Source organism: Amycolatopsis sp. CB00013 (assembly GCF_001905755.1).
Lineage (GTDB): Bacteria > Actinomycetota > Actinomycetes > Mycobacteriales > Pseudonocardiaceae > Amycolatopsis > Amycolatopsis japonica.
Genome location: NZ_LIWC01000007.1, coordinates 336,914 through 394,584 on the forward strand (window position 1 = coordinate 336,914; position 57,671 = coordinate 394,584).

At 70.9% G+C, this 57,671-nt stretch carries 24 protein-coding genes (2 of these 24 running past the window's edge); 15 read left to right on the plus strand and 9 right to left on the minus strand.

Features of this window, described 5'->3' with window-relative positions; genetic code table 11:
• The 5 genes from AMK34_RS38450 to AMK34_RS38470 all read right to left on the minus strand — a co-directional run.
• Positions 1 to 7,143: the 5' portion of a non-ribosomal peptide synthetase gene (locus AMK34_RS38450; RefSeq protein WP_073848677.1), read on the minus strand. Its footprint begins 798 nt before the window's first position; 7,143 of the gene's 7,941 nt are visible here — the first part of the coding sequence; it begins with the start codon at positions 7,141 to 7,143; its stop codon lies off the left edge, out of view.
• Between the two features lie 115 nt (positions 7,144 to 7,258).
• The gene (locus tag AMK34_RS38455; RefSeq protein WP_073848678.1) at positions 7,259 to 9,706 is read right to left on the minus strand and encodes an ATP-binding protein; all 2,448 of its coding nucleotides are present in this window, start codon (positions 9,704 to 9,706) and stop codon (positions 7,259 to 7,261) included.
• Positions 9,707 to 9,790: 84 nt separating this feature from the next.
• Positions 9,791 to 10,114 (minus strand): helix-turn-helix domain-containing protein, encoded by a 324-nt coding sequence (locus tag AMK34_RS38460; protein ID WP_083650115.1) that lies wholly within the window; start codon positions 10,112 to 10,114, stop codon positions 9,791 to 9,793.
• Between the two features lie 193 nt (positions 10,115 to 10,307).
• Entirely contained in the window at positions 10,308 to 11,138 is an 831-nt protein-coding gene (locus tag AMK34_RS38465; protein WP_241832956.1) for a peptidase inhibitor family I36 protein, read from the minus strand.
• Positions 11,139 to 11,651: 513 nt separating this feature from the next.
• Positions 11,652 to 12,122, minus strand: a complete 471-nt coding sequence (locus AMK34_RS38470) for a hypothetical protein (RefSeq protein WP_073848681.1) — start codon at positions 12,120 to 12,122, stop codon at positions 11,652 to 11,654.
• A gap of 741 nt (positions 12,123 to 12,863) precedes the next feature.
• Between AMK34_RS38470 and AMK34_RS43665 the strand changes: the two genes are divergently transcribed.
• The 4 genes from AMK34_RS43665 (at position 12,864) to AMK34_RS38490 (ending at position 17,971) form a co-directional block, all read left to right on the plus strand.
• Positions 12,864 to 13,205 (plus strand): hypothetical protein, encoded by a 342-nt coding sequence (locus tag AMK34_RS43665; protein ID WP_241832957.1) that lies wholly within the window; start codon positions 12,864 to 12,866, stop codon positions 13,203 to 13,205.
• Entirely contained in the window at positions 13,202 to 14,311 is a 1,110-nt protein-coding gene (locus AMK34_RS38480) for an MAB_1171c family putative transporter (RefSeq protein WP_073848683.1), read from the plus strand. The genes AMK34_RS43665 and AMK34_RS38480 overlap by 4 nt, the downstream gene beginning before the upstream one ends.
• Positions 14,312 to 14,476: 165 nt before the next feature.
• Positions 14,477 to 14,938 (plus strand): helix-turn-helix domain-containing protein, encoded by a 462-nt coding sequence (locus tag AMK34_RS38485; RefSeq protein ID WP_037345104.1) that lies wholly within the window; start codon positions 14,477 to 14,479, stop codon positions 14,936 to 14,938.
• Between the two features lie 237 nt (positions 14,939 to 15,175).
• A complete protein-coding gene (locus tag AMK34_RS38490) occupies positions 15,176 to 17,971 on the plus strand; it encodes a helix-turn-helix transcriptional regulator (RefSeq protein ID WP_158073320.1) in 2,796 nt (931 codons plus the stop codon).
• Positions 17,972 to 18,028: 57 nt separating this feature from the next.
• Here the strand turns inward: AMK34_RS38490 and AMK34_RS38495 are convergent, their stop codons facing one another.
• Positions 18,029 to 18,844, minus strand: coding sequence for a methyltransferase (locus AMK34_RS38495; protein ID WP_073848686.1), 816 nt, complete (start codon positions 18,842 to 18,844; stop codon positions 18,029 to 18,031).
• A gap of 182 nt (positions 18,845 to 19,026) precedes the next feature.
• On the opposite strand from AMK34_RS38495, the gene AMK34_RS38500 reads away from it, so the two are divergent.
• Positions 19,027 to 19,716 (plus strand): VC0807 family protein, encoded by a 690-nt coding sequence (locus tag AMK34_RS38500; protein ID WP_073848687.1) that lies wholly within the window; start codon positions 19,027 to 19,029, stop codon positions 19,714 to 19,716.
• Between the two features lie 108 nt (positions 19,717 to 19,824).
• Positions 19,825 to 21,486 (plus strand): flavin monoamine oxidase family protein, encoded by a 1,662-nt coding sequence (locus AMK34_RS38505; RefSeq protein ID WP_073848689.1) that lies wholly within the window; start codon positions 19,825 to 19,827, stop codon positions 21,484 to 21,486.
• 63 nt (positions 21,487 to 21,549) lie between these two features.
• On the opposite strand, the gene AMK34_RS38510 is transcribed toward AMK34_RS38505, so the two are convergent.
• Positions 21,550 to 22,089 carry a DUF1453 family protein gene (locus AMK34_RS38510; protein ID WP_038510786.1) on the minus strand — a complete coding sequence of 180 codons (540 nt, stop codon included), beginning with the start codon at positions 22,087 to 22,089 and terminating at the stop codon, positions 21,550 to 21,552.
• 177 nt (positions 22,090 to 22,266) lie between these two features.
• On the opposite strand from AMK34_RS38510, the gene AMK34_RS38515 reads away from it, so the two are divergent.
• Positions 22,267 to 22,935, plus strand: a complete 669-nt coding sequence (locus tag AMK34_RS38515) for a response regulator transcription factor (RefSeq protein ID WP_038510788.1) — start codon at positions 22,267 to 22,269, stop codon at positions 22,933 to 22,935.
• Here AMK34_RS38515 and AMK34_RS38520 read toward each other — a convergent pair.
• Entirely contained in the window at positions 22,932 to 24,071 is a 1,140-nt protein-coding gene (locus AMK34_RS38520) for a sensor histidine kinase (RefSeq protein ID WP_083650116.1), read from the minus strand. The two genes, AMK34_RS38515 and AMK34_RS38520, sit on opposite strands and share 4 nt — an antisense overlap.
• Positions 24,072 to 24,271: 200 nt before the next feature.
• Between AMK34_RS38520 and AMK34_RS38525 the strand changes: the two genes are divergently transcribed.
• A complete protein-coding gene (locus tag AMK34_RS38525) occupies positions 24,272 to 25,027 on the plus strand; it encodes a thioesterase II family protein (protein WP_073848691.1) in 756 nt (251 codons plus the stop codon).
• Between the two features lie 90 nt (positions 25,028 to 25,117).
• Here the strand turns inward: AMK34_RS38525 and AMK34_RS38530 are convergent, their stop codons facing one another.
• On the minus strand, positions 25,118 to 25,606 hold the full coding sequence (locus AMK34_RS38530) for a DUF1453 family protein (protein WP_037345115.1): 489 nt from the start codon (positions 25,604 to 25,606) through the stop codon (positions 25,118 to 25,120).
• Positions 25,607 to 25,910: 304 nt separating this feature from the next.
• Between AMK34_RS38530 and AMK34_RS38535 the strand changes: the two genes are divergently transcribed.
• From AMK34_RS38535 to AMK34_RS38565, 7 genes are all read left to right on the plus strand, one after another.
• Positions 25,911 to 27,251: a UDP-glucose dehydrogenase family protein gene (locus tag AMK34_RS38535; protein WP_073848693.1), complete on the plus strand. Its 1,341-nt coding sequence runs from the start codon at positions 25,911 to 25,913 to the stop codon at positions 27,249 to 27,251.
• 35 nt (positions 27,252 to 27,286) lie between these two features.
• Positions 27,287 to 28,510 carry a glycosyltransferase gene (locus tag AMK34_RS38540; RefSeq protein ID WP_073848695.1) on the plus strand — a complete coding sequence of 408 codons (1,224 nt, stop codon included), beginning with the start codon at positions 27,287 to 27,289 and terminating at the stop codon, positions 28,508 to 28,510.
• A gap of 4 nt (positions 28,511 to 28,514) precedes the next feature.
• On the plus strand, positions 28,515 to 30,080 hold the full coding sequence (locus AMK34_RS38545) for an AMP-binding protein (RefSeq protein WP_073848696.1): 1,566 nt from the start codon (positions 28,515 to 28,517) through the stop codon (positions 30,078 to 30,080).
• Positions 30,077 to 31,285: a 5-aminolevulinate synthase gene (hemA, locus tag AMK34_RS38550; protein WP_038510795.1), complete on the plus strand. Its 1,209-nt coding sequence runs from the start codon at positions 30,077 to 30,079 to the stop codon at positions 31,283 to 31,285. Before AMK34_RS38545 ends, hemA begins: the two co-directional genes overlap by 4 nt.
• A gap of 12 nt (positions 31,286 to 31,297) precedes the next feature.
• Complete coding sequence (locus AMK34_RS38555) at positions 31,298 to 32,833, plus strand: long-chain-fatty-acid--CoA ligase (RefSeq protein WP_073848697.1); 1,536 nt, start codon at positions 31,298 to 31,300, stop codon at positions 32,831 to 32,833.
• 286 nt (positions 32,834 to 33,119) lie between these two features.
• Positions 33,120 to 44,645, plus strand: coding sequence for a type I polyketide synthase (locus AMK34_RS38560; RefSeq protein WP_073848699.1), 11,526 nt, complete (start codon positions 33,120 to 33,122; stop codon positions 44,643 to 44,645).
• A gap of 22 nt (positions 44,646 to 44,667) precedes the next feature.
• Positions 44,668 to 57,671 carry the 5' portion of a type I polyketide synthase gene (locus tag AMK34_RS38565; protein ID WP_073848701.1) on the plus strand. 4,153 nt of this gene lie beyond the right edge of the window, so the window shows 13,004 of its 17,157 coding nt (coding positions 1-13,004); it begins with the start codon at positions 44,668 to 44,670; the stop codon falls past the right edge of the window.

A 57,671-nucleotide genomic window follows, 5' to 3' on the forward strand; every position in this document is an offset into this window, starting at 1 on the left:
GACCACCGTGAGCAGGGTGCCGTCGAGGGGGCCGCCGATCGGTATCGGCCGGTCGGCCGCCAGGTCGGCGGTGGTCACCAGGTGCGTGGTCGCGGTGATGGTGGTCTCCGTGGGGCCGTAACAGTTGCGCAGGCTCGCGACCCGGGCGGTGACCTGCCGCGCCAGCGCGACGTCGAGGGCCTCGCCGCCGGAGAACACGTGCAGTCCCGGCAGCTCGGGAAGTCCGGCGGCGACGAGCATCCGCAAGGTGGTCGGTGTCGGGTTGAAGCGGGTCGCGCCGGTCGAGACGAGCCGCCGGACCAGCGCGTGCCCGTCGACGGCACAGTCCCGGTCGGCGATCGCGCAGTGCGCGCCCGCGGTCAAGGTCGTCCAGATCTCGCCGGTGGCGGTGTCGAACACGAGCGGCGCGACCGCGAGCCAGGTGTCGGACGGCCGGACGCCGGTGACTTCGCGGAAGGCGTGGACCAGCGCGGCGAGATTCCGATGCGTGACCGCGACGCCCTTCGGCCTGCCCGTCGAACCGGAGGTGTAGAGGACGTAGGCGAGGTCGTCCAGGCCCGGTTCCCGCAGCGCGTGGTCCTCCGTGACGGGGGCGTCGAGGTCCACGACCGTCAGGTGCGGCAGGGCGGCGCGGGCCACGTCCAGCGCGGGACCGCGGGCGGCGACGACCCGGATCCCGGCGTCGGCGGCGAGTGCCGCGATCCGGTCCGCGGGATGGCCGGGGTCCAGCGGAAGGTACGCGCCACCGGCCCGCCATACCGCGAGCAGCCCGGCGGGCAGGTATTCGTCGCGGGGCAGGCATACGCCGACCACGTCGCCGGTGGCGACACCCGCGGCGAGCAGACCGCGGGCGCCCCGTGCCGACCACGTGGCCAGGTCCGCATAGGACAGCCGGCCGGTAGGCGATGAGGTCGCCACCGCGCCGGACTGTCGCGCGAGCACGTCGGCGACCACGGTCCGGGTGGCGGGCAACGGTTTCCCGGTTCCCCAGGAGAACAACGCGGCACGTTCCGCGGCGTTCAGGATGTCCAGTGTGGACAGTTGGGCGTCCGGGTCGTCGGTGAGGAGGTCGAGAAGGGTGCCGTACCAGCGGGCCCAGCGTTCGATCGTGTCCCGGTCGAACAGGTCGGTACGGAACACGAGCCTGCCCGTGTAGCCGTCGCCGGTTTCGGCGAGGTCGAGGTTCAGGTCGTACAGCGCGGTGGCGACCGGTTGCGGCAGCACCGTCACCGCCAGGTCGCCGAGCGTCGCGGCCGCCTGGTCGTCGAGGACGTTCATCATCACCTGGCACACCGGGGTGCTCGCCGGATCCCGCTCCGGCGCGAGCCGCCGCACGACCTCGTCGAACGGCACGTCGGCGTGTGCGAACGCGTCGAGCACCGCGTCGCGTGTCCTGGCCACGAGGTCGCGGCCCGACACGTCGGTCCCCAGATCGGCACGGACGGCCACGGTGTCGACGAAGAAGCCGACCATTCCGGCCAGTTCGGCGGTGCGGCGGCCGCTGTGCGGCACGGCGACGGCGAGGTCCCGTACCCCGGCCAGCCGGGCGAGCAGCAGTTGCCAGGCCGCGAGCAGGACCGTGAACGGGGTGGTCCCGGTCGCGCTCGCCAGTGCCCGGACCCGCTCCGTGACGTCCGCGGGCAGCCGGACCGGGACCTCGCCGGCCGTCCAGTCCGCGATGGCGGGGCGGGGCCGGTCGGCGGGCACTCGCAACGCGGGCAGATCAGCGAGCCGCCGCTCCCACCAGTCGAGCCCCGCCGCCCGGTCCTGCTCGCGTTCCCGTACGGCGTGGTCGGCGTACTGGACCGAGAGTGGCGGATCGTCGGGTTCCGTGCGGTACCACGCGTCCATTTCGGACAGCAGGAGCCGTTGGGACGTCGCGTCGGTGGCGATGTGGTGGCAGGTGAGGGCGAGCACGTGATGGTCCGGGCTGAGTCGGAACAGGACCACGCGCAGTGGCGGAGCGGCGTCCAGGGCGAACGGCCGCCGGATCTCCGCTCTCACCGCCGCGGCCAGATCCGGTTCATGGACGTCCACAGTGGACATCGGGACGGCGTCGGCCGGTCCGAGGAGCGCGACCGGATCCCCGTCGATCTCGGTGAACCGGCTGCGCAGCACGTGATGGCGCGTCGTGACCGCGCGGACCGCGCGGTACAGCCGGCGCTCGTCGAGTGCGCCCAGGATCCGTAACACGGTGGGGGAGTTGTACGCGGCGCTGTCCGGGTCGAGCTTCGCCGCGAACCACAGCATGCGCTGCGCCGGTGACAGCGGCGCGGGGGCGTACGGGTCCACGCGGGCGACGAGCGGTCGGTCGGCGTCGGCGGTTTCCCCGTCGATCCGCGCGGTGAAGTCGGCGAGCACGGGGTGGTCGAACAACGTGCGGACGGTGATCCGGCGTCTCAGCCGGGTGTGCAGGAGGCCGACCACCCGGGTCGCCGCCAGCGAGCGGCCGCCGAGGGCGAAGAAGTCGCTGTCCGGGCCGATCTCCACGTCGAGTTCGAGGCATTCCCGCCACACCTGCGCGACCACCGCCTCGGCTTCCGACAGCGGTGCGACCGCGGCAGGGCGGGCGACGGGCGTCGGCGGAAGCGCGCGTCGGTCGAGCTTTCCATTGGGCAGCAAGGGGAGCGCGTCCAAGGCGCACCACGAACTCGGCACCATGTAGGCGGGCAGTAACCGTCGTAGCCGTCGCTCGACAGCCGCCGTGTCGACGGTAGCGGGAGTGAGGTAGCCGATCACGTGCGCGTCCACGCCGTCCTCAGCGACCGCCACCGCCGCGTCATCCACATCGGACAGTCCACGCAGGACGGATTCGATCTCGCCCGGCTCGAACCGGTTGCCGCGCACCTTCACCTGGTCGTCGGCGCGGCCGAGGAATTCCAGTGTCGCCTCGGGGCGCCACCGGACCAGATCACCGGTGCGGTAGCAGCGTTCGCCCGGCCGCACCGGGTCGGCGACGAACGCGGACCCGGTCAGCTCGGGCCGCCCCCGGTAGCCGGTCGCCACACCGGTGCCGCCGATCCACAGCTCGCCGATCGCGCCGGGCGGCGCGAGCCTGCCCGCCTCGTCCACCACGTACAGCCGCGCGCCTGGCGTCGGCGAACCGATCGGGACCCGGTCCCGGTCGTGCCCGGTGACCCGGTGCGCGGTCGCCGCGACCGTGGTCTCCGTCGGGCCGTAGCCGTTCCACAGCTCGCCGACCAGCGGCCGGACCCGCGCGGCGAGGTCGGGGTCGAGCACCTCGCCGCCGAGCAGGAGCCGCAGCGTGGGGTCACCCGCCCAGCCCGCGGCGAGCAGCATCCGCAGGCTCGTGGGGGTCAGGTCGACGACGGTGACCCCGCTCTCGGCGATCCGCCGCGCGAGCTCGTGGCCGTCGACAGCGGTGTCGCGGTCGGCGACGACGCAGCGCGCGCCGGTGGCGAGCGGCCACCACAGTTCCTCGGCCGACACGTCGAAGGCGAGCGGCGCGACCCCGAGCATCGCGTCGTCCCGCGTCATACCGGGGCAGAGCCCGCGGGAACGGACGAACGCGTACAGGTTCGCGTGGCTGATCTCGACCCCCTTGGGCCGCCCGGTCGACCCGGAGGTGTACAGCACGTAGGCGAGGGAGTCGCCATCCGGCAGCACCGGCTCGAAGGGCACCCCGTCGGTCCGGTCGGCATCGACCACGCGCAAGCCCGGCGCGGCGTCGGCGACCTCCGCCGCCACCGGCTGGGCGTCGCCGCGCGTGAGCACGACGCTCAGGTCGGCCTCGACCGCGAGCTGGGCCAGCCTGGCGACGGGTTGTCCGGTGTCGAGCGGCAGATATCCCGCACCCGCCCGCCACACGGCGAGCAGCGCGGCGGGAAGGAACTCGTCGCGCGGCAGGCACACCCCGACCGTGTCCCCGGCCGTCACCCCGGACGCGGCGAGCACGCGCGCGATCCGGTCGGCGTGGCCCACCAGTTCCGCGTACGTCAGCTGCCCGCCCTCAGCGGACACCGCGACCGCGTCGGGTGTCCGCGACGCGGTGCGCCACACCGCCTCCGGCACGCCGGCCGCGTCGTCGTCGGGCAGCGCGGGGCCGGTGCCCCAGCTCGTCAGCACGGCGAGTTCCCCGTCGGCCGCCAGTTCCAGTGTGGACAGCGCGGTGTCCGGTGTGGACACAGCGGTGTGCAGTAGGTGCAGCAGGGAACGGGAGAACCAGCGGGCGCGGTCGGGGGCGAGCCACGACGGGTCGTGCTCGACGATCAGCTCGGTGCCGCCGACGTGGGTGTTCACGAACACCGTCAGCGGGTTGTGGCTGCCGCCGGTCGGCAGCTCGCCGAGCAGATCCAGCCGCGTGTCCGGCCCGTACGCCGACAGCGGCAGACCGTCGGGCTGCACCGCGATCGACACGGGGGTGAGCGGTACCCCGGCCGGCCGGTCGCCGCCCCACAGCCCGGTGAGTTCACCGCTGGGCAGGCCCCGATGGTCGATGGCGCGCGCCGCCGTGGTCATGGCCGCGCGCAGCAGGTCGCGGAACGACGTGTCCGCGTCGAGCCGCAACCGCACCGGCAGGACGTCGACGAGCGGCCCGACGGTGTGCTCGAGCTCGGGCCGGTCCCGGTGCGCGGCCGCCATCCCCAGCAGCACGTCCTGGCCCCGCACCAGTTCGCCGACCAGCAGTCCCAGCGCCGACAGGTACACCGCGAACGGCGTCACCCCGTTCGATTCGGCCAGTGCCCGCACCGCCGACCCCAGCGATTCCGGTAGCGGAGTGCTGATCCGTTCCCCTCCGAAGCGCTGCCGGCCGTGCGCGGCGCGGTCGAACAGGGCGTCCGGCGGGGTCGCGCCCGCCAGCTCTTCCGACCAGTACGCCGTCAGCCGGCCTCGCTCTTCGGGTATCGCCGCGAGCGCGCGTTCCCGCGACGCCACCGCGCCCACCTGCGCGAAGGAAGCCGCGGGTGCGCCGGTCAGCTCGGCCATGAGCACGCCGATGGACGCGCCGTCGGTGGCGATGTGGTCGGACACGACGATCAGGTCGGCCACGTCGTCGGCGAGGCGGAGCAGCGTGATCCGCAGGAGCGGCGTGTCACTGGAGAGGTCGAACGCGTGCCGGGCGGCGGAGGCGGCCAGCTCCCCGGCCCGCCGGTCCGCGCCGGGCAGCCCGCGCAGGTCGTGTACGTCCACCGGAACCCGCACCGGCGGGCCCACCACCATGACCGGTTCGCCTTCGTGGTCGCCGATCGTGCCGCGCAGCACCTCGTGCCGGGCCACGACCTGGTCCGCGGCGGCCCGCAGCGCGGGCACCGACACCCGGCCGCGCAGCCGCAGCCGCCAAGCGACGGTAGTCGCGGTGCCGGTCGAACCGAGCTGGGCGAGCGTCCACAGATCCCGTTGCGTGCCGGTCAAAGGAAAGGTCCCCGGGTTTTCCTCCAGTGCCAAGGAAGGCGCGGCGGCCGGAGCGTCCGCGAGCCGTCGCGCGACCGCGGCCACCGTGCCGTCGGAGAGGAACTCCGTCAGCGTCACCACCCGGCCGGTGCTCTCCCGCAGTCGCGCGACCGCGCGCGCCGCGGCCAGGGAATGCCCGCCCGACTCGGAGAACCGGTCGTGCACACCGATCCCCGGCAGCCCGAACGCGGCAGCGACCTCCTCGGCGACCAGCCGCTCCGCCTCGGTGCCCGGGGCGGTGTACTCGGTGTCCTCGCGGTCGAAGACCCACGCCGCCAGCGCGGTCCGGTCCGCCTTCCCGGTCGTGCCGAGCGGGATCGCGTCGAGTACGGCGATCCGTGACGGCACCAGATGCGCGGGCAGCCGCGAGCGCAGCCACCGCAACAGTTCCTGCTCGGTCACCGCGGCCCCGGCCGGTTCGGCGAAACCTACGAGCCGACGTTCCCCGTGCTCGTCGGCGGGCGCGAGCACCACCGCGTTGCCGACGGCGGGGTGGGTGAGGAGCGCGGCCTGGACCTGTCCCGGTTCGATCCGGAAGCCCCGCACCTTCACCTGGTCGTCGGCGCGGCCGACGAAGTGGTGCACGCCGTCGCGGCATCGGACCAGGTCGCCGGTGCGGTAGTGCCGGACGCCGCGGGAGTCGACCACGAACTTCTCGGCGGTCAGCTCCGGCTGCCCCAGGTACCCGCGGGTGACGAGTGTCCCGCTGACCCACAGCTCGCCGACCTCGTCGTCACCGAGCGCGCGACCGTCGGCGTCCCGCACCGAGAACGCGGCGCCGGGAAGCGGGGTCCCGATCGGCGGGTCGGCCGATTCGTCCCGGCCGACTTCGTGGCACGAACAGTTCACCGTCGCCTCGGTCGGGCCGTAACAGTTCACGATCCGCCGCACGCCCTCGTTGGCGTAGAGGCGGTCGACGAGCGACCGGTGCAGGGCCTCGCCCGCGATCGCGACGGTCCGCACCGAACGCGGGAGCGGGGTCCGCGCCAGCACCGCCAGGACGGACGGCACGCCTTGCACGAACGTCACCTCGTCCCGCGCGGCCAGCCCGGGCAGCGCGAGCAGGTTCTCGGCGAGCACCAGGCTCCCGCCGGTCACCAGGGGCGGGAAGACTTCGGCGACGGACGCGTCGAAGCAGACCGACGCGGCGCCGAGCACGCCTCGCAGCTCGTCGTCGCCGTAGGTCGCGGCCGCCCACGCCAGCAACGCGAGCACGTTGCGGTGCTCGACCTGGACACCTTTCGGCCTGCCGGTGGAGCCGGACGTGTAGATCACGTACGCGAGGTCCGTGCCGGAACCCGGGACACCGGGGGCGGCCGTGGGCGCGGGGGCGACGTCCCCGACGGCCAGCACCGGCACGTCGGCGTCCGCGAGCGCGGCCGGATCCGGTTCGTCCGCCACCACCAGCGACAGCCCGGAGTCCGCGACGACCGACGCGCCGTGCGCAGGAGGAGCGGCCGGGTCCAGCGGGACATAGGCGCATCCCGCCTTCAGCACCCCCAGCAGGGTGGGGACCAGCCACCGGCCGCGGCGCAGGCAGACGCCGACGAGGTCACCGCGGGCCACCCCGCGACGGAGCAGCGCGTGCGCGACCGTGTTCGCGGCCTCGTCCAGCCGCGCGTAGCTCAGCCGCTCGTCGCCCGCGACGAGCGCGCAGCGGTGGGGTGTCCTTTTCGACTGCGCCTCGAACGCCTCGTGTACCCGCTCGAATCCGCCCAGATCTGCCCGCAACCGCTGAATCCCCTCGTGACCCGGCCGGAGTTCGCCGACCTCGGCAGATTGAACTTCCGGGACGCCGCCCGGACCAGGAAACCCGACCGGAAACTGTGCGGACGGCAACTTCCGGTCAGGACGGCACCATCGCGATACCCATCGCGTCGTACAGCGACTGCGCGCGTTCGCGATACGGCTTGGCCTTGTCCGGCGCGCCGACGCCGTCGTGGGTCGCGGCGATACCGGTCAGCGCGCGGGCCTCCTCATGCGGTTCGCGGGTCAGCCGGGCGAGTTCGGCGGCCCGCGTGTAGTGCGCGAGCGCGGCGGGCCGGTCACCGCGGGCCAGCGCGCTGTCCGCGAGCCCGTTGTGCACGAGGGTCTCCAGCGGCCGGATGCCCGTCGCCACCGCGATGTCGAGCGCGGCCTCCTGGTGCACGCGGGCCGCCGCCGCGTCGCCCTGCCGGAGATGCACCAGCCCGAGGTAGGCCAGTGCGTATCCTTCGGCCTCCCGGTGGCCCTCGGCCCTGCTGACCGTCAGCGATCGGCCGAGGTGGTCGTGGGCCTCCGTCCACCGGCCCAGCGCGCGGTACACGTCTCCGAGGTTGTGCAGCGCGATCGCTTCGCTCAGCCGGTCGCCGATGCGTTGGGCGTTGGTCAGGCATTGCCGATAGCAGTCGAGAGCGGCGTCCAGCTCGCCCCGGCGTTCGTGGACGAAGCCGAGGTTGGACAGCGCACGCCCCTCGTTGAGGCGGTCGCCGTTGTCCCGGGAAACCGTGACCGCCCTGCTCAAGTGGTCCGCCGCGTCGGCGTAGCGGCCCAGTTGCCCGTACACGGTGCCGAGGATGTTCAGGGCGCGGCCGGTGACGACCGGGCTCGCGTCGACGTCGAGGCAGCGGGTCAGATGTGTCACCGCCTCGTCGAAATGGCCGAGCCTGGCGCAGATCGCGGCCAGGTCGACGAGCGCCTGCTGGATGCCGATGGCGTCGCCCGCCCGCTGTGCCTCGCCGAGCGCGAGACGGTGCAGTGTGCGCAGCGCGCCGTAGTGACCGTGGACCCGCAACACCTGCCACAGCACGGTCGAGAGGTCGCGGGCGTAGGTGTCGCCGGTGGCCGACGACTGTTCCGCGATGGCGATCAAGGTGGGCATCTCCGCCGCCAGCCAGGTCGCCGCGTCTTCGGCGCCGGTGAACCTGACGTTCTCGGCGATCGGGGTGAGCAGCGGTCTTCGGTTGGGGTCGCCCGCCCCCATCGACCCGGCCGCGTCGGCCGCCCCGGCCACACAATGCTCGGCGAGCCGGCGCAGGGCCGCCGATCGCCGCCGCGCCGGTTCCTCGTCGGCACGGCCGCGCGCGTAGTCGCGGACCAGATCGTGGAATTCGAACCGGCCGTCCGCGCAGTGCGCGAGCAGCAGGTGACTGTCGACGAGCGCGTCGAGGAGCCGGCGGGTCTCCGGCGGATCGGTGCCCAGCAGAGCCGCCGCGGCGGCGGTGTCCCAGTGCGGGCCGGGGTGGAGTCCGAGCAGACGCAGGCCCGACGCGACGTCGCCGGGCAGCGCGTCGTAGGACCAGGACAGCACGGAGGGCAGGGAGGTGGTCTTCTCTTCGGTGGTCAGTGCGGCGAGCCGGCCGCCGGCCGAACGCATCGAGGACGCCACGTTCGCCAGGTTCCGGTGGTGCGCGAGCCGTTCACCGACGATGCGCAGGGCGAGTGGCAGGCCGCCGCACCCCGACACCATGTCGGCGAGCGCGGTGCGGTCGGTGAGTCTTCGTCCGTCGCCCGCCAACCGGTCGAGCAAGGAGAACGACTCCCGTTCGGTCAGCAGGGGCACCGGCACCCGGTGCGCGTCTGCGCTGATCGTCAGCCCGTGCAGGGCCGCGCGGCTCGTCACCACCACCGCGCAGCCCGCGTGTCCGGGCAGGAGCGGCCGGACCTGGTCCGCCGAGCGGGCGTTGTCCAGCACGATGAGCACCGAACGGCCGGCCAGCACACTGCGCAGCGACGCTGCCCGGTCGTCGAGGTCGGCGGGCACATCCGCCACGGGCACGCCGAGCGCCCGCAGGAACGACCGCAGCACCTCGGCCGGATCGGCGGGCGCCCCCGGCCCGTACCCACGCAGGTTCGCGAACAACTGCCCGTCGGGGAAGTCCTGCTTGACGCGGTGCGCCCATTGCACGGCCAACGACGTCTTGCCGACCCCGGCCATGCCCTCCAGCACCGCAACGACGACACCTGCCCCGGCCTTCTCGCCATGGAGGGCGTCGAGCGCGTCGATCTCCCGCCGCCGCCCGATGAACGACGTGATCCCCGAAGGCAGCTGCGCGGGCACCGCAACGACCGGCGTTCTCGCAGGTGAAACCGCGTCCGGGCAGTAGTGCCGCACGAACCGGCTCGCCTGCTCGCCCTGGAGACCCAGCCCCAGCGCCAGCGCCTCCACCGAATGGCGCCGTGGCCGGGCGACCCGGCCGCGTTCGATGTTGCTGATGCTCCGCACCGTCAACCCGGTGCGTTCCGCCAGCTCCTCTTGCGTCAGCCCGGCATCCCGCCGTGCCTCACCCAGCAGCGAACTCGGCCCACGGTCCATTTCGCGGATGTTAGAGCGGGTGCGACACCGAAAAACGGTGGTTCGGGGAAGATTTTGATCGAAATTGGTCGAAAACGCCGGAGCTCAGGGGGTGAAGAGACGGTGTGTCCCCGGCGCTGACGTGCCGGCGGCCCTGGCGGATCGCTCCGCCGCTCGTTCGAAGTCGGCGCGAGCCTGGCCGGACAGGCCGAGCCCGGCCGCGATGAGCCGGACGGTGTCGCGGCGGGGCCGGTCGACGCGGCCGTGCTCGAGATCCCTGATCGCCCGGACGCTGACCGTCGAGCGGGCGGCGAGAAGCCGCTGGGTCGCGCCGAGGCTGGTCCGGTGGCTGCGCAGCAACCTGCCGAAACGGGCCGGACCCTCGTCCGCCGGGTTCGTCGTGTCCGGCGCGGGGGCGGCGCTGGTCACTTGTCCGAGGTATCGGGGCAGGGGCGGTCCCGTGTGCACGACTTGAGTCACTGGCGTCCTCCGCTTCGCTCAGCGATGCCGCATCATGGTCGGCAGGCGGCAGGCGGAGGGACAACCGGAAACTTCACCGAAGAAGTGCCGGTCCACCGGGGAAGCCCGTTCGGCTCGGGTGAGCCGAACGGGCCCGGCGGGGTTATCCGCAGCAGATGTTGTAGCCGTGGTTTCGCCAGAACAACGAGGGACTCGGATTGTCGAGAACCGGATCGCCGGTGCTGTCCGACGCGCTCTCGTGCCTGCCCGGCCGGTACTCGACATGCGTGTGCGCGGAGCTCGCGCCGCGATACTCCTCGGTGCCGATCTGCCGGCCGCGGCTGACGAATTCACCGACCGCGAGCCCGTTCGACGGATTGAGATGCAGGTAGATGATGGTGAAATCCTGATCCCGGTTGTAGATCGCCAACGTGGACAGGCCGCCGCTGCCGTTGCTGCCTTCGGTCTTCCTGATGACCTGGCCCTGGGTCATCGAATACACGGAAACGCCGAAGCCCCGGGCGAAGTCGATGCCCTCGTGCCTTCCCGACGTGCTCACGTAGCCGTCGAAATAGGAGCTGATACGGCCGGAGTCGCTGTGGTAAAGCCCGGTCTCCAGCCATTCGTTTTCCGGCAGGCCGAGCAGATGACCGACGTTTTCGTTGTACGTCGAGGTCAGGTTTCCTTTGGCGCCGTGCGGAAACGAGTCGATCGGGCCCGTCCAGCCGTTCTTGAAGAAAACGGTGACCACCGCGTCCCGCCGGTTCCACACCGAGGCCGCGTTGTTCCTCACGCACAGGCCCTTTCCCGCCCCCGCGCCGAGGAAGTGATAACAGTCGGCGCCCGTGCCGTAGTTGCCGACCGACGCGTCGAAATCGCTGACCGATCCCTGTTGATTGCTGTTGTAGTACAAACAGAATTCGCCGTCTTCGCAGACGCCGTTCCGTGCCGTCGCGGCTTGCGCCGCCGGGGTGATCAGGAGGGTGCCACTCAACGCCAATACCATGCCGAACAGTGCGACCATCACTCTTCTCAACGACGTTCCCTTTCCCTTTGTACGCGGCGGATCAGCCAGTGCGCGACGGTACGTACGGAATGGGCGCCGGGGAAGGCGTGATGGGAAAACTGCCGCTCATTCGGCGGTCATGGGTCGATGACGCGGTGAAGGCTCCCTTCACCGCGTCTACTGCGGTGAAGGGAGCCTTCGCCCCGGTCACTCACCCGCCCCGGCCGCTTCGCCGCCGGCGCCTGCGTCGCGAAAGCCACTTTCGCGACGTCAGATGTCTCGAACGTGGCTTTCGCGACACGTTCGACAGGCGGAAAGCTCGCGAAGACCCTTCCCTACCTCACGGGCACCACGTTTGACCTTCCCCGCAATAGGACGACCCAAATCACTCACGACCCCTGCTTGAAATCGGGCAAAATACCCAAATCGGGCGCCGCAATCGGGAAATACGTCCTTTATGGACAGAGTGGACGCACCAGGCTCCGTGGCGAGCCCGGTGTCTCACGGCGGAGGCTGCCGGTACTTCCGCGTGAACCGGACACCGTTGAAGGTGTGGGTGCAGCAAGGGCAGGTCGGCTCCAGATCGTCGACACCCAGTTCGGGGTCGACGACCTGCAACCGGTTGTCGTCGTCCACGTAGAGGCCGCTGTAGTAACTGGCCTCGCCGATCCGCACGCGATCGCGTCGTTCGTGCGGCTGCCGGGCGACCAGCCAGTGGATCGGGTCGGGGGTGTCGAGCCGGGCGGCGGCCTCGTTGTACACCTCGTCCCAGTCCGCGCCGACCTTGCCGAGCAGGAACCGGAACAGTGGCGTGTAGTCCAGGCCCCGGCGCGCCCGCGGCCCCATGGACCCGCGTGTCCGATCGGAGGCGAGTTCCCGTTTCGTGTTGCGCTGGTGCCGGTGATCTCCGCCGTGATGATGGTCGACGTGTCTGGCGCGGGTGTTCACACGACGGTACAGCGGTTCCTTCATCGCACCTGCTTTCTTTTGTCTCGGCCAGAGTTACCCGGTGCCTTCGAGACTATCGTCAAGAAAGGGCCTCCCGGCGAATTTACGATTGTCGAGGCCGGCGCGAAGAATTGACATGTCCAAGCGGTCGAGTGAAGCCGTGGTGTGATTGGCCCTTGTGTTCGACTGGTGGGGTCTCGACGTCAAAGGGTGGATCTGACGCTTCGCAATCGATCGATTACCTAGTGCCAATAGGGACAATGGTGTCCGGACAACGGACGCCGAGTAAGGGGTGGCGGCCCTGTTCCCGCTTTGGAGACGGAGGCTCTTCCTCCTGTTAGCCGGGCGTTCGGCGGCGAATATTTTCCGGAGTTGATCCGTTCAGGTGATGCGCTGACGCGAACTGATCACTCGTGTTAGCCTGCCGCTGGTTGCTCGCGAGGGTCTGGCGTTTCGGATGTGAAGTCCGCGTCATCTGGGGATGCGAAACAACTGTGGTGCAGCATTTCCTACTTCGCCACGGGTCTGTTCGGACCCGTGGGTTCGAGTGGTCCTGGGGGTCGGGTGAAAGCGATTCATGGTTTCGTCGAGACCATTGCCGCTGAGCGGAAACTTCGTCGTGGCCTGCGTAAAGAATTTGTCAAGTTCGGGATCGACGGGCCGGTCGAAATGTCCGAACTCTGCCGCCGCATCGGGGAAAGCCGAGGCCGGCCGATCAAACTCATCGCGTTCCCGATGGAGGTCCCCGGCCCGTGTGGAGCGTGGTTGAGCGCGTCTTCGAGCGACTACATCGTCTTCCAGTCGGAGACCACCCGAATTCACCAAGAGCACATCATCGCGCATGAGCTGGGTCATATCCTGGCCGGTCACCAGGCCGAACCGGATGAAGAGGAAATCTGGTCCCGGTTCATGCCCGACCTCGACCCGGGGGTAATTCGCAGGCTGTTGAAAAGAACGCAGTACGACTCGGCCAGGGAGCGGGAGGCCGAGACGATCGCCACCCTCCTGCTCGAGCGGTCCGTGGTCGTCCGGCAGCTCGCCGGGCCGGGTTCGTCGCGGACCAGGCGGATGCGGCACGCCCTCGACGAGGCGCGGGGCTGGCTGTGAGCCTGGCCAAGGAGTTCGTGATCGCGGCGCTGGCGTGGTTCTCCTTCCGGCTGGCGCGATCGCCGCGCGACCCGGCGATCTGGGCGCTGGTCGGCTGCCTGGTGCTGCGGTTGCTGACCGCGCCGTCGAGCATGGTGGCGCTGCACGAGTTCACCGGCGGGGCGCTCGACGTCGCCACCTTCCGCCTGGTCCAGACCGTCGCGCTCGACGCCAGCCTGTTCTGCCTGCTGGTCTTCTTCCTGCTCTCCGCCGGCGGCTCACGGCGGCGGGTGACCCTCGATGCCGGGCTGCTGATGCTGGTCTGCGCGGCCCTTGTGGTGGCGATGTTCGTGGTCCCGGCCGCGTCGCGCGAGCAGGCCTTCGGCGTCGGCGCGGCGTTGCCGTCGGTGGTGGCGGAACCGGGGGTGGCGTTCTTCTACCTGGTCGACGCGGCTTACGGCACCTACACGACGGTGCAGGCGGCGAGCTGGGCCCTGCGTGACGCCGCCGAGACCCCGCTCCGTGTCCGCTGGGGACTGCGGATCGCCGCCTGCGGCCTGATCGTGCTCGCGCTGACCTCGGTCGCGCGGTTCGGCACGATTCTCGTGCGCTGGGCCGGCGGCGACGTGCCGTCGGCCGTCCCGGACGTGACGGCAGTGCTGGTCCACTTGGGAATCATCCTGTTCATGGCCGGGATCACCCTGGTCGGGCTGCTCGCCGTGCTCGCCGCGGTCCGGCTGTGGCTGCGGCACCGGCGGCGGTACGAGGACCTGCGTCCACTGTGGGGGCAGCTCCACGACGTCTTCCCTGGCGACGCGCTGTACGCCGGACAGCGGCACGGGTGGCTGGAGGAGCTCGCCTTCTGGCGATTGCATCGCAGGTATTGGCGAAGAGTCGTCGAGATCCGCGACGGGCTGGTCCGGCTGAGCCCGTACCTGGCCGACAGTGGTTTCGTCGAAGGCCGGGAACGGGTGTCGCCCGAGGTCTTCCGCGAGGCGCTGGCCCGGTTGCGTGCGGGGGAGCGGCCGACCTCGCGCACCGCGGTGGCGGTGGCGCGTCCGGAAGGGCCGGACATCGAGGCCGACGTCGGGGCGCTCGTCACGCTGTCGAAGACCTTGCGCGCCTGATCGTCCGTTTTTTCCTCAGTTGTACGGAACCGGGAGTGATTCATTCACGTCAGTTGATGAAAGGGAGGTGGCCGCCTATACTCCGGTACTCGGGGGGACCTGCACCGCCATACGGCAGCGCGGCACGGGTTCGTGAGGAACTCGGCGGTGTTCTTGGGAGGTAGCATGTCCCGGCAGGACGAACCAGGCCGGAGCCTGGCCGAAAAACTCGACCATCTGTTCGCGCACGTCACCCGGCGCAACGGCAGCGAATTCACCTACGAAGAGGTCGCGTCCGCGATCACCGCCGAGGGTGTGACGATCTCCCAGAGCTACGTTTGGCAGCTGCGCAAGGGAAAGAAGGACAACCCGACGCTCAAGCACCTGCAAGGGCTGGCGGATTTCTTCGGCGTCCCGGTCACGTACTTCTTCAACGAGGGCGTGAGCGATCGGGTGGATCGGCAGCTGGAATACCTGCGTGCGGAGCAGGCGCGGTTGCGTGAACTGGCCGACACCGACGAGGTGCGGCTGATGGCCATGCGCGCGGGCGAGCTCACGACCGACCGCCGCGAACTGGTGAAGAACCTGCTGGACGTCGTCTGGCGGGATCAGCAGGCCATGCGAGAACGTGGATCCAAACAGGACTGACGCGTCCGGCGTCGCCGGTTGTGCTTGTCGTGTCTGGGTTTTCCGCTTAGTCCACAGTGGCCGTCCACTGAGAAAAACGGACGAACCTCTCATTTGTTCTCTTGGGTCGACACGATAGGGTGACGTCCTCTAGGCTCCTCGGCAAGAGTTCCTGTGTGGAACGGACGATGTCGGTTCGCCACCGGACTCCACATTGCGGGTTTGCCATGGGGGCGACGAAGAATGCACGTGAAATCAGTGAGCAGAGCGGACGGCGACGTCCGTGCGGGGGCGTACCCCCGCGCGGAGTTGCTGGTCCTGCGAGACTTCTTGAAGGAAACCGAACAGGGAAACGCCGTCGCGGCGGTGGTCACCGGCACCGCCGCGAGCGGGAAAAGTGAACTCCTGCACGCATTCGGGCAACAATGCGCTGAAGCGGAAGCAACGGTACTGAGCGCGCTTTGCGTGGAAGCGGAGAAGGATCTTCCGTTCACCGCGCTGTTCCAGCTTTTCCGCGGCCCGGCACTGTCCGAAGACCTGCGCGTGAAGGCCGCGGACCTGCTCACCCGGGCGGAGGAGACCGGGCTGACCGGGCGGCCCAGCACGCACCTGATGCTCGACCTGCTGGAGCTCGTACGCGAGCTCGCCGCGCGCCGCCCGGTCGTGGTGCTCGTCGACGACTTCCACCATGTGGACACCCCGTCGTTGCACTGGCTGATGTTCCTCATGCGCCGCATGCGCACGATGAACGTGCTCATAGTGCTGACGGAGTCGTTGTCCGCCAAGCAGACATTGCCCTTGCTGGGCGCCGAGTACCTCCGGCTCCCGCACTGCCGCCGGATCCGGCTGAAGCCGCTGGGCCGCGACGAGGTGGCCCGGTTCGTCCCACCCGGACAGGACGACACCCTGGTACAGGGCCTGCACGAGCTCAGCGGCGGGAATCCGTTGCTGGCACAGGCACTCCTCGAAGATCTCCGTGCCTCGGGCGTACCCCTCGCGCCCGAGACCCGGCCGATCCCCGGGGATCACTACTGCCAGGCGGTGGCGGCGTGTCTCCAGCGCGGCGACCAGGACACCCGCACCCTCGCCGGGGTCCTCGCGGTGCTGGGCAAGGGAGAAACCGTCTGCCTCGCCGTCCGGGTGGCCGGGATGGACCAGCGCACCGCCGGCCGCGCGATCACCCTCCTGCACCAGGTCGGCCTGCTCGACGCCGGCCGGTTCCGGCATCCGATGACGGTGACCGCGGTACTGGCCGACGTCCCGGTCCCGGAACGCGCACGGCTGCACGAACGTGCCGCCGTGCTCCTGCACCACGACGGCGCCAGCGCGCTCGAGGTCGCCCGCCACCTCGTCGCGGCCGACCGGGCCGAGCGGCCGTGGGCGGTGCCAGTGCTGCGCACCGCGGCCGAACTGGCCAAAGTGGACAACCAGACCTCGTTCGCCGTCCAATGCCTGAAACTGGCCTGCCGGTCGTGCGGAGACGAAGCGCTCGAGGTCGAGATGGTGACCCAGCTCGCCGGTCTGGAATGGCGGAACAACCCGGCCATCGGCGCCGTGCACACCGACCACCTCTACGAGATCTTCCTCGCCGGGAACCTCCCGGTGCGGGCCGCCGCCATCCTGGTGCGGTTCCTGCTGTGGCACGGCCGCACCGGGGAAGCGGGCGAGGTGCTCGACAGGCTCGCCACCATGGAGCCCTCGGCCGACGATCGCACCGAAGCGGAACTGCGCATCACCCGCCTGTTCATTCTCTGTTCGTATCCCGTTCTGCGCGACAAGCTGCCCGCCCCGGCCGCGAAGGACCGCGTTCCCGCGCAATCCTTCGACCCCAACGTCCAGGCCGCGATGGCGTTGAGCCGGATCGTCACCAACGGCCCGGACGACGACGCCATCGCGTCGGCCGAGAACGTGCTGAAGAGCATCCAGCTCGGCGACACGATGGTCGAATCCGTGCGCAGCGCGCTGTTCGCGCTCATCTACGCCGACCGGCTCGACAAGGCGGTGCCGTGGTGCGAGCTGCTGCAGCAGGAGGCCGCCGACTGCGACGCGCCCAGCTGGCAGGCCGTGTTCGCGGCCGCGAGGGCGGAAATGGCGCTGCGCCAGGGAGATCTGGTGACGGCGGAGAAGCAGGCCAAGGCGGCCTTGACGTTCATCACACCGCAGAGCTGGGGCGTGGCCGTCGGAGTCCCACTGGCGACGCTGTGCCTGGCCGCCGTCGGAATGGGCAAATTCGAGGAGGCGGCCGCGCATATCAACCAGCCGGTGCCCGCCTCGATGCTGCAGACCCGGTTCGGCCTGCACTACCTGCGCGCCCGCGGCAGGCTCTACCTGGAGACCGACCGGGTGCACGCGGCGCTCGGCGACTTCGTCCTCTGCGGGGAACTCAGCAAGAGCTGGGATTTCGACCTGCCGGTGCTGGTGCCCTGGCGCGGCGACACGGCCGAGGCATACCTCCGGCTCGGCATGCCGGAGAAGGCCAAGTCCCTTTTGGACGAACAACTCGCGAAGCTCGCCGGGTCGACGTCGCATGTGCGGGGAATCTCGTTGCGGCTCAAGGCCAAGATCGCCGAACCGCAGAAGCGGCCCGAACTGCTGCGTGAAGCGGTGAAGATCTTCCAGGCGGGCGGTATCCGCCTCGAACTCGCCCGCGCGCTCGGCGATCTCAGCCGCGCGCACTACACCCTCGCCGAGTCGGGCCGTGCGCGCACGGTGGCCCGCCAGGCATGGCACATCGCGAAGGGTTGCCACGCCGAGGTGATCTGTCGCGATCTGCGTCTCGACGGTACGGCCGACGAGGGAAAGCCGGTCTCCACCACGGCGGACATCGCCGCGTCGCGCGTCGAACGCGAGCTCATCGAATCGTTGAGCGAGGCCGAGCGAAGGGTCGCCGGGCTGGCCTCCCTCGGGCACACGAACCGGGCGATCGCGAGCAAGCTCTACATCACGGTGAGCACGGTCGAACAGCATCTCACCCGTGTCTACCGCAAACTGGACGTCAACCGGCGGCGGGATCTGCCGTCGTGGCTCCAGGTCTCGGTCGTCAACAGCGCCTGAAACTGAACGACGAAGGTCTCCTTACCCCGCAAGGTAAGGAGACCTTCGTCGTTTCGTCTACTTGACGGCGGTGACGGCCGCCATCGTGCCCGCCCACCAGTAGGTGCAGTCGGCCGGCGGCTTCAGGTCGCGGACGACCTCCACCCGGAACGAGCTGAAATGGTCGAGCAGGGCACGCTGGTGCGCCCGGCTCAGTGAGTCGATTTCGTTGGTGTAGTAGGAGAAGACGCCGCCGGGGCGAAGATGGGCGGCGGCGTGCTCGAAGAATTCGGCGGCCAGCACGATGGCCTTCGGGCCCAGGGTCCTGGCGAATTCCCGTTCATCGGTCGGATAGGTGTCGTAAAGGATCGCGTCGTACTGGCCGAGGCCGCCGAGGACGTCCTGCCAGGCGCCGAGTTCCAGCCGGATATCGCGATCCGGCCACTGGGAGCGCCATTTCTCGAACTCGGCCTTCACCTCGGAGTTGATTTCGATCAGGGTGTGCGACCGGACGCCCGAGTCCTGGACGTAGGTGGCCGAAATACCCATCCCGAAACCGACTTCGAGCAGATCGCCGCCGTTCGCCGCGGCGTTTTCCGCCAGCACCTTCATCAGCGGCCGCTCCCAGTTCTGCATCACCTGCTGGCCCTGGATGAGCAGCTGCGTCGGATCGCTGTAGTCCGCCGTGCTGTCCTGCCAGTTCCGGCGGATCAGCGGCCGGTGCGAGCCCTCGACGAATTCCTGCTGGATGGTGTCGAGGTGTTCCAGATCGCTCGCGAACTCGAACACCGCGCGGCCGAGAAGGAGGTTGCGCTGGCCGGGCCCCTTGGCCCGGAGGAAGTCGTCCCTGACCGGGTCCACCGTTATCTTGAATTCCTTGAAGTTCCGTTGCATTCTGGTATATCTCCTACGGTCACGCGAGTTCCTTTCCCCCTCACGGTATCGGTGATCTTGGTTCCGTGCCGAAATGCAGGGGGTGACTTGACCACTGAACGGCACTGACGTCGGGAATAGGGGTTTTGGAATAGGGGGTGAACTTCTCCGCACGGGCGGTTTCCCCGTGATAGGAACTTCACATGCCGGGGGAAACGAAGAACCAGGAAACCGACGGACGCGGCGCGCGCACGCGCTCCCTCGTCTCGTTGATCGCCGACGTCACCGTGCCGGTCGTCGTCTACTACGTACTGCTCGCCTTCGGCTGGAGCAGCGGCTCCGCCTTGGTGGCGGCCACGATCGCTATCGGCGTCCTCGTGCTCGCCGTCGCGGTGAAGGAACGCAAGGTCGACGGCTTCGGAGTGTTCGTCCTCGTCGTCTGCGCGGTGACCCTGCTGGTCTCCCTGGTGAGCGGGGACGAACGCCTGCTGCTGGCCAAGGATCCCTTCACCAGCGGCCTGGCCGGGATCGCCTTCCTCGGCAGCCTCGCCTTCGGGAAACCGGTGACCTTCTTCATCTCCCGCCGGATCCGGGCGCTGACCCCGGCTCGCCGCGCGGGCTGGGACCGGCTGTACGACACGGAACCCGAGTTCCGCACACTGCACCGGGTCTCCACCGCGGGCTGGGGTGTGGTCCTGGTCGCCGAGTCCGCCGCACGGCTCGTCCTGATCTACCTGCTGCCCGCGTCGGTGATGGTCGGCCTGTCCACCGCGATCGAACTGACCGCGATCACCGGTGTGGTCGCCTGGACCGTCTGGTACCGGCGGCGCTCGGCCGGCCGGGGCCTGGAAAAGGCGCTTCACAAGGCGGATACCGCGCCCGCGGCTGTCTAAAATGGACTAGGGGCGAGTAGGGGAAAGTGAGGGGTTGGTCCCCGCCGGACCCCGTCGTACGTTTCGGTCGAGACAGTGTGGCCCCGATGACCAGGGAGATCCGCCACGATGACCGCAGCCGATTTCGCGCCCCCGCTGACCACTCTCTGCCCCGATTTCCCGTTCGCCTACGACGATTGGCTCGCGCATCCGGCCGGGCTCGGCGAACTGCCGCCGGACCGACTCGGACAGGAGGTCGCCGTCGTCGGTGGTGGGATAGCGGGTGTGGTCGCGGCCTACGAACTGCTGCGTCTCGGCCTGAAACCGGTGGTCTACGAAGCGGGCCAGATCGGCGGCCGGATGCGCTCGATCCCGTTGGCGGGTGAGGACGGCGCGGTCGCGGAGATGGGCGCGATGCGGTTCCCGCCCTCGGCCACCACCCTTTACCGGTACATCGACGAGGTCGGCCTGGAGACCAAGCCGTTCGCGAACCCGTTGTCCCGCAGCACTTCCACCACGGTGATCAATCTCGACGGCGTGACCTACCGCGCGCGGACCCCGGCGGATCTCCCGTCGGTTTTCCACGAGGTCGACGACGCCTGGCACAAGGCACTGCAGGAACTGGCCGATCTGTCCACCATGCGCGACGCCATCCGGATGCGCGACACCGCCATGGTGAAGGCGATCTGGAACCGGCTGCTGCCCGAACTCGACGACCAGTCCTTCTACGGTTTCCTGGCGCGGTCGACGGCGTTCGCCTCGTTCCGCCATCGCGAGATCTTCGGTCAGGTCGGCTTCGGAACCGGCGGCTGGGACACCGACTTCCCCAACTCGGTACTGGAAATCCTCCGCGTCATCTACACCGGCGTCGAAGAGGGGCCACGGCAGATCATCGGCGGTTGCCAGCAACTCCCGCGGCGGCTGTGGAACCACGCGCCCGCTTCGGCGCGCTTCTGGCCGGCCGGGACGTCGGTCGCTTCGCTGCACGATGGATCGCCGCGTCCAGCCGTCATCGGGTTGCGCCCGGCGGGGGACGGGTTCGCCGTCGAGGACGAGAACGGTGACGTGCGGACCTATCCGGCCGTGGTCTTCACCGCGCAGCACCGGGTGCTGCTCACCAAGATCGCCGGAGTGCGCCCGCTGCTGCCCGCGAACGTGTGGACCGCTTTGGAACGCACGCACTACATGGGCGCTTCGAAGTTGTTCGTCCCGGTCGACCGGCCGTTCTGGCACGACGTCGATCCGCGCACCGGCGAGGAATTGATGGGGATGACCCTGACCGATCGGACCCCGCGCAGCGTCTACCTGTTCGACGACGGACCGGACGCGCCGGCCGCGTTGTGCCTTTCCTATACCTGGAACGACGATTCGCTGAAGTTCGCGACACTCGGCCCGGCCGAGCGGCTCGAACTCGCACTGGACGCGCTCGCCGACATCTACCCGGGCGTCGACATCCGCTCCCACATCACCGGCGACCCGGTCACCGTCACCTGGGAGAACGAGCCGAACTTCCAAGGCGCGTTCAAGGCGAACCTGCCTGGGCAGTATCGCTACCAGCGTCGCTTGTTCACCCATTTCCGGCAAGACGACCTTCCCGCCGCCCAGCGCGGCCTGTTCCTCGCCGGTGACGACATCTCGTGGATGGGTGGCTTCGCCGAAGGGGCGGTCACCAGCGCGCTCAACGCGGTGTGGGGGACGCTGCGCCATCTCGGCGGGGCCACCGACCCGCGTAACCCCGGGCCCGGCGACGTCTTCGACCACATCGCGCCGATCGAACTTCCCGAGTCCTGAACGGGTCGAGGCCCGGTCCGGCGACTGGGGGATAGTCGACGGACCGGGCAGGCGAGACAGTGCTCAGCTCGCGTAACTGGGGGTTCGCTGAGCCTGCCTGAGTACCTTGGCCCGGTACACCCAGACCCCGGCGGTGCGGAAGATGACCATCGTCAGCGCCATGGTGACGAAGAAGGCGGAGACGCCGCCGGCGTCGATCCCGGTGTCCATCAGGAACTTGCCGAAGTCGGCCGCGAACGAGTGGCTGTGCTCCAGCGTGTAGACGAAGATGAGCCGTCCCACCAGGACGAACAACCACAGTCCCAAGTAGACCCAGCCCGCCCTGGTGTAGACGGCGGATTTCTCCTGGTCCCACTCGACCTTCGTGCCCTTCAGCAATCCCCAGCCGATCAGGACACCCGCCGCGATGCCGACCAGGCCGGCCAGTGAGTTCGGCGTGGTCAGCTTGAGGTCGTAGAGGACCGCCCAGCCCACCAGCGCGCACGTGAAGAACGGCAGGATCAGGATGACCAGGTGGGCCTTGTGGCGACCGATGTGCGTGAACAGCACCAGCGCCAGCAGTACGCCGCTCAGGATGAGGGCGTTTCGCATGGCTTCACTCATCAAAACTCCTTCGAAAGACTCCCCATCCGGCAGTTCGATGCCGGTTGTCCCGAAATCTAGGGCGAACGGCCGCGCCGATCATCGGCGCGCGGGTGGGAATCCGGTTGGAGATCGGCGTCCACCTCGAGGTGGAGTGCCGTGTGGCGCGGACCGGTGAGGGCAGGCCATGATGCAGGCATGGTCGAAGAAGTGCCCCCGGTCCGGATCGTGATCGCCGAAGACCAGGCGGCGGTACGCGAAGGGCTGGCCCTGCTGGTGGGGACGGTCGCGGGGATCACCGTGGTCGGCCAGGCGCCCGACGGCGAGGTCGCCGTGCGGCTGGCCGGGGAACTGAGCCCGGACGTCGTGCTGATGGACCTCTCCATGCCCCGGTGCGACGGCGTCGAGGCGACCCGGCGGATCAAGGAACAGCATCCGGAGATCGAGGTCGTCGTGCTCACCACCTACGCCGATGACGACTGGGTGCTGCGTGCCTTGGAGGCCGGAGCGCTGGGATACCTGACGAAATCGGCGAACAAGCACGAAATCGGGCGTGCGGTGCACGCGGCCGCGGCGGGACAGGCCCTGCTCGACCCGCGGGTGCAGCGGCGAGTGCTCGGCGCCGCCCTGGCGCCCGCGCCCGCTTCGGCGCCGCCGCCCGAGGACGACGCGAAGCTCACCAAGCGGGAAGCCCATGTGCTGACGCTGATCGCGGCGGGGCGCAGCAACAAGGAGATCGCCGCGGAACTGTTCGTCAGCGAGACGACGGTCAAGAGCCACATCAACCGGATCTTCGCCAAGACGGGGAGCCGGGATCGGGCGCAGGCGGTTCGTTATGCGTACCAAGCGGGTTACGTGCGGGACTAGCCCGGGACCCGGGCGGTGACGTCCCAGAACCGGCCGTCCGGACCGGTGACCAGGGTGCCGTCGACGAGTTCGATCCGTTCGCGCATCCCGGTCAGGCCGTAACCCGGCGTGTGCCCGGGGTCCGGTGCGGCGGCGAGGGGGTTGCGGACGTGCAGCCGGACCTCGTCCGGCGGGTACTCCAGTTCGACGCTCACCGCCTCGCCCGCCGCGTGCTTGGCCGCGTTCGTCAGCGCCTCCCGGCAGATCCGCAGCAGCGCGATCGTCTGCGCCGATGGGAGGTCGCGGTGCTCGCCCAGCATGGTGAACTCCGCCGGGGTGTCGTGTTCCCGGCCGAAGGTCCGCACCAGTTCGTTCAGCGCGTCCGGCAGGGCGCGGACGTCCTCGCGCAGGGCCGCCACGGCGTCCCGGACGTCGCTGAGCCCTTGGTCGGCGAGGCTTCGCGAAAGCGCGAGCGAACGCAGGGCGCCTTCGGTGTCGTCCTCCTCCACCAGCAGCGTGTGCATCACTTCCAGCTGGACCCGCAGCGCGCCGAGGGAATGGGCGACGACGTCGTGGATCTCGCGGGCGATCCGGGTGCGCTCGTCGAGCGTCGCGGCGCGCACGCCCCTGGTGTGCGCCAGCCGTTCCTGGTGCAGCAACCGTTCCGCCTGCGCGACCCTGGTCAGATGCCCGCGGCGGGTGAATCCGACGAGGACCACGATGACGACCGCGCCGAGCGCGCCCAGCCACGCCTCCGAAGGGCGGTGGCCGAGCAGGCTGGAGGCCACGATGGCGGCGGCGTCGAACACCATCAGCGCGATGATCGCGACGGTGTCCGGTTCCAGCCGTGAGGCGAACGCGGCGAGGGTGATGCAGGTCATGATCACGGCGGTGCCGTCGGTGGCGGCGCCGGTACCGAAGGCCGGGACCGCGCTCGCCGCGGCCAGCGGGAGCAGGGCGGCGCGGGGGAAGCGCTCGCTGATCCCGATCCACAGCAGCCAGCTCGCCGACGACACGGCATAGAGCACCCACAGCCAGCCGGCGCCGGCCGGGACGGTCGCGGTCATCTGGGTGACGGCCAGCAGCGCCGTCCCGGCGGCGGGCGCGGCCCAGCGCCAGCGACGTTCCTCGGCCTCTTCGGACGCTGCTTCGGTCATACGACGATCGTAGGGCCACCACGACTTTCCGCTCGCGGGCGATCATTCCGAGGGTGGAAATACCGTCACCGTTGGTAGGAGGTCGCTCTCTCGCGGTTGTTTCCGCAGGAAGCGTCCGGCTAGTGTTCGCCGAGGCGAAAGAAAGCGGTCTCTCCGACCCTCCGCCGAACAATTCCCATCCCTTTCGGAGGAATCCTGCGATGACCGCTCCAAGCGGCGATGCCGGGGACTGGGTCCGTGTTTTCCGGCCCGGAGGACCGTCGGTGCCGCGTCTGATCTGCCTGCCCGACGCCGGTGCAGCCGCGAATGCGTTCTTCCCGCTTTCCGCCGCGCTCGCGCCGGGGATCGAGGTGCACGCGGCGCAATATCCGGGACGTCAGGATCGGGTCGCGGAACCGTGCGCCGAAGACATCGGGGAATTGGCCGACCGGGTCACCGGGGCGCTCGCGCTCTGGGAAGGCGCGCCGTTCGCGGTGTACGGGCACGGAATGGGCGCGGTCGTCGGTTTCGAGGTGGCGAGGCGGCTGGAGCAGGTGCTGACCGGGAGCCCGGTCGCGCTGATCGTGTCCGGCTGCCCGGCCCCGTCCCGGTCCGGCTCCGTCGGGCTCCACCTGCTGCCGGACCAGGACCTCGTGACCGAGCTGTATTCGCTTCGCGACGCCGGCCCGCCTGGCGTGCGGGACGCGGAGCTGCTCAAGGCCACTTTCCCGGCCATCCGGGCCGATTTCCGGGCGCTGGCCGCCTACCGGCCCGAACCCGGGCCGGCACTGCGCTGTCCGGTCACGGTGCTCGTCGGCGACAGCGACCCGGCGGTGTCCCTCGACGAGGCCCGCGCCTGGCACGAGTACACCACGGGCCCGTTCGACCTCCAGGTCTTCCCTGGTGGGCACGGTTTCCCGGAGGCTCGGCCCGAGGAGTTCGCCGAGGTGGTGACCGCCGCGGTCCTGCGGTGGTGAAGCGGCGATGACGTTGCGAAAGCCACTTTCGCAACCTTCAAGGTTGCGAAAGTGGCTTTCGCGTCATCGTGGCCCGCGTGACGTCCGGGGTCAGCGCTGCGGGCTGCCGCCCGGGATCTTGGCGCCGCCGAGGCGGGCCGACAGCACGAGCGTCATCGCCATCAGGTTCGCGCCCAGCGAGAGCAGGATGGTGCCGCCGCCGGAGGTCAGCGTCGCGCCGGCGAAATGCCCGATCACGCCGAGCACGCCGCGGACGAGCAGCAGGCCCACCCAGACGGCGAGGCCGAGCGCGCCGATCCGCTGGTAGACCTTGTCGCCGCGCCGCTGCAGCTGCGTCATCGCGCCCATCGCGGCGCCACCCAGGAGCGAGACCAGCAGGCCCACGCCGAGGAAGACGATGTCGGTCACGCTGATGGTGGTGTCCAGATGCCGCATCTGGATGACCCCGATGGCGACCAGGGTGAGCGGCCCGCCCCAGATTTCCACGTTCTCCAGCGGTTTCCAGCTCATGCGCTGGTAGATCACGTAGACGACGACGGCGATGGCGACCGCGATGTTGATCAGCGTGCTGGTGTCCACTGCGCACTCTCCTCGGCTGTGGGCGACCTGTTCGTTCGGTATCGATCACGAGCGTAGGAGCAGGCACCCGTCGCGGCGACCAACCACGGGTTGACGTCCGGGTGGAATTCCCCGATCCACCCGAACCGGGGAACCGGCGATTAGGGGTGGGCACCGGTCGCTAGGGGTTGTTGGCGCTTCGAGGCCGATCCTACTGTCGGGTTCATCGGCCGGACCGCCAATTCCCGGCCCGATCGGCTCTCGCTTCCGAATCCCCTTTCCCGGAATTCGGAGCCGGATTTCGCCGACTGAAAGGTGTCTCACGTTGCATTCCTACCAAGTGGCCGTCGTCGGCGCCGGATACGTCGGGCTGACCACCGCGGCGTGTCTCGCCTCGCTCGGACACCGGGTCCGGTGCACCGATTCCGATCGCGGCAAATTGGCCCGGCTCCAGCGCGGTGAGGTCGACATCCTGGAAAAGGGGCTGCCCGGTCTGGTCGCCGAGGGAATCGCCGCCGGACGGCTCGGTTTCGTCGAATCGGCCGCGGAGGCCGTCGAGACCGCGGAAGCCGTCTTCCTTTGTGTACCCACCCCGATGGGCGAGGGTGGGATGGCCGATCTGTCGGCCGTCATCGACGTCGCGACCAAGGTCCGTGACGTGCTTTCGCCAGGTTGCGTGCTGGTGAACAAGTCGACCGTGCCGGTCGGGACCGCGGCCAGGGTCGCCGCGCTGCTCGGCCGGGACGACGTCGCGGTGGTGAGCAATCCGGAGTTCCTCCGCGAGGGCACCGCCGTCCACGACTTCCTCAACCCGGACCGGATCGTCGTCGGTTCCGACACCCGCGGCCCGGCGGAACGCGTCGCGGCGCTCTACGCCCGGCTCGGCGCCCCGACGGTGCTGACCGACGCGGCGAGCGCGGAGATGGTCAAGTACGCCGCCAACTGTTTCCTCGCCACGAAACTGTCCTATGTGAACGCCATCGCCGAACTGTGCGAGCGGCTCGACGCCGACATCGGCGACGTCACCGAAGGCATGGGTTACGACCGCCGGATCGGCCCGACGTTCCTCTCGCCGGGGCCGGGCTGGGGTGGTTCCTGCCTGCCCAAGGACACCATGGCGCTCAAGCAGGTCGCCGAGGTCGCGGGTTTCGAGTTCGGCCTGCTCGACGAGGTCATCTCCGGGAACGCGAAGCAGGCGTCCCGGGTGGTCGAACGGATCGCCGTCGCCTGTGGACTCGACGCGGACGCGGATCTCACCGGCCTGCGGATCGGCCTGCTCGGCCTGACCTTCAAGGCGGGCACCAACGATCTCCGGGATTCCCCGGCATTGAGCGTCGCCCGGCTGCTGGCCGAGCGCGGCGCGGAACTGACCGGGTACGACCCCGGCCTCACCGGCGCCGAACCGCCGATCCCCGGCGTCCGGGTCGTCGACGACCCCTACTACATCGCGAAGGACGCGCACGCGCTGGTCCTGCTGACCGATTGGCCGCAGTTCCGTGCCCTGGACTGGCCGCGGATCGCCGGCCTGCTCGAAGGACCGGTCGTCATCGACACCCGCAACCACCTCGACCCCGACGCGCTCAGCCGGTCCGGCATCGCCTGGCGCGGCTTCGGCAGGCCGCCGGTCGACCCGGTGCGCACGCCGTCCCTCGATCCCGTTCCCTGACCGTCCTCAAAGGACAGAAACGAAAGGTGGACCCCATGCGGGTTTTGTGCACCGTGACCGGCTCGCAGGGCCACGCACGGGCGGTGCTGCCCTTGGCCAGGGCGGCGGCGAAGGCGGGCCACGACGTCCTCGTCGTGACCCCGCCGGAACTGGCCGACGTCTTCGAGCCCGGGCTCATGCGGATCGAACCGGTGCTTCCGGGCATGGTCGAGGCCATCGGCCGGATGGTGCAGGAACGTCAGGAGGCCGAAGCGGCCGGGACTCCGCGCAGGGTGCTGGACACGCGCGACCAGCTGATCGCCACCGCGAGCGGCCCGCACGTCACCACCGCCTACCAGAAGCTCTACCCCCTGGCCAAGGAGTTCCAGCCCGACATCGTGGTGCGTGACGGCGCGGAGCTGTCCGGCGCGCTGGTCGCCGAGCAGCTCGGCGTCCCGTACATCAGCGCGCCGTCGGGTGCGGGCAACCTGATCGACCCGGCGGGCCTGGTGGAGCCGCTGAACGAGCGCCGCCAGGAGCTGGGGCTCGCCGCCGAACCCGACGCCGGGATGGCGCACCGCTACGGCCGTTTCGACTGCCTGCCCGCCGACACCTCGTTCGCCGCCTTCGATCTGCCGACGCCCTTCACCTACCGCCAGCCGTCGGAGGTTGCCATCGGCGAGGTCTTGCCGCCGGAGATCGCCGCGCTGCCCGCGGACCGGCCGCTGGTGCTCGCCTCGGTCGGCACCGCGCTGCCCATGCTCGGCGCGTTCAAGGCGTTCGGCATCGACCCGCCGGAGGAGATGGAGGACCCCGACGTCACGGTGCGCGCCCTGATCGAAGGACTGTCCAGTGTGGACTGTTCGGCGGTGGTGGCGACGGCCGGGTTCCCGATCGGCGACGTCGAGGTCGGTGACAACGTGCTCGTCGTCGAACGGATGCCGCAGCCGCTGCTGCTCGAATGCGCGCAGCTCTTCCTGACCCACGCCGGGTACAACAGCATCCGCGAGGCGTTGCGCGCCGGAGTGCCGATGGCCACGCTGCCGCAGTTCGGCGACCAGCCGCACAACGCCCGCCGCATCGAGGAGCTCGGGTTCGGCAAGCAGATCCCCGCCACCACACCGGAAGCGGTCGCCGAGACCTGCCGCGCGGTGCTGGCCGACACCCGGATCGCGGCCACCGTCGCGCGGGCCCAGCGGCGGAGCCTGACCATGCCGGGCGTGGAGTCCGCCGTGGCCCACCTCGAAGAGCTCGCCGGCCGGGCCGCGGGAACGGAGTAGCGCGGTGCAGATCGACCACTACGTCAGCCAGCTGCTGGACGTGCTTTCCACGCGGCCGGACGAGATCGCGTTGCGTCACGGCGACGAGGCGCTGACTTCGGCGGAACTCGCGGCGGCCATCACCGGTGCCGCCGCCGCGCTGCGCGACCGCGGGACCGGCGAGGGCGGGGTGGTGGCCCTGCTGACCGTGGGGAACAGCCCGGCGACGCTGATCGGCCGGTACGCCGCCAATCTGATCGGTGCCACCGTGGTGCACCTGCGCGGCATCAACGCCGCCGATCCGCTCGACGAACTCCCGATCGCCACGCAGGTCGAGATCGTCGACGACACCGGCACCACCGTCCTGCTCACCGACGCGGCGAACCTCGACCGGGCCAGGAAGATCCGCGACGCCATGGCGGAACCGGCGGCGCTGGCGGCTTTCGGGGACTTCGGCGACGACGTCGCCGACATCACCGGGACCGCGAGCGAGGTCGAGCCGCGGGCCGAGGGCACCGCGGTGCTGACCTACACCAGCGGGACCACCGGCAGGCCCAAGGGCATCGGCCGCGGATTCGGCGGGCTGGGCGCGGTGGTCACCAAGGCCCGGCACATGACCGAACGCTGCACGATGCTGGTCACCACGCCGCTCAGCCATTCCGTTTCGTCCACAGTGGACGACGCGGTCGCGTCCGGCGGGATGATCGTCCTGCACGAGGGTTTCGACGCCGGCGCCGTGCTCGAAGCCGTGGAACGCCACCGGGTCAACCGGGTCTACCTGGCCACTCCGCAGCTCTACGACCTGCTCGACCATCCGGCACTGGGCACCACGGACCATTCCAGCCTGCGCGAGCTCTACTACGGCGGGAGCCCGGCCTCCCCGGTGCGGCTCTCCCGGGCGGCGGAGGTGTTCGGCGCGAAGCTGATCCAGATCTACGGCACCACCGAAAGCTGGGTGATCGCCGCGCTTTCGCCGGAAGAGCACCTGAAACCGGAGCTGCTCACCACGGTCGGCAAGGCGGTCCCGTTCGTCCAGGTCGGCATCCGCGACCCGCACGTGCGGCACGAGCTGCCCGCCGGGAAGACCGGGGAGATCTGCGTCCGGTCGCCGATGATGATGGACGGCTACTGGAAGCGGCCCGACCTGACCTCGCGGGTCCTCATCGACGGCTGGCTGCACACCGGCGACGTCGGCTATCTCGACGAGAACGGCTACCTGTACCTGGTCGACCGGCTCGCCGACATGATCAAGACCAACGGCATCAAGGTGTACCCGGCCGAGGTCGAGAACGCGCTGCTGGCCCATCCGGACGTCGCGCAGGCCGCGGTGTTCGGGGTCGCCGACGAGGACAACGTCGAGTACATGCACGCGATCGCGGTGCCGCGCCGGGGCAGGGACGTGGATCCCGCCGACCTGGCCGCGCAGGTCGCGCGGGTGCTGTCCCCGAGCCACGTACCGGCGGAGATCCGGCTCCGCGCCGAGCTTCCGCTGACCGACGCGGGGAAGCCGGACAAGCTCCGCCTCCGCGAGGAGGCGAAACCCGCCACCAAGTCCAGCCACGCCAAGCCAGAGAGCGAGTTGACGTCATGACCACCTATCTGGAGTCCTTCCAGCGCACCCTGCAGGGCGAAGTGCTGCAGAAACGCGACTTCCTGGAGATCGGGCGGCAGGCGGGCCGGTTCCCGGCGGCCAGCCGGTACGAGGAGGCCGAAGCGGTCGCCGAGATCAACGTCTGGTGCAGCAACGACTACCTCGGCATGGGCCAGCATCCGGACGTGCTCTCCGCGATGAAGGAGGCCGTCGAGCGGTTCGGAGCCGGGGCGGGCGGTTCGCGCAACATCGCGGGCACCAACCACTACCACGTGGCGCTGGAACGCGAACTGGCCGAACTGCACGGCAAGGAGGACGCGCTGCTGTTCACCTCCGGCTACACCGCCAACGACGGTTCGCTGACCGTGCTGGCGGGCCGCCCCGAGGACTGCATCGTGTTCTCCGACGAGAAGAACCACGCCTCCATCATCGACGGGCTGCGGCACAGCGGCGCGGAGAAGAAGATCTTCCGCCACAACGACGTCGCGCATCTGGCCGAGCTGCTCGCCGCCGCCCCGGCCGACCGGCCGAAGATGATCGTGTTCGAATCGGTCTACTCGATGAACGGCGACGTCGCGCCGCTGGCGGAATTCGCCGCGCTGGCGAAGCAGTACGACGCCATGACCTATGTGGACGAAGTGCACGCCGTCGGGATGTACGGCCCCGAAGGCGCCGGGATCGCCGCGCGCGAGGGGATCGCCGACGAATTCACCGTCGTGATGGGCACGCTGGCCAAGGGCTTCGGCACCACCGGCGGGTACATCGCCGGGCCCGCCGCGCTGATCGACGCCGTGCGCACCCACTCGCGTTCGTTCATCTTCACCACCGCGCTGCCGCCCGCCGTGGCCGCCGGAGCGCTCGCCGCGGTCCGGCACCTGCGTTCGTCGGAGCGGGAGCGCGAGATCCTCGCCGACAACGCGCAGCTGCTGCACAAACTGCTCGCCGAACGCGGGATCCCGTTCCTCTCGGACGAGTCGCATATCGTGTCGATCCTGGTCGGGGACGACGCGCTGTGCAAGAAGGTGCACGAACTCCTGTTGCAGCGGCACGGGATCTACATCCAGTCGATCAACGCGCCGAGTGTCCCGTTCGGACAGGAGATCCTGCGCACGGCCCCGTCGGCGGTGCACACCGGCAGCGACGTGCAGAAGATGGTCGAGGCGCTGGACCAGATCTGGCTGGATCTCGGCCTGCCGCGCGGCTGAGAGGGGAGTCCGGTGTCCTTGTCCCTCGCGGCCGTCCTCGCCGATTCGGCGGGCAGGCGGCCGGATCACCCCGCGCTCGTGTTCGACGGGGAACCGTTCTCCTACCGGGAACTCTGGGCCGGGGCGAAGAGGTACGCCTCCGCGCTCCGGGACCAGGGGGTCGCCGCCGGCGACCGGGTCGTGCTGCTCCTGCCGAACACGCCGGAGTTCCCGATGGTCTACTTCGGTGCGCTGGCGCTCGGCGCGGTCGTCGTGCCGGTGCACACGTTGCTCGTCGCGGAGGAGATCCACTACATCCTCGGCGACTGCGACGCCCGGGTGCTGATCTGCGGAGCCGCCCTGCTGGAGCAGGGCGGCGAGGCCGCCGACGCGGCCGGTGTCGAAGTCCTGACGATGCTGGAGGACGTCGACACCGGCCGCGTCCGCCTCGACGTCCTCGCCGGGGCCGCGGCCGAGATCGAGCGGTACGAACCGCGCGAACCCTCGGACCTCGCCCTGATCCTCTACACCTCGGGGACGACCGGGAAACCCAAGGGCGCGATGCTGACCCACCTGAGCATCGTGCTGAACGTGGCCACCACGATGCTGTCGCCGTTCGACTTCCACGCCGACGACGTGCTGCTCGGTTGCCTGCCGCTGTTCCACACCTTCGGCCAGATCTGCGGGATGGCGACCTGTTTCCGCGCCGGCGCGACGATGGTGCTGATGTCGCGGTTCGACGCGCGTGCCGCGCTGGAACTGATGGTGGAACAGAACTGCTCGCTGTTCATGGGCGTGCCGACGATGTACGTCGCGTTGCTGGAGGCCGCCGAGGACGAGCCGCGGCGGCCCAAACTCGACCGAGCCTTCTCCGGCGGTTCGTCGCTGCCCGTCGCGCTGCTGGAGCGGTTCGAGGCCGTGTTCGACTGCCCGATCTACGAGGGGTACGGCCTCACCGAGACCTCTCCCGTGGTGGCCTACAACCAGCGCGCGTGGCCGACCCGCGCGGGCACCGTCGGCAAACCGATCTGGGGCGTGGACGTGGCCATCGCGCGTGCCGAGACCGAAGACCGGATCGAACTCGTGCCGCCGGGCGAGGTCGGCGAAATCGTCGTCCGGGGGCACAACGTGATGGCGGGCTACCTGAACCGCCCCGAGGCGACGGCCGCCGCGATCGTGGACGGCTGGTTCCGCAGCGGCGACCTCGGTTTCCTCGACGACGACGGCTATCTGTCCATTGTGGATCGCAAGAAGGACATGATCCTTCGCGGCGGCTACAACGTGTATCCGCGTGAGATCGAGGAAGTGCTGGCCAGGCATCCCGCGATCGCCCAGGTCGCGGTCGTCGGCGTGCCGGACGACCGGTACGGCGAGGAGGTCTGCGCCGTCGTCGTGGCCGCTTCCGATCGGGAACCCGGGCCGGAACTGGCGGCGGAGCTCGTGGCGTGGAGCAAGAAGCGTGTCGCGGCCTACAAGTATCCGCGCCGGGTGGAGTTCCTGGACGCGATGCCGCTCGGGCCCAGCGGCAAGATCCTCAAGCGGGAGCTGGCGGACCGGCTCGGGCGCTGACCTCTGTGCGGCTGTAGCCCCAGCCGGATACGGGCGCGTGTCGCGAAAGCCACTTTCGGGACGTCACACGTCGCGAAAGTGGCTTTCGCGACACGCGCCCAGACCGCTCGCTGACGTTGCGAAAGCCACTTTCGCAACCTTCAACGTTGCGAAAGTGGCTTTCGCAACACGCCGCCGCCCGCCGACCCCTGTCCGCACCCCGCGCGCGACGGTGAACAGGGGCACGTAGGGGTGCGAAAGGGGTCCGTTCCCGCACTAGCTTCGGAATCCCATCCTCGAACCCGAAATGCGGACCATGCGAGACGAACTGATTCTGCGAACTCGACGTGTTCGGCCGGACTGGGCCACGGTGCTGGCCGCTTTCGACGGAACCCCGGACGGGGAGCGACGGCGGGCGCTCGCCGCGCTGGTCGTCGCCGAGACCGAAGCGGTGCTGGAGGCGAAACCGGGCGCGGGGACCGCGGCTCCCGGCACGCCCTTCGCCGAACTCGGGTTCGATTCCCTCGCGGCCGTGGAGCTGCATCGGCGCATCTCGGCGGCCACCGCGCTGGAACTGCCGGTGACGCTCGTCTTCGACCATCCGACGCCGTCGGCGCTCGCCGGTCACCTGCGTGATCTGCTCGCCGGGGAGGCCGTGGCCGAAATCGAGAACTACCAGGCGATCGCCGACGACGAACCGATCGCGATCGTCGGCATGGCCTGCCGTTACCCCGGCGGGATCGGTTCGCCGGAAGACCTCTGGCGGCTGGTCACCGAGGGTGGGGACGCGACGTCGGACTTCCCGGCCGACCGCGGCTGGGACGTGGAGTCGCTGTACGACCCCGACCCCGGGGTGCCGGGCAAGACCTACACCCGGCGAGGCGGTTTCCTCGACGGCGCAGGGGATTTCGACGCGGGGTTCTTCGGGATCTCGCCGCGTGAGGCGCTGGCGATGGATCCGCAGCAACGGCTCCTGCTGGAGACGTCGTGGGAGGCTTTCGAGCGGGCGGGGATCGACCCCGCCACCTTGCGGGGGAGCGCGACCGGCGTGTTCGTCGGCGCGGAGACCCAGGAATACGGACCGCGTCTAGGTGACGCGGAAGAAGGCCTCGAAGGCTATCTGCTGACCGGTAACGCGGCGAGTGTCGCGTCCGGCCGCGTCTCGTACGCCTTCGGGTTCGAGGGCCCGACGGTCACCGTGGACACGGCGTGCTCGTCGTCGCTGGTCGCCCTGCACCTGGCCGGGCAGGCACTGCGGCTGGGGGAGTGCCCGATCGCGGTGGCCGGCGGCGTCGCGGTGATGTCGAGCCCCGGCGGTTTCCTCGCCTTCAGCCGTCAGCGCGGGCTCGCGCCGGACGGACGCTGCAAGCCGTTCTCCGCCGCGGCGGACGGCACCGGCTGGTCCGAAGGTGTCGGGATGCTGGTGCTGGAACGGCTTTCCGACGCCCGGCGCAACGGGCATCGCGTGCTCGCCGTCGTCCGCGGCACCGCGATCAACTCCGACGGCGCCAGCAACGGCCTCACCGCGCCCAACGGTGCCGCACAGCAGCGGGTGATCCGGCGCGCGCTGGCCAACGCCGGGCTCGCACCGTCCGAAGTGGACGCCGTCGAAGCGCACGGCACCGGTACCGTCCTCGGCGATCCGATCGAGGCACACGCACTTCTGGCCACCTACGGCCGCGACCGCGAACGTCCGCTGCTGCTCGGATCGGTCAAGTCGAACATCGGGCACACCCAGTCGGCCGCCGGGGTGGCCGGGGTGATCAAGATGGTGCAGGCGATGCGGCACGGTGTGCTGCCCAAGACCCTGCACGCCGACGAGCCCACGCCGAAGGTCGCCTGGTCGTCCGGCGCCGTCGAGCTGCTCGGCGAGACCGCGGCCTGGCCGGAGACCGGGGCGCCCCGCCGCGCGGCGGTGTCGTCGTTCGGCATGAGCGGGACCAACGCGCACGCCGTCCTCGAACAGGCCCCCGCCGAGGAAGAGACCGAGCCGGCGCCGGAAGCCTGGCCCGCCTGGCTGTTCCCCGTCAGCGGCCGCGACGAGAAGGCCTTGCGCCGTCAGGCCGCCCGGCTGCGTGAAGACCTGCCCGACGACGACCTCCCGGCCGTCGCCTCCGCGCTCGCCACCACCCGGTCCGCCCTGGAGCGGCGGGCCGTGGTGACCGCCGCCGATCGCGCGGGACTGCTGGCCGGGCTGGACGCGTTGGCCACCGGAGAGGCACTGTCGAGCCTGGTCCACGGGACGGCGCGGATCGGGATCGTCTTCAGCGGCCAGGGCAGCCAACGTGCCGGGATGGGCCGCGAACTGTACCGCCGGTTCCCGGTGTTCGCCGCCGCCTTCGACGACGCCTGCGGGCACCTCGGCCTGCAACTGGACCGGCCGCTGGCCGAGATCGTGTTCGCCGACGAGGGCTCCGAGGAAGCCGGGCTGCTGCACCGCACCGAATACGCGCAGTGCGCGCTGTTCGCCGTCGAGGTCGCGCTGTTCCGGCTGTACGAGCACTGGGGTCTGCGCCCCGATTACGTCGCCGGTCACTCGATCGGCGAGCTGGCCGCCGCGCACGTCTCGGGCATGCTCTCGCTGTCCGACGCCGCCGCGCTCGTCGCCGCGCGGGGACGCCTGATGCAGGACACGCGCGAGGGCGGCGCGATGCTCGCCGTGCAGGCGACGGAGAACGAGATCCTGCCGCTGCTGGGCGACCGCCTCGCGATCGCGGCCGTCAACGGCCCGCGGTCGGTGGTCGTCTCCGGCGACGAGGCCGCGGTCGAGGAACTCGCCGCCGCGTTCGCCGGGCGCAAGACCAAACGGCTCAAGGTGAGCCACGCCTTCCACTCGCACCACATGGACGGGATGCTCGACGAATTCCGCCGGTTCGCCGAGATCCTCACCTTCCGGAAACCGGCGATCCCGCTGGTGTCCACTGTGTCCGGTGAGCTGATCACCGAGGCGACGGCGCCGGAATACTGGGTGGAGCACGTGCGCCGCCCGGTGCGGTTCGCCGATGGCGTGCGGCGTCTGGACGAGCTCGGCGCCGACGTGCTCCTGGAGCTCGGCCCGGACGCGGTGCTGACTTCGATGGCCGCCGAGGTCTTCGACGGTGAGGGGCCGGCGCTGGTGCCGAGCCTGCGCGGGTCGCGGCCGGAGGCGGAGGCGCTCGCAGCGTCGCTGGCCGAGCTGTGGGTCCGCGGCGCCGAACCCGGCTGGCGCCAGGTGTTCGGCGAGCACCCGAAGGCCGATTTGCCGACTTATGCCTTCGAGCGGCAGCGGTACTGGCTGATCGACCAGGACGCCGCCGGGCATCCCGGCGCCTACGGTCTGGGCGACACCGGGCATCCGCTCCTGCGGGCCTCGGTCACCACGGCCGAAGACGGTGCCCTGCTGCTCTCCGGCAGGTTGTCCCCGCTCACCCAGCCCTGGCTCGCCGACCACGTCGTCGGCGGTGACGTGGTGCTGCCGGGTACCGCGCTGCTCGACCTGGCGCTGCGGGCCGCGGAGCTCGTGGGCTCCGGCGGCGTCGACGAACTGACCCTCGAAGTGCCGATGGTGCTTTCCGAGGCGGGCGTCCAGGTTCAGGTGTCGGTCCGGGACAGCAGATTGCTGATCTTCTTCCGTGACACGGAGGACGACGAGTGGACGCGATGCGCTTCGGGCACGCTCGGCGCCGCGGCTCCCGCTCCCGACTTCGGGGCTTGGCCGCCCGCCGGTGAGCCCCTCGACCTTTCCGATCTCTACGACCGGCTCGCCGATTCCGGCCTCGACTACGGGCCGGCGTTCCGGTGTCTGCGCGCCGCGTGGCGGTCCGGTGACGACCTCTACGCCGAGGTCGCCGCCGTGCCGGAGACCCAGGGCGGGTTCGGTGTGCATCCGGCGTTGCTGGACGCGGCCCTGCACGTGCTCGAACTCGGTTCCGGGGGCGGTGGAGGCCCCGCGGCGCTGCCGTTCGCGTGGTCCGGCGTGACCCTGCACGCGCGTGGCGCCGACGTTCTGCGCGTCAAGCTCCAGAACCATGTCGCCGGTGCCGAAGCAGGGACGTACTCGGTGTCCCTGAAGGTGGCCGACGGCGCGGGCGAACCCGTCGCGTCGGTGGAATCCCTCGCCCTGCGACCTCTTTCCACCGCGCCCCGCGCGCAGGACGGCGCGCTTTACGGCGTCGACTGGCTCCCGCTTCCCGGAACGCCGGGCGCCGCTGAGTACCGGCTCTACCCGGACCTCACCGCCGTCGACGACGTGCCACCGGTTGTCGCCGTCCGTTGCACCGTTCTCGAAAGCGTGCTGGACCTCGTCCAGGCCTGGCTCGCCGACGACCGGTTCGCCCCGGCCCGCCTGGCGCTGCTCACCGATGGCGCCGTCGCCACCGAAAACCCCGATCCCGCCGCGGCCGCCGTCTGGGGGCTCGTGCGTTCCGCGCAGGCCGAGCACCCGGACCGGCTCGTGCTGGCCGACGTCACGGGAGAAGACGGACTCGCCGCCGGACTGGCTTCCGGGGAGCCCGAGTTCGCCGTCCGCGACGGCGCGGTCCTGGTCCCCAGGCTGACGCGCGTTCCGAGCCCGGCTCCGGCGTCCTTCACCACCGGCGGCACGGTGCTGATCACCGGCGGGACCGGCGGGCTCGCCGGGCTGCTGGCCCGGCATCTGGTCGAGCGGCACGAGGTACGCAGCCTGCTTCTCGTGAGCCGTCGCGGTGCCGCGGGCCCGCTCGTCGACGACCTCACCGCGCTGGGTGCCGACGTCACCGTCGCCGCCTGCGACATCGCCGACCGCGAGGCCGTCGCGGCACTGCTCGCCGAGCACCCGGTGTCGGCGGTCGTCCACGCCGCCGGCGTGCTCGACGACGCGACCATCACGACGCTCGACCATGAGCGGCTGGCGGCCGTCCTGCGGCCGAAGGTCACCGGCGCGCTCGTCCTGGACGAGCTCACCCGCGACCTCGACCTGTCGGCGTTCGTGCTGTTCTCTTCCTCCGCGGCCACCTTCGACGGCGCCGGGCAGGCCAACTACGCGGCGGCCAACGCCTTCCTCGAAGCGCTCGCCCTTCGCCGTCGTGCGGAAGGCCGTCCTGGCGTCGCACTGGGCTGGGGCCTGTGGGCCGCCGGGATGGGCGGACGGCTCGACGAGGTGGGACTGCGCCGGATCGCCCGCTCCGGTCAGCTCGCACTGTCCGAAGTGGACGGGCTCGCGCTGTTCGACGCGGCGCTGGCGGCGGACCGGCCGGTGCTGCTGCCGATGAGGATGGACCGTGCCGCGTTGCGCGCCCGCGCCTCCGCCGCAGGTCTTCCGGAAGTCCTTAATGGACTCGTCCGGGTCGCCCGTCCGGCGCCGTCGGCCGCGCCGCGCGGCGGACTGGACGAGGCGGCCCTGCTCGACCTCGTCCGCACGACGGTCGCGGCCGTCCTGGGGCACCCGGACGCCCATGCGATCGACCCGGACCGCGCGTTCACCGAGGTCGGGTTCGATTCGCTCGCCGCCGTGGAACTGCGCAACCGGCTGATCGCGGCCACCGGGCTGAAGATCGCGCCGACCCTGGTGTTCGATCACCCGAACCCGCGTGCGGTAGCGGCGTTCCTCGCCGCCGGATCTGCTCCGGTCCGGGACGACGTGTCCGCTCCGGCCGAGGCCGACGAGCCGATCGCGATCATCGGCATGGCCTGCCGCTATCCGGGCGGGGTGAGCACACCCGACGACCTGTGGCGCCTGGTCGCCGACGGGAACGACGGCATCACCCGGTTCCCCGAGAACCGTGGCTGGGACACCGACGGCGTCTACCACCCCGACGCCGACCACCGCGGCACCACCTACGTGCGCGAGGGCGGTTTCCTGCACGACGCCGGGCAGTTCGATCCGGGCTTCTTCGGGATCTCGCCGCGGGAGGCGCTGGCGATGGACCCGCAGCAGCGGCTTCTGCTGGAGATCTCCCACGAAGCCGTCGAACGGGCCGGGATCGACCCGAAGTCCTTGCGCGGCAGCGGAACCGGTGTGTTCGCCGGGGTGATGTACCACGACTATGCGACAGGGCTGAACCGCGTGCCCGACGACGTCGAGGGCTACCTCGGCAACGGGACCTCGGCCAGCATCCACTCCGGCCGGGTCGCCTACACCTTCGGGTTGGAAGGCCCGGCGGTCACGATCGACACGGCCTGTTCGTCGTCGCTGGTGGCGCTGCATCTGGCCGCGCAGGCGTTGCGGCGCGGTGAATGCTCGATGGCGCTGGCGGGCGGGGTGACCGTGATGGCCACGCCCGAGGTCTTCGTGGACTTCAGCCGTCAGCGCGGTCTCGCGCCCGACGGCCGCTGCAAGTCCTTTTCGGACGACGCCGACGGCACGGTGTGGAGCGAAGGCGTCGGGATGCTCCTGGTGGAGCGCCTTTCCGACGCCCGCCGCAACGGTCATCGCGTCCTCGCGATCATGCGGGGGAGCGCGGTCAACCAAGACGGCGCGTCCAACGGCCTCACCGCCCCGAGCGGTCCGTCGCAGCAGCGGGTGATCCGCCGGGCGCTGGCGGACGCCGGCCTCGAACCGTCCGAAGTGGACGCTGTCGAGGCACACGGCACCGGGACGCCGCTGGGCGATCCCATCGAGGCGCAGGCGGTGCTCGCCACCTACGGCCAGGATCGGGACCGGCCGCTGTGGCTGGGATCGCTGAAGTCCAACCTCGGCCACACCCAGGCCGCCGCCGGCGTCGGCGGGATCATCAAGATGGTGCAGGCGATGCACCACGGTGTGCTGCCCCGCACGCTCAACCTCGGCACACCGTCGACCAAGGTCGACTGGACGGCCGGGAACGTGTCCCTGCTGGCCGAACCCGTCGCCTGGCCGGAAACCGGCGGGCCCCGGCGCGCCGCGGTCTCGTCGTTCGGGATCAGCGGGACCAACGCGCACGTCGTCCTGGAGCAGGCGGAGCCGGTCGAACAGTCCACTTCGGACACCTCGCCGCTCGGTGGGGACGTGCTGCCGTTCGTCCTGTCCGGAAAGACGTCCGCGGCCTTGGCCGCGCAGGCGGACCGGCTCGCCGGGCACCTCGCCGACGACGTCTCCCTGGCCGCGGTGGCCCGCGCGCTCGCGGTGACCAGGTCCGCGCTGGACCACCGTGCCGTGGTGGTGGCCGGTGACCGCGCCGGGTTGACCGCCGGGCTGCGCGCGCTCGCCGACGCCGTCCCAGCGCCCCACGTGGTCGATGGGGTCGCCGAGAACGGCAAGGCCGTCTTCGTCTTCCCCGGCCAGGGTTCGCAGTGGACCGGGATGGCGGTGGACCTGCTGGGATCGTCGGCCGTCTTCGCCGAGGCGATGGCCGACTGCGAGGCCGCGCTGCTGTCCCATGTGGACTGGAAACTGACGCACGTCCTGTCCGACGCGGCGGCGCTGGAACGGGTGGACGTCGTCCAGCCGGTGCTGTTCGCGGTGATGGTGTCGCTGGCCCGGCTCTGGCGGGCGTGTGGGATCGAACCCGCCGCCGTGGTCGGGCACTCGCAGGGCGAGATCGCGGCCGCGTGTGTCGCGGGCGCGCTGTCGCTGGAAGACGCCGCTCGTGTGGTTTGCCTGCGCAGCAAGGCGATTCTGGCGCTGTCCGGATTGGGCGGGATGGTGTCGGTCGCGGCCTCGGAGGACCGCGTCCGGGAACTGCTGCCCGACGGCGTTTCCGTGGCCGCGGTGAACGGCCCGGCCTCCGTCGTCGTGTCCGGTGACGTCGCCGGGCTGGATGCGCTGCTCAAGCGGTGTGAACTGCTTGACGTACGGGCGAAGCGGGTCCCGGTGGACTACGCGTCGCACTCGGCTCACGTCGACGCGATCGAGCAGGAGGTCGTGACGGCGCTGAGCGGAATCACACCGCGCGAAGCCGAACTCCCGATGTACTCGACCGTCACCGGTGAGCCGATCGACACGGCCACCCTCGGCGCCGCCTACTGGTTCCGCAATCTCCGGGCCACCGTCCGGTTCGACCAGGCGGTGCGGCGGCTGATCGCGGACGGGTTCCGGTTCTTCGTCGAGACGAGCCCGCATCCGGTGCTGGTCGCCGGGCTGACCGAACTCGTCGAAGAGGCCGCTGTGCCCGCCGTCGCGCTCGCGAGCCTTCGCCGTGACGAGGGCGGGCCGACCCGGTTCGTCACCTCCCTGGCGGAGGCGCACGCCCACGGCCTGAGCCCCGACTGGGCCGCGCTGCTTCCCGAGGCAGGCTGGGTGGATCTGCCGCCCTATGCCTTCCAGCATCAGGAGTTCTGGCTCACCGACGCCGGGGAACCGGGCGACGCCGCCGGATTCGGGCTCGGCGCCACCGGGCATCCGCTGCTCACCGCCGCGACCGCGCTGCCGGGTTCCGGCGGGCTCCTGCTCACCGGCCGGATCTCGACGGCCGCGCAGCCGTGGCTGGCCGACCACGCGGTGCAGGGCACCGTGCTGCTGCCGGGTACCGCGTTCGTGGAACTCGCGCTGCAGGCCGGGACCCACGCGGGCTGCGGCCTGATCGACGAGCTGACCCTCGAAGCCCCGTTGCCGCTTCCCGAGCAGGGCGGCGTCCGCGTCCAGGTCGTCCTGGGGTCCGAAGTGGACGGACGCCGCGAGGTCACCGTGCACTCCCAGGCCGAATCCGGTGACGACACCTGGGTGCGGCACGCGTCCGGCTTCCTGACTTCGGAGGGGAACCCGGGAGAGGGCCTGACCGAATGGCCGCCCGCCGGCGCGACGAGCGTCGACCTCGACGGCTTCTACGCCGACGCCGAGGACCAGGGGTACGGCTACGGCCCCGCGTTCCAGGGGCTGCGAGCGGCCTGGACCCTGGGTTCCGACGTCTTCGCCGAGGTCGTCCTGCCCGACGCCGAGGGCGCGGACCGGTTCGGCCTGCATCCGGCGCTGCTCGACGCCGCGCTCCACGCCCTCGGCACCGTCCGGTCCGGCGACGGCGCGGAACTGCCGTTCGCGTGGACCGGGGTCACAGTGCACGCAGTAGGCGCCACGGCGCTGCGGGTCCGGCTCGCCGTGGGCGCGGACACCGTCGCGGTGACGGCGGCCGACCCGGCGGGCGCGCCGGTCGCGACCGTCGAAGGCCTGGTCACGCGGCCCGCCGCGCTGCCCGGCTCCCGACGTCCGGACTCGCTGTTCCGCGTCGGCTGGACGCCGGTGACCACACCGGAAGCCATCGGGACACCGACCGTCACGGTCCTGCCCGACGGCGATCTGGCCGCCCTCACCGAGGTTCCCGACGTGGTTCTGGTGCCGGTGGGAGCCGAGGACGGCGACCTCACCGAGAGCGTTCATCGCACGACCGCCCGGGTGCTGGACCTGGTCCGGACCTGGCTGGACGACGAGCGGTTCGCCGACGCGCGGCTGGTGCTGCACACCCGCGGCGCGGTCGCCGACGAGGACGTCCGCGACCTCGGGGCCGCGGCGGCCTGGGGCCTGGTCCGGTCCGCGCAGGCCGAGAATCCCGACCGGATCGTCCTCCTCGACAGCGACACCGACAGCGACGCCGACCTCCCGCCGGCGTTGCCCGCCGAGGTGCTGGCCACCGGGGAGGCGCAGCTCGCGTGGCGCGACGGGGAACTGCTCGCGCCGAGGCTCGCCAAGGTCTCCACCGACGGCACGCTGACCCCGCCCGAAAGCCCTTGGGTGCTGGACGCACCCCGTCGCGGCACGCTGGAAGAGCTCGCGCTCGTCCCGGCGCCCGCCGCCGCCCGGCCACTCGCCGGCGGCGAGATCCGGATCCGGGTCCGGGCCGCCGGGATCAACTTCCGCGACGTGCTCATCACGCTCGACATGTACCCCGAGGACAACGCTGTGATGGGCAGCGAGGGCGCGGGCATCGTCACCGAAATCGGTCCGGGCGTCACCGGCCTGAAGCCGGGCGACCGGGTCTTCGGCCTGTTCGACGGCGCGTTCGGCCCGGTCGCGATCGCCGACCGGCGGACGGTGACGGAACTGCCGCCGGACTGGACGTTCGCCGAAGCGGCGGCTCTGCCGGTCGTCTTCCTCACCGCCTACTACGGGCTGGTCGACCTCGGCGGGCTCCGGCCGGGGGAGAAGGTGCTGATCCACGGGGCGACCGGCGGTGTCGGCATGGCCGCGGTCCAGCTCGCCCGTCATCTCGGTGCCGAGGTGTTCGCCACGGCGAGCCCCGGCAAGTGGGAAGTGCTGCGGAGCCTCGGGTTCGACGACGAGCACATCGCCTCCTCCCGCACGCTGGACTTCGAGGACCGGTTCGGCCGGATGGACGTCGTCCTGGACTCGCTCGCCAAGGAGTTCGTCGACGCGTCGCTGCGGCTGCTGGGCGAGGGCGGGCGGTTCGTCGAGATGGGCAAGACCGACATCCGTGACGCGGACGAGGTCGCGGCCGCGCATCCCGGCGTCACCTACCGCGCGTTCGACCTGCTCGACGCCGGACGCCCGAGGATCGGCGAGATCCTGGCCGAGCTGCTGGAGCTGTTCGGCGCCGGGTCGCTCACCGTGCCCCGGCCGACGTTGTGGGACGCGCGCCGCGCGCCCGAGGTCTTCCGGTTCATGAGCCAGGCCAAGCACATCGGCAAGAACGTGCTCACCATCCCGTCCACAATGGACGAGGACGGGACCGTGCTGATCACCGGCGCCACCGGGACGCTCGGCGCACTGGTCGCCCGGCATCTGGTCACCGCGCGCGGAATCCGGCACCTGCTGCTGGTCGGCCGCCGGGGCCGCGCCGCGGCCGGGATGGTGGAACTCGAAGCGGAACTGACCGCAGCCGGGGCGTCGGTGACCATCGCCGCCTGCGACGCGGCGGACCGGACGGCGCTGGCCGCGTTGCTCGCCACCGTCCCGCCGGAGCATCCGCTGACCGGGGTGGTGCACGCCGCCGGTGTCCTGGACGACGGCCTCGTCGCCACGCTGACCCCCGAGCGGCTGGCGAAGGTGCTGCGGCCGAAGGTCGACGCCGCGGTCAACCTGCACGAACTGACCCGCGACGCGGATCTCGCCGAGTTCGTCCTGTTCTCCTCGGCCGCCGGTGCGTTCGGCGACGCCGGGCAGGGCAACTACGCCGCCGCCAACAGTTTCCTCGACTCGCTCGCCCGGCACCGTCGGGCGCAGGGGTTGCCCGCGGTCTCGCTCGCGTGGGGCTTCTGGGCCCAGCTGAGCGGGATGACCGGCCACCTCGGTGAAGCGGATCTCGCCCGGCTCAAGCGGTCCGGGATGAGTCCTCTGTCCACTGAGGACGGATTACTCTTGCTGGACGCCGCCCGTGCCGGGTACGAACCGGCGCCGCTGCCGATGCACATCGACCTCGCCGCCCTGCGGGGCGAGGAAGTGCACCCGCTGCTGCGGGGATTGGTGAAGGCTCCGGTCCGCCGGGCCGCCGCGGCCACCGGAGCACAGACCGACGGACTCGGCGACCGGCTGGCGGGACTCGCCCCGGCCGCTCGCGGCCGGGCCCTGCTGGACCTGATCCGCGCGAACGTCGCCGCGGTGCTCGGTTTCGGCTCACCGGAGCAGGTCGGGGTCCGGCAGGCCTTCCGGGAACTGGGGTTCGATTCGCTCAGCGCGGTCGAACTCCGCAACCGGCTCAACGCGGCGACCGGCCTCCGGCTGCCCGCCACCGTCGTGTTCGACCACCCGACGCCCACCGCGCTCGCCGAAATCCTCGGCGACCGGCTGGCACCCGCCGAAGAAGCCGTTGACGACGAGGTCGCCCGTATCGGCGCGGTCCTCGCTTCGGTGCCCGCCGACCGGCTCCGCGAAGCCGGCGTGCTGGACCTGCTGACCCGGCTGGCCGACCCCGGCTACCGCCCCACCGAGTCGCCCGACGGCGCGGACATCGACGAGATGGACGCCGACCGTCTGATCGCACTCGCTTTCGACGCTTCCGACCCCGCCTGACGTGAAACACCCTGGAGCTGCGATGTCCACATCCGAGAACAAGGTCGTCGAGGCCCTGCGGGCGGCGCTGAAGGAAGCCGACCGCCTGCGCGGGGAGAACCGGCGCCTGACCGGCGAGCCCATCGCGATCATCGGCATGGCCTGCCGTTACCCGGGCGGGGTCCGCTCGCCGGAGGAACTGTGGGACCTGGTCGCCGGGGAACGCACCGGCCTCACCGGATTCCCGGCCGACCGCGGCTGGGACCTCGACGGGCTCTACGACCCCGAGCAGGGCAAACCGGGCAAGAGCTACGTCCGGGAAGGCGGTTTCCTGCACGACGCCGCCCGGTTCGACCCGGCGTTCTTCGGGATCTCGCCGCGCGAGGCGCTGGCGATGGACCCGCAGCAGCGGTTGCTCCTGGAGATCTCCTGGGAAGCGATCGAACGCGCGGGGATCGCCCCGGATTCCCTGCGGGGCAGCCGGACCGGCGTGTTCGCGGGCGTCATCCACAACGAGTACTCGGCCATCGCGGGCACGCCGCCCGCGGATCTCGAGCCGTATCTCGGCAACGGGAGTTTCGCGAGCATCGCCTCCGGGCGCGTTTCCTACACCTTCGGGCTCGAAGGCCCGGCGGTCACGGTCGACACGGCGTGTTCGTCGTCGCTGGTGGCGCTGCATCTGGCGGCACAGGCGTTGCGACAGGGTGAATGTTCGCTCGCGCTGGCGGGCGGGGTGACCGTGATGGCCAACCCGGCGGCGTTCGTGGACTTCAGCCGTCAGCGCGGGCTCGCGGCGGACGGGCGGATCAAGGCGTTCGCCGAAGCCGCCGACGGCACCGCCTGGGGCGAAGGCGCGGGCATGCTGCTCGTCGAGCGGCTCTCCGACGCCCGGCGCAACGGGCACCGCGTCCTCGCCGTCGTCCGCGGATCCGCGGTGAACCAGGACGGCGCCTCGAACGGGCTCACCGCGCCCAACGGTCTTTCCCAGCAACGGGTCATCCGGCAGGCGCTGGCGAACGCGCGGCTCGCACCGTCCGATGTGGACGCCATGGAGGCGCACGGCACGGGGACCCGGCTCGGCGACCCGATCGAGGCCCAGGCTTTGCTGGCCACCTACGGCCAGGACCGGAACACCCCGCTCTGGCTCGGTTCGGTGAAGTCGAACATCGGGCACAGCCAGGCCGCGGCCGGGGTCGCGTCGATCATCAAACTCGTCGAGGCGATGCGGCACGGTGTGCTGCCGAAGACCCTGCATGTCGACACGCCGACGTCCCATGTGGACTGGTCCGAGGGCGCGGTCTCGTTGCTGACCGAAGCCGAGCCGTGGCCGAAGACGGATCGCCCCCGGCGCGCCGCGGTGTCCTCGTTCGGGATCAGCGGGACCAACGCGCACGTCGTCCTCGAACAGCCCGCCGCGGAAGAAGAACCGCCCTCCACGCTCGCGGGGCCGGTGCCGTTCGTGCTGTCCGGCAAGACCGAAGCCGCCCTGCGCGAGCAGCTGGCACGCGTGCGGGAACTCGCGCGGGATTCGGAGGTCACGGCGGCGGACCTGGCGTTCTCGCTGGCCACCACGCGGACCGCGCTGGAACACCGGGCCGCCGTCGTCGGCACGCTGGACGACTTGCTCACCGCTACTTTGCTGGAAGGGCGGGCGACGGACGGCGGGACGGCGTTCCTGTTCACGGGCCAGGGCAGCCAGCGGCTCGGGATGGGTCATGAGCTGGCTGAGCGCTTCCCGGTGTTCGCCGAGGCCTTCGACGACGTCTCCTCGCGATTCGAGCGACCGATCGCGGAGCTGTCCGCCGAGGAAATGAACCAGACGGCGAACACGCAGTGCGCGTTGTTCGCGTACGAGGTGGCGCTCTTCCGTTTGGTGGAGAGCTGGGGCATCCGGCCGGACTTCCTGGCGGGGCATTCCGTCGGGGAGATCGCGGCGGCCCACGTCGCGGGTGTGCTGTCGCTGGACGACGCGGTGACGTTGGTGTCGGCTCGTGGTCGTCTGATGCAGGCGTTGCCGAGCGGCGGCGCGATGGTGGCTCTTCAGGCGACTGAGGCCGAAGTGACTCCGTTGCTGACGGAGCGGGTGTCGCTGGCCGCGATCAACGGTCCGGAGTCGGTGGTCGTCTCGGGTGACGAAGACGCTGTCGCCGCCGTGGTTTCCCAGTTCGAGGGACGCAAGAGCAAGCGCCTCACGGTGAGTCACGCGTTCCACTCCCCGTTGATGGAGCCGATGCTCGACGACTTCCGCGCGGTGGTGGAGGGGCTGACCTTCGCCGAGCCGCGGATCCCGATCGTGTCCGGCGGCTTGGCCGAAGTGTCCACTTCGGACTATTGGGTACGGCACGTCCGTGACGCGGTGCGGTTCCACGAGTCGATCGAATTCCTGAAGGCCGAGGGCGTCACGCGGTTCCTGGAGATCGGGCCCGACGCCGTCCTGACCGCCATGGCCAAGGAAAGCGCCGAGGACGCGGCCGTCCTCCCGGCTTCGCGACGGGATCGCCCCGAGGTGACGACCCTGCTGACGGCGGTCGCCGGACTGCACGTCCATGGGGCCGAGGTCGACTGGGCGCCCCTGTTCGCCGGTGCCCGGCGCGTCGATCTGCCCACGTATCCGTTCCAGTACGAGCACTTCTGGCTCGAATCCGGTGCCGCTCCCCGCGACGTCTCCGCCGCCGGGCTGGACGCGTCGCCGCACGCCCTGCTCGCCGCCGCCGTCCGGCCGGCGGGTGAGGACGAGATCCTCCTGACGGGCAGGATCTCGCTGAGCACGCTGCCGTGGCTGGCCGACCACGTCGTCGGCGGAAACGTCCTTCTGCCCGGCACCGCGTTCGCGGAACTCGCGCTCGCGGCCGCCGACGAGGCCGGTTGCGAAGCCGTCGAGGAACTGAATCTGGAAGCGCCGCTGGTGCTGCCCGAGAAGGGCGGCGTCCAGCTGCAGGTCGCCGTCGGCGCTGCGGACGAACAGGGCAGGCGCTCGGTCACCGTGCACGCCCGGCCGGAGGACGACGACGTCTGGGTGCGGCACGCTTCCGGCGTCCTCGGTGCTGCATTGTCCACACAGGACGAGATGACCGAATGGCCGCCCACGGGCGCGGAGCCGGTCGACCTCGAAGACTTCTACCCGAACCTGAGGGCCGAAGGGCTCGGCTACGGTCCTGCCTTCCAGGGTGTCCGTGCCGTCTGGACCCGCGACGGCGACGTGTTCGCCGAGGTCGAGGTGGACGACACCCCTGGCACCTTCGGTATCCATCCCGCGTTGTTCGACTCCGCGTTGCACGCCATCGGCGTCGGCGAGTCGCGGGGACTGGAGATCCCCTTCGCCTGGTCGGATCTCCGCCTGCACGCCGACGGCGCGACGGTGCTCCGGGTCCGTCTCAGCCCGGCGGGTGACGGCGCCGTCTCCGTTTTCGCGACCGATCCCGCCGGAGCTCCGGTGCTGTCGGTCGGCTCGCTCAGCCTGCGGGCTCCGGCCGCCGCGGCCGCCTCGCTTCCCCGCGACTCGCTGTTCCGCGTCACCTGGACGCCGGTGACGGTGCCCGCGGGAGCAGAAGCACCGACTGTGGAGTCCTTTGTGGACTTCGCCGACGTCCGGCACGCGACCGCGCACGCCTGGGAGATCGCCGTGGAGCCGGGCGAGGATCCCGTGGTGTTCCTGACCAGCGGCGCGTTCACCGATCCGGCGCAGGCCGCGGTCTGGGGGCTGGTGCGTTCGGCGCGGGAGGAGTACCCCGGCCGGTTCGTGCTCGTAGACGCCGACGACCCCACCACGCTCACGGACGGCCTGCTGGCCGGGATCGTGGCCTCCGGCGAGACCGAAGCCGTCGTGCGCGAGGGCGAGGTCCGTGTCCCGAGGCTCACCCCGGTGCGCGGTGGTGAAACCGGACCGGGCTGGGATCCGGACGGAACGGTCCTGATCACCGGCGGCACCGGCGCGCTCGCCGCCGAACTCGCCCGTCACCTCGTCACGCGACGCGGTGTGCGGAGCCTGATCCTCGCCGGCCGCCGCGGTCCCGCCGTGGAAGGCGCGAACGAGCTGGCCGCCGAACTGGCGGACCTCGGCGCCCAGGCTCGGATCGTCGCCTGCGACGTCGCGGACCGCGACCAGCTGACGGCGTTACTCGACGGCGTTCCGCTGACCGCGGTCGTCCATGCCGCGGGTGTGCTCGACGACGGCCTGCTCGCCGATCTGACCCCGGACCGGTTCGAAACCGTGTTCAGGTCCAAAGTGGATGGCGCACTCCTGCTGGACGAACTGGCCGGCGACGCCCACCTCGTGTTCTTCTCCTCCGCGGCCGGTGTGCTCGGCAGCGCGGGACAGGCCAACTACGCCGCCGCCAACGCCGCCCTCGACGCGGTCGCCGCGCGCCGCCGTGAACGCGGACTGCCCGCGACCTCGCTCGCGTGGGGGCTCTGGGAGACCGGCGACGGGATGGCAGGCGCGCTCGCCGGGACCGATCGCGCGCGGATGGCCGGTTCCGGCCTGCTTCCGCTCCCGGCCGCCGACGCCTTGACCCTCTTCGACTTCGCCGTGGGCGCGGAGGAAGCGCTGTTCGTGCCGATGCGGCTCGACGTGCCCGCCCTGCGCACGAGTGTCACGGACGTCCCGCTCCTGCGGGCCTTCGCCGGGAAATCCCGGCGAACCGCGTCGGCCGCCCCCGCCGCGAGGGAACTGCGTGACCGGCTGGCGTCGCTGCCCGCCGAGGAACGGGACCGGGAACTGCTCGCGCTGGTGCGCGGCCAGGTCGCCGACGTGCTCGGCCATCGGGACGCCGGAGCCGTCGAACCGGCCCGCCCGTTCCGGGAACTGGGTTTCGACTCGCTGACCGCGGTGGAACTGCGCAACGGCCTCAACGCCGTTTCCGGGCTCCGGCTTCCGGCGACCGCGGTGTTCGACCACCCCACCCCGAAGGCGCTCGCGGAGTTGCTCGCCGCCGAACTGTTCGGCGCCGCGCCCGACGTCCCGGTCCGGCGGCCCACGACCGCGACCGCGGCCGACGAGCCGATCGCCATCATCGGCATGGCGTGCCGTTACCCCGGCGGGGTCGCCTCACCGGAGGACCTCTGGCGGCTGGTCGCGGAGGGCCGCGACGGCATCTCGCTCTTCCCGGCCGACCGCGGCTGGGACGTGGACGGACTCTACGACCCGGACCCCGGCAAGGCGGGGAAGAGTTACGTGCGCGAGGGCGGATTCCTCCACGAGGCTGGCGATTTCGACGCCGGTTTCTTCGGGATCTCGCCGCGTGAAGCACTGGGCATGGACCCACAGCAGCGGCTGCTGTTGGAGGTCTCGTGGGAGGCCTTCGAGCGGGCCGGGATCGACCCCGGAACGCTGCGGGGCAGCGACACCGGCGTCTTCGCCGGGCAGATGTACCACGACTACCTCACCGGTGCCACGGTCGTTCCCGACGACGTCGAGGGTTACCTCGGCACCGGCAACTCCGGAAGTGTGCTGTCCGGGCGGGTTTCCTACACCTTCGGCCTCGAAGGCCCGGCCGTCACCGTCGACACCGCATGTTCGTCGTCGCTGGTGGCCCTGCATCTGGCAGCTCAGGCGTTGCGGCGCGGCGAATGCTCGCTCGCGCTGGCCGGCGGGGTGACCGTGATGGCCACCCCGGAGACGTTCGTCGACTTCAGCCGTCAGCGAGGCTTGGCGCCGGACGGCCGCTCGAAGTCCTTTTCGGACGGTGCGGACGGCACGTCCTGGTCCGAAGGTGTCGGCATGCTGCTCGTGGAGCGGCTCTCGGACGCCGAGCGCAACGGGCACCGGATCCTGGCCGTCGTCCGGGGTTCCGCGGTGAACCAGGACGGCGCGTCCAACGGACTGACCGCGCCGAACGGTCCTTCGCAACAGCGGGTGATTCGGCGGGCCTTGGCCGACGCGCGTCTGGAACCGTCCGAAGTGGACGCCGTCGAGGCGCACGGGACCGGGACCACGCTGGGCGATCCGATCGAGGCGCAGGCGTTGCTGGCGACCTACGGCCAGGGCCGGGAGGACGCCGCGCTGTGGCTCGGGTCGATCAAGTCGAACATCGGGCACAGCCAGGCCGCCGCCGGGGTGGCGGGCGTGATCAAGATGGTCGAGGCGATGCGCCACGGGGTGCTGCCGAAGACGTTGCACGTCACCGAACCGTCGTCTCATGTGGACTGGACGGCGGGTGCGGTCTCGCTGCTGACCGAGGCGCGGCCCTGGCCGGACGCCGGACGGCCCCGGCGCGCGGCGGTGTCGTCGTTCGGGATCAGCGGGACCAACGCGCATATCGTCCTGGAGCAGGGGCCCGCTCCGGTGGAGGCCGCCGAAGCCGGTGAGGGACCGGCGCCGTTCGTCCTGTCCGCCGGGAGTGAAGCGGCCCTGCACGACCAAGCGTCGCGGTTGAGGGACTTCCTCGCCGAGACGCCCGCTGCCTTGTCCGACGTCGCGTTCTCGCTGGCGACCACCCGCGCGGCACTGGAGCACCGGGCGGCCGTCGTGGCCGCAGACCGCGAAACCCTGCTGGCCGGACTGGAAAACCTCGCCGTCACCGGTCGCGCGACCGAGGGCCGGACGGCTTTCCTGTTCACCGGTCAGGGCAGTCAGCGGGTCGGGATGGGGCTTGAGCTGGCTGAGCGTTTCCCGGTGTTCGCCGAGGCTTATGGCGAGGTGTGTTCCCGGTTCGAGCAGCCGCTCAGGGACTTGTCGTCGGATGAGCTGAACCAGACCGCCAATACGCAGTGCGCGTTGTTCGCTCTTGAGGTGGCGCTGTTCCGGTTGGTGGAGAGCTGGGGTGTCCGGCCGGACTTCCTCGCCGGGCACTCGGTCGGCGAGATCGCGGCCGCCCACGTCGCGAGCGTGCTTTCCCTCGATGATGCCGCCAAGCTGGTGTCGGCGCGCGGCCGGTTGATGCAGGCCTTGCCTACCGGCGGCGCGATGGTGGCGTTGCAGGCGACCGAAGCCGAGGTGACACCGCTGCTCACCGAGCGGGTTTCGTTGGCGGCGATCAACGGTCTGGAGTCGGTGGTGGTCTCGGGTGACGAGGACGCCGTCGCCGCGGTGGTCTCCCATTTCGAGGGCCGCAAGAGCAAGCGACTCACCGTCAGCCATGCGTTCCACTCGCCGCTGATGGAGCCGATGCTCGACGAGTTCCGCGCGGTCACAGACAGCCTGACGTTCGCGACGCCGCGGATTCCGATCGTGTCGGGTGGCTTGGCCAATGTGTCCACTTCGGACTATTGGGTCCGTCATGTCCGTGACGCGGTGCGGTTCCACGATTCGGTCAAGTTCCTGGAAGCCGAGGGTGTCACGCGGTTCCTGGAGATCGGGCCGGACGGCGTCCTGACCGCGATGGCCAAGGAAAGCGCCGAGGACGCGGTCGTCGTCCCGGCCCTGCGGCGCGACCGTCCGGAGGTGGAGACGCTGCTGACGGCGGTCGCGGGCCTGCACGCCCACGGCGTGGACGTCGATCTGGCGGCCCTGCTCGGCGGCGGGAAGCTCGTCGACCTGCCCACGTACGCCTTCCAGCACCGCCGTTTCTGGCTCTCCTCGGCAGGCGGCGCGGCGGGCGATGTCACCGCCGCCGGGCTCGGCACCACCGATCACCCGCTGCTCGGCGCGGCCGCGGCCCTGCCGGGCGACGGTGGGTTCCTGCTCACCGGCCGGTTGTCCGGGCACGCCCAGCCGTGGCTGGCCGAACACCGGGTCGGCGGCGTGGTTCTGCTGCCGGGCACCGCGTTCGTCGAGATCGCCCTGCGCGCGGGAGACGAGGCCGGCTGCGGCCACCTCGAAGACCTGACCCTCGAAGCGCCGCTCGTCCTGCCCGAACGCGGTGCGACCCAGCTGTCCGTGCTGGTCGGCACGGCCGACGACACCGGTCGCCGGACCGTCGAGATCCACTCGCGCCAGGAAGGCGAAGACGAGTGGCAGCCGCACGCCACCGGTCTGCTTTCGGCCGCCGGAGCCGTCGAACCGGCCGGGTTGACGACTTGGCCGCCGCAGAACGCCGAAGCCGTCCAGGTGGGTGACGTCTACGAGCGCCTCGCCGCCACCGGTCTCGAGTACGGCCCCGCGTTCCGTGGCCTCCGGGCGGCGTGGCGAGCGGGTGAAGACCTGTTCGCGGAGGTCGAACTCCCGGAGGAACAGCACGCCGACGCCGCTCGGTTCGGTGTCCATCCGGCGCTGCTCGACGCCGCGCTCCACACCCTCGGCGTCGCGGGCGGCGACGACGGCACGCGGCTTCCGTTCGCCTGGTCCGGCGTACGCCTGCACGCCGCGGGCGCGACCCGGCTCCGTGTCCGGCTGCGGCCGTCCGGTCCCGACGGGTTCGAGGTCCTGGTCGCCGATGGCACCGGCCGCCCGGTCGTCTCAGCCGAAGAGTTGACGCTGCGCGAGATCTCGGGCGACGCCTTGGCGCGCAAGGGACACGACTCGCTCTACCGGGTCGGCTGGCGTCCGGTCCCGCTCCCGGAGACCGGCGAAGCCCTGCCCGCGGAGTCCGTTTTCTCCGTGCCGCGCGGCGGCGACACGGCCGAGCGTGTCCACGAGACGACGGCCGCCGTCCTCGGAATCGTCCAGCGGTGGCTCGAAGACGAGCCGGACGGTCCGCTCGTCGTCCACACCCGGGGCGCGGTCGCCGCGGGCGACGGCGAAGCGGTGACCGACCTCGCGCACGCCGCGGTCTGGGGACTGGTGCGTGCCGCACAGTCGGAGAACCCCGGGCGGTTCGTGCTGGTCGACGCCGAGACCTTGCCCGACGGCCGGATCCTGGCCGTCGACGAGCCGCAACTCGCTCTACGCGACGGCCGGGCTCTCGCACCGCGGCTGGCCACCACCGCCTCGTCCACGGAACTGACCCCGCCTGAGGGCGCCTGGCGGCTGGACACCACCGGCCGCGGCACCCTGGAGAACCTCGCCCTGGTGCCGTCGCCCGAAGCGGTCGCGCCACTGGCGGAGGGCGAGGTGCGGATCGCGGTGCGGGCCGCCGGCCTCAACTTCCGCGACGTCCTGATCGCGCTGGGCATGTACCCGGGCGCGGCCACGCTCGGCAGTGAAGGCGCGGGCGTGATCACCGAGATCGGGCCCGGTGTCACCGGACTCGACGTCGGCGACCGCGTGTTCGGCCTGATGTCGAACGGCTTCGGGCCCCAGGTCGTCACCGACCACCGGACGCTGGCGAAGATGCCGGACGACTGGTCGTTCGCCACGGCGGCCTCGGTCCCGATCGTGTTCCTCACCGCCTACTACGGCCTGTTCGACCTCGCGCGGCTCCAAGCGGGAGAGTCGATCCTGGTGCACGCGGCGGCGGGCGGCGTCGGCATGGCCGCGACCCAGCTGGCCCGTCACGCCGGGGCCGAGGTGTTCGGCACCGCCGGTCCGGGCAAGTGGGACACCTTGCGCGCCAACGGTTTCGACGACACCCACCTCTCGTCCTCCCGTGACCTCGGCTTCGAGGAGAAGTTCCGCGCCGCCACCGCCGGACGCGGGGTCGACGTCGTCCTGAACTCGCTGGCCGGCGACTACGTCGACGCATCCCTGCGGCTGCTGGCCCCGGGCGGGCGGTTCGCCGAGATGGGTAAGACCGACATCCGCGAACCGGGGGAGACCGGGGTGGAGTACCACCCCTTCGACGTGATCGACGCCGGACCCGAACGCATCCACGAGATGCTCGCCGCGCTGCTGGAGCTGTTCGCGGCCGGGGCCCTGACGCCGTTGCCGGTCACCGCCTGGGACGTCCGGCGCGGCCCCGACGCGTTCCGTTTCCTCAGCCAGGCCAAGCATGTCGGCAAGAACGTGCTGACCATGCCCGTCGCACTCGATCCGGACGGCACCGTGCTCGTCACCGGGGGAACGGGCGCCCTCGGCGCGCTCTTCGCCCGGCATCTGGTGCGCGAACGCGGCGTCCGGCGGCTGCTGTTGACCAGCAGGCGCGGGCATGACGCCCCGGGCGTACCCGAGCTGGTCGCCGAACTCACCGAAGCGGGCGCGTCGGTGACGGTCGAGGCGTGCGACGCGGCGGATCGCGACGCGCTCGCCGCCGTCCTCGCCGGGATCCCGGCCGCGCATCCGTTGACCGGCGTGGTGCACACGGCGGGTGTCCTCGACGACGGTCTCGTCGGCTCGCTGACCCCGGAGCGGCTGGCGAAGGTGCTGCGGCCGAAGGTCGACGCGGCGCTGAACCTGCACGAACTGACCACTGGCGCGGATCTCGCCGAGTTCGTCGTCTTCTCCTCGGCGGCCGGAGTCTTCGGCAACGCCGGACAGGCGAACTACGCCGCCGCGAACGGTTTCCTGGACGCGCTCAGCGTCCGGCGCGCTGTGCACGGGCTGCCCGCGCGATCGCTGGCGTGGGGTCTGTGGGCCGAAACGGGCGGCATGGGCGGGACGCTCGGCGAGGCCGAACTGGCCAGGATGGCCCAGAGCGGTAGCGCCGCACTGTCCACACAGGATGGTCTGGAGCTCTTCGACGCCGCTGGTGCGCTGGCGGAACCGGTGCTGGTGCCGATGCGCTTGGACGTCACCGCGATGGGCGCGGACGGCCTTCCGCCGTTGCTGCGCGGACTCGCCCGCGGCCCGGTACGCCGCGCCGCGTCCGCCGGGACCACCGGTGACGCGGACTCGTTGCGGGACCGGCTCCTCGCGGTGCCCGTCGCCGACCGGGAGACCCTGCTGGTCGACCTCGTGCGCACCCATTCCGCGACCGTGCTCGGGCACACCGCGGCGGACGCGGTCGAGGCCACGCGGTCCTTCCAGGAGATCGGGTTCGACTCCCTGACCGCCGTCGAACTGCGCAACCGGCTCACCGCCGCCACCGGGCTGCGGCTGCCGGCGACGCTGATCTTCGACTATCCGACCCCGGAAGCACTCGCCACCCACATCGGCGAGGGCGTCCTGGGTGCGCAGGGCGGGCCCGAGACCGGACAGGCGGCGGTGACGGCCGACGAACCGATCGCGATCGTCGCGATGAGCTGCCGCTTCCCCGGCCACGCCGACACCCCCGAACGGCTCTGGGCGCTGCTGGCCGACGGCCGGGACGCGCTGGGTGAGTTCCCCGCCGACCGCGGCTGGGACCTGGAGCGGCTGTTCGACACCGACCCGGACCGCCGGGGCACCTCCTACACCCGCCAAGGCGCTTTCCTGGAAACCGCCGGGGAGTTCGACGCGGGTTTCTTCGGGATCTCGCCGCGCGAGGCGCTGGCGATGGATCCGCAGCAGCGGTTGCTGCTGGAGACGTCGTGGGAGGCGTTCGAACGTGCCGGGATCGATCCGGCCACGTTGCGCGGCAGCCGCACCGGCGTGTTCGCCGGGGTGATGGACAACGAATACGTGTCCGGTTCGGCGGAGGTCCCCGACGGGGTCGAGGGCTACCTGGCCACCGGCACCTCGGCGAGCGTCGCCTCGGGCCGCGTTTCGTACACCTTCGGGCTCGAAGGTCCCGCGGTCACCGTCGACACGGCGTGTTCGTCGTCGCTGGTCGCGCTGCATCTGGCGGCGCAGGCGCTGCGGCAGGGCGAATGCTCGCTCGCGCTGGCAGGCGGGGTGACCGTGATGGCCACGCCGGGCACGTTCGTCGAGTTCAGCCGTCAGCGTGGGTTGGCCGCCGACGGTCGCTGCAAGGCGTTCGCCGACGGCGCCGATGGAACGGGCTGGGGTGAAGGCGCCGGAATGCTGCTCGTGGAACGGCTTTCCGACGCTCGCCGCAACGGGCATCCGGTGCTCGCGGTGCTGCGGGGCAGCGCGGTCAACCAGGACGGCGCGTCGAACGGCCTCACCGCGCCGAATGGCCCTTCGCAGCAGCGGGTGATCCGGCAGGCACTCGCGAACGCGCGACTCGAACCGTCCGAAGTGGACGCCGTCGAAGCGCACGGAACCGGGACCACGCTGGGCGACCCGATCGAGGCGCAGGCGCTGCTGGCGACCTACGGCCAGGACCGGGAACGGCCGTTGCTCCTCGGTTCGGTCAAGTCGAACATCGGGCACACGCAAGCGGCGGCGGGTGTCGCTGGAGTGATCAAGATGGTGCTCGCGATGCGGCACGGGACGCTGCCGCGCACACTGCACGTCGACACGCCGACATCGCGGGTCGACTGGGCGGCGGGCCGGGTCGAGCTCGCGACCGAGCCGACCCCGTGGCCGGAGACCGGCGGCCCGCGCCGAGCGGCGGTGTCGTCGTTCGGGATGAGCGGTACCAACGCGCACGTCGTCCTCGAACAGGCCGAAGCGGCCGAGACACGGGACGAACCGGCATCGGGGCTGCTCGGTGACGTCGTCGCCTGGCCGCTGTCGGCCAAGGAGCCCGAGGCCGTGGCCGCGCAGGCGGCACGGCTGAAGTCCTTCCTGACCGGCGAACGCCCGGTGGACGTGGCGTATTCGCTGGCGACCGCGCGGACCACCTTGGAGCATCGGGCCGTCGTCGTCGGCGAAGACCCGATCGCCGGGTTGGCCGCACTGGCCGCGGGTGAGCCGTCGGGTTCGGTGGTGACCGGAATCGCGACCAGCGGGAAACCGGTGTTCGTCTTCCCCGGTCAGGGGTCGCAGTGGGCCGGGATGGCGGCCGAGCTACTGGCGTCCACACCCGTGTTCGCCGAGTCGATGGCCGAGTGCGAAGCGGCCCTCCTGTCCTATGTGGACTGGAAACTGACCGAGGTGCTCTCGGACGCGACCGCGCTGGAGCGGGTCGACGTCGTGCAGCCCGCCTTGTTCGCGGTGATGGTGTCGCTGGCCAGGCTATGGCGTGCCACTGGCATCGAGCCGTCCGCCGTCGTCGGGCACTCGCAGGGCGAGATCGCGGCGGCGTGTGTCGCCGGCGCGCTGTCGCTCGACGACGCGGCGCGGGTGGTCTGCCTGCGAAGCAAGGCGATCACGGCGCTTTCGGGCCGGGGCGGCATGGTCTCCGTCGCCGCTCCCGAAGACCGGGTCCGCGAGCTGCTGCCCGAGGGTGTGTCGCTCGCCGCGGTGAACGGTCCCGCGTCCGTGGTGGTGTCGGGTGACGTCGCCGGTCTGGACGCGCTGATGGCCGCTTGCGAGGAGAACGGACTGCGTGCCAAGCGAATCCCGGTGGACTACGCGTCGCATTCGGC

Excerpts from the sequence above, each read along its gene's own strand:
- AMK34_RS38500 (WP_073848687.1), top strand. The coding sequence starts at position 19,027 with ATGCCGGGGGAAACGAAGAACCAGGAAACCGACGGACGCGGCGCGCGC.
- AMK34_RS38495 (WP_073848686.1), bottom strand. The coding sequence starts at position 18,844 with ATGCAACGGAACTTCAAGGAATTCAAGATAACGGTGGACCCGGTCAGG.
- AMK34_RS38520 (WP_083650116.1), bottom strand. The coding sequence starts at position 24,071 with ATGACCGAAGCAGCGTCCGAAGAGGCCGAGGAACGTCGCTGGCGCTGG.
- AMK34_RS38525 (WP_073848691.1), top strand. The coding sequence starts at position 24,272 with ATGACCGCTCCAAGCGGCGATGCCGGGGACTGGGTCCGTGTTTTCCGG.
- AMK34_RS38505 (WP_073848689.1), top strand. The coding sequence starts at position 19,825 with ATGACCGCAGCCGATTTCGCGCCCCCGCTGACCACTCTCTGCCCCGAT.
- AMK34_RS38510 (WP_038510786.1), bottom strand. The coding sequence starts at position 22,089 with ATGAGTGAAGCCATGCGAAACGCCCTCATCCTGAGCGGCGTACTGCTG.
- AMK34_RS38540 (WP_073848695.1), top strand. The coding sequence starts at position 27,287 with ATGCGGGTTTTGTGCACCGTGACCGGCTCGCAGGGCCACGCACGGGCG.
- AMK34_RS38485 (WP_037345104.1), top strand. The coding sequence starts at position 14,477 with ATGTCCCGGCAGGACGAACCAGGCCGGAGCCTGGCCGAAAAACTCGAC.
- AMK34_RS38470 (WP_073848681.1), bottom strand. The coding sequence starts at position 12,122 with ATGAAGGAACCGCTGTACCGTCGTGTGAACACCCGCGCCAGACACGTC.
- AMK34_RS38560 (WP_073848699.1), top strand. The coding sequence starts at position 33,120 with ATGCGGACCATGCGAGACGAACTGATTCTGCGAACTCGACGTGTTCGG.
- AMK34_RS38515 (WP_038510788.1), top strand. The coding sequence starts at position 22,267 with ATGGTCGAAGAAGTGCCCCCGGTCCGGATCGTGATCGCCGAAGACCAG.
- AMK34_RS38455 (WP_073848678.1), bottom strand. The coding sequence starts at position 9,706 with ATGGACCGTGGGCCGAGTTCGCTGCTGGGTGAGGCACGGCGGGATGCC.
- hemA (WP_038510795.1), top strand. The coding sequence starts at position 30,077 with ATGACCACCTATCTGGAGTCCTTCCAGCGCACCCTGCAGGGCGAAGTG.